This window comes from Buttiauxella sp. 3AFRM03 (genome assembly GCF_003675305.1).
Lineage (GTDB): Bacteria > Pseudomonadota > Gammaproteobacteria > Enterobacterales > Enterobacteriaceae > Buttiauxella > Buttiauxella ferragutiae.
On record NZ_CP033076.1, the window covers coordinates 3,511,294 to 3,568,964 of the forward strand.

Below are 57,671 nucleotides of genomic sequence, written 5' to 3' on the forward strand. Positions count from 1 at the left end.
GCAGTATCAGCACCCATGAAAGCCAGACGCTGGCGAGTGCTGCACACCGTTACGGGTTTGATGCCGTCTCCGCAGTGACACCTTTCTACTACCCATTCAGCTTTAACGAACATTGCGACCATTACCGCGCCGTGATTGATTCATCCGGCGGTTTGCCGATGGTGGTTTACAACATCCCTGCGTTGAGTGGCGTGAAACTGACGCTTGAGCAGATTGGTACTCTTATCAACTTGCCGGGAGTGGGCGCATTAAAACAAACCTCCGGCGATCTTTATCAGATGGAGCAGATCCGCCGTGCACATCCGGATCTGGTGCTCTATAACGGTTATGACGAGATCTTCGCATCAGGCCTGGTGGCAGGTGCCGATGGCGGCATTGGTAGCACTTACAACGTGATGGGCTGGCGTTACCTCGCCATCAAACAAGCGGTGCTCGAAGGGGATATGCAGCGCGCAAGCCATCTACAAAGCGAATGTAATAAAGTCATTGATCTGTTGATTAAAGTGGGCGTTTTCCGTGGACTGAAAACCCTGCTGCACTATATGGATGTGGTAGCGGTACCGCTGTGCCGTAAGCCGTTTGCCCCGGTTGATGAGCAATATCTGCCGGAGCTGAAAGCGCTGGCAAAACAGCTGCAGAGCGAGCGTGCAACGTTCTGAATAATAAATGATGCTGAACGCCAGTATCGCTAATACCTAATCTAACCAAAGGGCGGGTTTTCGCAAACCCGCACCGGGAGTGCTTTATGAATAACACTACCCAACAGATCCCGTGGTATCGCCATCTTACCAAACCGCAATGGAAAGCGTTTTCGGCAGCCTGGATTGGCTACTTACTGGATGGTTTTGATTTTGTCTTAATAGCGTTAGTACTGACTGAAATTCAAAGTGAATTTGGCCTGACGACCATTCAGGCCGCGAGTTTAATCTCGGCTGCATTTATCTCGCGCTGGTTTGGCGGCCTGGTTTTAGGGGCGATGGGCGACCGCTATGGCCGCAAACTGGCGATGATCACCAGTATCGTACTGTTTTCTTTCGGCACGCTGGCCTGTGGTTTTGCCCCAGGTTTTACCACCATGTTCTTTGCCCGACTGCTGATTGGCATGGGAATGGCGGGTGAGTACGGCTCGAGCGCTACCTATGTTATCGAAAGCTGGCCGAAACAGATGCGGAATAAAGCGAGTGGTTTTCTGATCTCCGGCTTTTCTGTTGGGGCGGTGATCGCCGCTCAGGTGTATAGCGTAGTGGTGCCTGTCTGGGGCTGGCGTGCACTGTTCTTCATCGGCATTTTGCCCATTATTTTCGCGCTCTGGCTGCGTAAAAACATCCCCGAAGCAGAAGACTGGAAAGAGAAGTTTGCCGATAAAAAGCCAACCAAAACCATGGTGGATATTCTGTATCGCGGCGAACACCGGCTTATCAATATTGGCCTGACGATTGTCGTCGCAACGGCACTTTACTTCTGCTTTGCCGGTAACCTTGGCAATGCGCTACTGATTGCAGTTCTCGGCCTGATTTGTGCGGCCATCTTCATTAGCTTTATGGTGCAAAGTAGTGGCAAACGCTGGCCGACAGGCGTCACGTTGATGATCGTCGTGTTCTTCGCCTTCCTCTACTCCTGGCCGATTCAGGCCTTACTGCCCACCTATCTGAAAACTGAACTGGCCTACGACCCTGCAACGGTGGCTCATGTTCTGTTCTTTAGTGGATTTGGTGCCGCAGTCGGTTGTTGTGTGGGTGGCTTCCTGGGCGACTGGCTAGGGACGCGCAAAGCCTATGTTTGCAGCCTGCTGGCATCACAACTGTTAATTATTCCGGTATTCGCAATTGGTGGCGGCAACATTTGGGTGCTGGGCCTGCTGCTGTTCTTACAACAAATGTTGGGGCAGGGTATTTCGGGAATATTACCTAAGCTTATCGGCGGTTATTTCGATACCGAACAGCGTGCCGCAGGGCTTGGCTTTACCTATAACGTCGGCGCGCTCGGTGGTGCACTGGCTCCGGTGATTGGCGCGACTATCGCTCAGCGCCTTGATTTAGGGACGGCGCTGGCATCACTGTCGTTCAGCCTGACGTTTGTAGTCATCCTGTTGATTGGCCTGGATATGCCATCACGTATCCAGCGTTGGATCCATCCAGAAGCGGTGCGTACTCACGATGCCATCGACGGAAAACCATTTAGTGGGGCGGTCGTTTCGGGTAGCCACAAGACTAAATTGATAGGGAACTGATATGTCACTGATTGAAAAAATGGCCCGGCAGATAGAAGTGGCAGGCGGCCTGATTGTCTCCTGCCAGCCAGTTCCTGCAAGCCCACTTGATAAGCCTGAAATCGTTGCGGCTATGGCGCTTGCGGCGGAACAAGCGGGGGCTGTCGCGCTGCGTATCGAAGGTATTGAGAATCTGAAAGCCGCGCGGGCGCTGGTTTCACTGCCGATTATCGGCATTATCAAACGCGATCTTCCCGATTCGCCGGTGCGAATTACGCCATTTCTCGAAGATGTTGACGCCCTGGCGCAAGCCGGGGCGAATATCATCGCTTTTGATGGCACCGATCGGGAGCGCCCGGTGCCAGTCAGTGAACTGTTGGCACGTATTCATCAACACGATTTGTTGGCGATGGCAGATTGTTCTTCGGTTCAGGACGGTTTTTATTGCCAGCAGCAGGGGGCTGAACTGATAGGCACCACGCTGTCTGGTTATCTAACGGCACACACGCCCAATGAGCCTGACCTTGCGTTAGTGCGGGCGTTAAGCGATGAAGGTTGTCGTGTCATTGCAGAAGGCCGTTATAACTCGCCAGAATGGGCGGCGCAGGCTATGAAGCATGGTGCATGGGCGGTGACCGTTGGCTCTGCCATTACGCGTCTGGAACACATTTGCCAGTGGTATCAGGATGCGCTGACAAAGGCGGTTAAATGACTACGCTTGCGATAGATCTCGGCGGCACAAAACTGGCCGCAGCCCTGGTGGACAGCGAACTGAATATCATCGAAAGGCGGGAGGCTATGACGCGAGCCGGCCAAAATCCCGATGCTTTACAGGCCTGTCTTACAGAACTCGTTGCTCCGCTGGCGTTACGTGCGCAGCGCGTTGCTATTGCTTCCACCGGCATTATCGAAAATGGCATGTTGACGGCTATCAACCCGGATAACCTGGGCGGGCTGGCGCATTTTCCGCTGGTCGAGGTGCTAACTCGTTTGACCCATTTACCCTGTATCGCCGTGAATGATGCGCAGGCGGCGGCGTGGGCGGAGTATCACGCACTTACAGTAGAAGCCCGCGATATGGTGTTTTTGACAGTGTCGACAGGAGTCGGCGGTGGGATTGTGAGCAACGGCCAACTGCTGGTTGGCGCAGGAGGATTAGCAGGGCACCTGGGTCATACGCTTGCCGATCCAAACGGGCCGCGCTGCGGCTGTGGGCGCAGAGGATGCGTGGAGGCTATCGCATCCGGGCGGGGCATCGCTGCTGCGGCACAAGGGGAGCTGGCAGGCTGTGATGCGAAAACGATTTTTGCTCGCGCAGCTCAAGGCGATCCCCAGGCGAATGCTCTGGTACAACGTTCCGCGCAGACCCTGGCGCGCCTGATTGCTGATGCCAAAGCGGCTACCGATTGCCAGTGTGTGGTGATTGGCGGCAGTGTCGGGCTTGCTACTGGCTATTTGCCCTTGGTTAAAGAGTTTCTCGCCCAGGAGCCGGATATCTATCACCCGCAGCTTTTCGCCGCGCATTATCAACATAACGCAGGCCTGCTAGGGGCTGCACGTTTAGCACAGGAAGCCATGCCATGATCGCCGGAGATATTTATCAGCCAGAAGCCGCAGGTTTACCCGCAGCCATTCTGAATGCACTTCGTGTTGCGTTAGCCGAACAGCCGCAGCTTAAGGAGCCGGGGAAGTACGTTCTGCAAGGCGAGGCGCTGTTTATGAACGTCATGACGTTTTCCACCCAGCATGCCGATGAGAAGAAAGCGGAACAACATCGGGAATACATCGATATTCAGGTGTTACTGGAAGGGACGGAAAGGATTTTCTATGGGAATTTTGAGAGTGCGCGTGAGTGTGAGGAATTTCATGCGGAAGAGGATTACCAGCTTTGCAACCATATTGATAAGCAACAGGTGCTAACACTCCATCCCGGTCAGTTTGCCGTATTTATGCCGCTGGAACCCCATAAGCCTGGATGTGTGGTTACGCACGTGGAGCCTATCAAGAAAGTGGTTGTCAAACTGCATCGCAGCGCGCTCGAAGCATAAAAAAGCCCGGTGATATGAATATCACCGGGCTTTTTAACATCGGCGGTTCGTTAAACTTCGAGGAAGTTCAGGATCCCATCAGCCGCTTTACGGCCTTCAGCAATGGCTGTCACCACCAGGTCAGAACCACGAACGGCATCACCACCGGCGAAGATTTTCGGGTTGCTGGTCTGGAATGGATTATCACTGCCTTCCGGTGCCAAAATACGGCCCTGGCTGTCCAGCTCAACGCTGTGTTTTTCCAGCCACTGCATAGCATGTGGACGGAAACCAAACGCCATAATCACTGCATCAGCCGGTACAACGTGCTCAGAACCGGCAACGATTTCTGGACGACGACGACCATTGGCATCCGGTGCACCCAGTTCAGTACGGGCAACTTTCACACCCGATACGCGGCCATTAGCGTTAACTTCCACACCCAGAGGCTGTACGTTGAACTGGAATTCGACACCTTCTTCACGCGCGTTTTTCACTTCGCGTTTAGAACCCGGCATGTTTTCTTCGTCGCGGCGATAAGCACAGATAACGTGCGTTGCACCCTGGCGAACAGAACTACGCACGCAGTCCATCGCGGTATCACCACCACCAAGCACCACTACGCGTTTACCTTCCATATTCACATACGGCTCTTCCGGTGAATCACCGAAGCCCATGATCTTTTTGGTATTAGCGATGAGGAATGGCAGCGCGTCAAATACGCCTGTCGCATCTTCATTCTCTAAACCACCGCGCATTGACTGATAAGTCCCTACGCCGAGGAACACGGAATCGAATTCTTTCAGCAAGTCGTCAATCTGAACATCACGGCCAACTTCAGTATTCAGCTTGAACTCAATACCCATGCCGCTAAAGATTTCACGGCGTTTGGTCATCACTTCTTTTTCCAGCTTGAACGCTGGAATACCGAAGGTCAGCAAGCCGCCGATTTCAGGATGACGGTCATACACCACCGCTTTCACACCGTTACGTGCCAGCACGTCGGCACACGCCAGCCCCGCAGGACCAGCCCCGATGATAGCGACGCGTTTGCCGGTTTGCTTCACGCCGGTCAGGTCTGGTTTCCAGCCCATCTCAATCGCTTTATCGTTGATATAGCGCTCGATATTCCCGATGGTGACGGCACCAAACTCATCGTTCAGCGTACAAGAACCTTCACACAGGCGGTCTTGTGGGCAAACACGGCCGCACACTTCCGGCAGGCTGTTTGTCTGGTGAGACAATTCAGCCGCTTCAATAATGCGCCCTTCGTTGGCCAGCTTCAGCCAATTTGGAATGTAGTTATGAACCGGGCATTTCCATTCACAGTACGGGTTACCGCAGGACAGGCAGCGGTCTGCCTGTGCTTTGGCCTGGCCTTCTGAGAACGGCTCGTAAATTTCCACAAATTCAATTTTACGGATCTTGAGCGGTTTCTTTGGCGGATCAACGCGCTGTAAGTCGATAAATTGATAAACGTTTTGACTCATCGTGACCTCTTACTGCGCCTGCACCCGCAACTCGGCGGCGCTTCGACTACGGTGACCCAACAATGCTTTGACATCACTGGACTTCGGTTTAACCAACGTGAATTTCGAGGCAAATGCCGGCCAGTTAGCCAGAATTTCTTCGCCGCGCTGGGAACCCGTCAGCTGCACATGCTCGGTAATCATACCGCGCAGGTGCTCTTCGTGAATCGCCAGCTCTTCAACGTTAATAAGCTCAACCAGCTCAGGGTTAACGCGTTTACGGAAATCACCCTCTTCATCCAGCACGTAAGCGAAACCACCGGTCATACCTGCACCGAAGTTCACGCCTGTCTTACCGATGACGCAGACAATACCACCCGTCATGTATTCACAACCGTTATCGCCAATACCTTCAACTACGGTGATTGCACCAGAGTTACGTACTGCGAAACGCTCGCCCGCACGGCCAGCAGCATACAGTTTGCCGCCAGTAGCACCGTACAAACAGGTGTTACCGATGATGGTCGCTTCGTGGCTGCGGAAGGCGGAGCCCACCGGAGGACGCAATGAAATTAAACCGCCTGCCATGCCTTTACCGACATAGTCGTTAGCATCACCAGTCAGGTGCAATTCAACGCCACCGGCATTCCACACACCGAAACTCTGCCCGGCAGTACCGCTGAAATGCGCTTTAATTGGGTCGGCAGCCAAACCCTGGTCACCGTTATGTTGCGCGATATAACCGGACAACGTGGCACCTACAGAACGGTCAGTGTTGCGGATATCAAACCAGAACGTTTTGCTCTGTTTATCGTCCACATACTGTTTCGCCTGAGCAAGCAGTTGCGCGTTCAGGTCGCCTTTATCAAATGGCGGGTTATTTTCGGTGCAGAACACCGCTTTGCCCGGCATCGGCTCGGCTGTTTTCAGCAGGTTCGACAAATCCAGGTTTTGTTGTTTGGCAGTAAATCCGTCCAGCTCTTTGAGCAAATCAGTACGGCCAATCAGGTCAACCAGGCGCTTCACGCCTAACTGCGCCATCAACTCACGGGTTTCACGAGCAATGAATTCAAAGTAGTTGGTCACTTTGAACGGCAGGCCGTGATAGTGGTTTTTACGCAGTTTTTCGTCCTGAGTTGCAACACCGGTTGCGCAGTTGTTCAGGTGGCAAATACGCAGGTATTTACAACCTAACGCCACCATCGGGCCGGTACCGAAACCAAAGCTTTCTGCGCCAAGAATCGCCGCTTTGATAATGTCTAAGCCGGTTTTCAGGCCGCCATCAACTTGCAGACGGATCTTATGACGCAGACCGTTAGCCACCAGTGCCTGTTGTGTTTCCACCAGACCCAGTTCCCATGGGCAACCGGCATATTTCACGGATGACAGCGGGCTTGCGCCTGTACCACCGTCGTACCCGGCGATAGTAATCAGGTCGGCATAAGCTTTAGCCACACCGGTTGCAATGGTGCCCACACCTGGTTCGGAAACCAGTTTGACGGAGATCATCGCTTTCGGGTTGACCTGTTTCAGGTCGAAAATCAGCTGCGCCAAATCTTCGATAGAGTAAATATCGTGATGCGGCGGAGGCGAAATCAGCGTCACGCCAGGCACGGAATAACGCAGTTTTGCGATATACGGCGTGACTTTATCACCCGGCAACTGACCACCTTCGCCAGGCTTAGCACCCTGAGCGACTTTAATCTGGATAACATCCGCATTCACCAGGTAAGCCGGAGTCACACCGAAGCGGCCAGAAGCCACCTGTTTGATACGGGACACTTTGTTGGTGCCGTAACGTGCAGGGTCTTCACCGCCTTCACCGGAGTTAGAATTGCCGCCGATGCTGTTCATCGCCTCGGCCAGTGATTCGTGCGCTTCCGGGCTTAACGCACCGATAGACATCGCCGCAGTATCGAAGCGTTTATACAGCTCAGTGGCTGGCTCAACGTCTTCGATTCTCACTGTTTCGCCTTGCGGATTCAGTGCGAGCATATCGCGCAGTGTTGCCACCGGGCGCTCGTTCACCAGCTTCGCGTACTCTTGATAATCTTTGTACTCACCGCTGTTTACGGCTTTTTGCAGCGTCTGAACCACGTCTGGGTTATAGGAGTGATATTCGCCACCGTGGACGTATTTCAGCTGACCACCCTGGTCCAGCGGCTTACGAGCAAGCCATGCGCGCTTAGACAGGTTCAGCAAATCTTGTTGGAAGTCGTTGAACCCGGCACCGCCAATGCGACTAACAACGCCCTGGAAGCACAGCTCAGAAACTTCTTTATGCAGGCCAACCGCTTCAAACAGTTTCGAGCAACGATAAGAGGCGATAGTCGAGATGCCCATTTTGGACATGATCTTGTACAGGCCCTTGTTGATGCCGTTGCGGTAGTTCTGCATTACTGCGCGGTAAGATTTTTCAATCGCGCCGTTATCGACCAGTTTCGCCAGCGTTTCGTAGGCGAGGTATGGATAGATGGCGGTGGCACCAAAGCCAAGCAGAACAGCGAAGTGGTGCGGGTCACGCGCACTTGCCGTTTCAACAATAATATTGGCATCACAACGCAGATTCTTCTCGACCAGGCGAGTCTGAATCGCACCCACTGCCATTGGCGCTGGAACCGGCAGGCGATCTTTCGCGATGTTACGGTCAGACAGCACCAGCAAAACTGTACCGTTGCGAACCATGCGTTCAGCTTCGTCGCACAGTGCGTTGACGGTTTCATGCAGCGATTGAGCGGAAGCATCGTAAGTGATGTCCAGCGTGTCGGCACGGTAGTGCTGCTCTTCAAGCGAAGTGAGCTGCTGGAAATCAGACCACAGCAGAATTGGTGATTTGAAGCTCAGGCGGTGCGCCTGGCCTTCTGCTTCACAGAAGACGTTCATTTCACGGCCAATGCTGGTCGCCAGAGACATTACGTGAGCTTCACGCAGCGGATCGATTGGCGGGTTGGTCACCTGCGCAAACTGCTGGCGGAAGTAATCGTAAATAATGCGTGGCTGGCTGGAGAGCACGGCAAACGGGGTATCATCACCCATTGAGCCGACGGCTTCCTGGCCATTTTCACCCAGCACGCGAATCACAGAATCCAGTTCTTCAACACTGTAATTGAACTGCTTCTGGAAGCTTGCCAGCGTATCGTCATCCAGTTCACGAGTACCGACTTCTTCGTCAGGCAAATCTTCAAACGGCACTAAACGACGAACGTTATTTTCCATCCACTCTTTATAAGGGTGGCGGCTTTTCAGATCGGCATCGGTTTCAGCTGAATGCAGAATGCGGCCGATACGGGTATCGATAACCATCAATTCGCCAGGACCGACGCGGCCTTTTTCGACCACTTCGTCAGGCTGGTAATCCCAGATCCCAACTTCGGATGCACAGGTAATCAGCTTATCTTTAGTAATGACGTAGCGTGCCGGACGCAGACCGTTACGGTCCAGGTTACACGCAGCGTAACGCCCGTCGGACATTACGATACCGGCCGGGCCATCCCACGGTTCCATGTGCATGGAGTTAAAGTCGAAGAAGGCACGTAGCTCCGGGTCCATGTTCGGGTTGTTCTGCCAGGCTGGTGGTACCAGCAAACGCATGGCACGAACGATGTCCATCCCGCCAGCTAATAGCAGCTCAAGCATGTTATCCATTGAGCTTGAGTCGGAACCGGTTTCGTTCACGAAAGGCGCGGCGTCATGTAAGTCCGGGATCAATGGCGTCTGGAATTTATAGGTACGCGCGCGCGCCCACTGACGGTTACCGGTGATGGTGTTGATTTCACCGTTGTGCGCCAGGTAGCGGAACGGCTGAGCCAGCGGCCAGCGTGGTACGGTGTTGGTGGAGAAACGCTGGTGGAACAAGCAAATGGCTGATTCCAGGCGTAAGTCTGCCAGGTCCAGGTAGAAGCGCGGCAAATCTGCCGGCATACACAGACCTTTATAGATGTTGACCAGGTTTGAGAGACTACAAACGTAGAAGTCTTTGTCCTGAATACGTTTTTCGATGCGGCGACGGGCGATAAACAGGCGACGTTCCATATCACGTGGGCGCCAGCCAGCCGGAGCATTAACAAAAATTTGTTCGATACGAGGTTTTGAGGAGAGGGCGATTTCACCGAGTACGTCTTCATTGGTTGGCACTTCGCGCCAGCCAACAATCGACAGGGTTTCGTTTTGCAACTCTTCTTCAACGATACGACGGCTTGCTTTAGCCAGCGCATCATCTTTATTTAAGAAAATCATGCCGACGGCATAATTTTTTGCCAAACGCCAGCCACGCTCTTCCGCAACGATTCGGAAGAAACGGTCAGGCTTTTGCAACAGCAGGCCACAACCATCACCGGTTTTACCATCGGCGAGGATTGCTCCACGGTGTTGCATTCGGGCCAGTGCGTGAATAGCAGTACGCACTACCTTGTGGCTAGGTTCGCCTTCTATGTGGGCGATCAGGCCGAAACCACAGTTATCCTTCTCAAGGGATTTATCGTACAACATATCAGTGAACCTCCCCAGGCTCTACGTGATTCCCGATACCGTTTGCGTCCAGACGCAGCAAGGGCATGGCGACGGGGTTTGCGAATCTACGCATACCGCGCGTGTCGCCCTCTTGATGTCTAACGCATCCGGTTTCACAAGTGTTGAGGACTTGCTTTAGAGGGAATCTAAATTACTGCATAAATATGATGGGCACAGAACCCACCCAGAAAGCTTCCAGCGGATTTCCAAGTTATCGGGAAAGCGCACACAGGTCAAATGGCATTCTTATTTATACGATTATGTGCTAATTGCTATTTAACATTATGAATATAAACATTTTATTATCATTTTTATCGGATTTAAGCGGCAAGAAAATCACCTGGGTATTGTGATCTCTCTCACTATCCTGGAGGCTGAAAAATTCCAGAGCGTGCTGGAGATGATGGTATTGGCAGGATCTTATGCTATCAACGCGGTGTGGCGTGTTGTATGACACTGTTTTTCACAAGGCCACATATTCTTTAAAAATAGAGGGTCAATATAAGGAAAAGTAATCATCTTGCTTGTGATTAGAATTGCACTTATTTTGCATTTATATGCAATAGATAAAGCTGCGCCAGAGCGATTGATCCAGGTCATCGCTAAAATGGGCAGAAAATGGCAGGCTACCTCCCTTTTACAGGGCGGCCCATCAGATTATGCAGTTACAGAAATTAGTCAATATGTTTGGTGGGGATCTTCAGCGTCGTTATGGTCACAAAGTCCATAAACTCACGCTGCATGGCGGTTTTAGTTGCCCAAACCGCGACGGTACTATTGGACGCGGCGGCTGTACTTTCTGCAATGTCGCTTCTTTCGCCGACGAAACCCAACAAAACCATTCTATTGCCGACCAACTCGAGCGCCAGTCACAGCTGGTAAACCGGGCAAAACACTATCTCGCTTATTTTCAGGCTTACACCAGTACGTGGGCAGAAGTGCAGGTGCTTCGCTCGATGTACCAACAAGCCGTTAGCCAGGCCAGTATTGTCGGCTTATGTGTTGGTACGCGCCCGGATTGTGTGCCGGATAGCGTGCTCGATTTGTTAAGTGAATATCATGACAAAGGTTATGAGGTCTGGTTAGAACTTGGCTTGCAGACGGCGCATGACAAAACGCTACATCGAATAAATCGTGGGCATGATTTTGCCTGTTATCAGGAAACGACACGTCGTGCCCGTGCGCGCGGCTTGAAAGTTTGCAGCCACTTGATTGTTGGCCTGCCTGGAGAAGGTCAGGAACATTGCCTGCAAACGCTGAAGCAAGTCGTTGAGACGGGCGTGGATGGCATCAAACTGCATCCACTCCATATAGTCAGCGGTAGCACGATGGCGAAAAGTTGGCAGGCAGGACGACTGCAAGGCATCGAACTGGAAGAGTATGCGACTACCGCAGGTGAGATGATTCGCCATACGCCGATCGATATTGTTTATCATCGCATATCTGCCAATGCCCGCCGTCCGACCCTGCTGGCACCGCTGTGGTGTGAGAACCGATGGACTGGAATGGGGGCAATCGATAAGTATTTGACGGAGCATGGAACACAAGGCTCGGCATTGGGTTCGCCATGGACCCCAGCAATTCTGTCGTAATCACTAAGCGTGCGGTATATTTAGCTGATTGAAGGCGAGGGAAACGTTCCATGAAGCAAATCCGGTTACTGGCACAATATTACGTTGATTTGATGGTGAAGCTCGGATTAGTGCGCTTCTCATTATTGTTGGCTTCCGCCCTGGTGGTGTTGGCTATTGTGGTGCAAATGGCCGTGACGATGTTGTTACGTGGCCAGGTTGAAAGCATTGATGTCGTCCGCTCTATCTTTTTTGGACTGCTAATTACTCCCTGGGCTGTCTATTTCCTTTCTGTGGTGGTTGAACAACTCGAAGAGTCTCGCCAAAGGCTGTCAAAACTGGTGCAGAAACTTGAAGAGATGCGCGAAAGAGACCTGAAACTTAATGTGCAGCTTAAAGACAATATTGCGCAATTAAATCAGGAAATTGCCGTTCGCGTGAAAGCAGAAGATGAGCGTCAAACTATGCTTGAGCAACTCAAAGTTGAGATGCAGGAGCGTGAAGAGACGCAAATTCAGCTTGAGCAGCAATCGTCGTTTTTACGCTCATTCCTCGATGCTTCCCCGGATCTGGTTTTCTATCGTAATGAAGATAAAGAATTTTCAGGCTGTAACCGTGCCATGGAGTTGTTGACGGGCAAAAGTGAGAAGCAACTGATCAGACTGAAGCCAGAAGAGGTCTACTCGCCAGAAGCAGCCCAAAAGGTTATCGAAACGGATGAAAAAGTGTTCCGCCATAACGTTTCGCTCACCTATGAACAGTGGCTGGATTACCCCGATGGGCGCAAAGCCTGCTTTGAAATTCGCAAAGTGCCGTATTACGACCGCGTGGGTAAGCGTCACGGTTTGATGGGCTTTGGCCGCGATATTACCGAGCGCAAGCGTTACCAGGATGCACTTGAACGCGCCAGTCGCGATAAAACCACCTTCATTTCAACCATCAGCCATGAACTGCGTACACCGCTAAATGGGATCGTCGGTTTGAGCCGTATCTTGCTCGATACCGATCTGAATCCTGAACAAACCAATTACCTCAAAACCATTCATGTATCGGCAATAACACTCGGTAATATTTTCAACGATATCATTGATATGGATAAGCTTGAACGTCGCAAAGTCCAGCTTGATAACCAGCCGATTGATTTCACTGGTTTCCTGGCTGATTTAGAGAATCTTTCCGGTTTGCAAGCACAGCAAAAAGGGCTGAAGCTGGAAATGAACTCTACGTTACCACTGCCGCATAAAGTGGTGACCGATGGAACACGTCTGCGCCAAATCCTTTGGAATCTGATCAGTAACGCCGTTAAGTTCACGCCAAAAGGAGGACTGGTTGCTGTGCGCGTGTGTTATGAAGAAGAAAACACGTTGCGCTTCGAAGTTCAGGATTCCGGCATTGGCATTCCTCAAGACGAACAGGACAAAATCTTCGCCATGTATTATCAGGTGAAAGACAGTCATGGCGGCAAACCGGCTACCGGTACGGGAATTGGCCTGGCGGTATCGCGCCGTCTGGCGAAGAGTATGGGTGGCGATATTACCGTTAGCAGCAAGCCCGGTGAAGGTTCGTTGTTTACCCTGACCGTGCAGGCACCGCGTGTTGCGGATGAAGTTGAAGATACCCTTGAAGACGATGAAATGCCGCTGCCGGCATTGCACGTCTTATTGGTTGAAGATATTGAACTCAACGTGATTGTTGCGCGTTCCGTGCTTGAGAAGCTCGGCAATAGCGTCGATGTCGCGATGACCGGTAAAGAAGCGCTAGAAAAATTCACCCCAGGGGAATATGACCTGGTGCTGTTGGACATCCAGTTACCTGATATGACGGGGCTGGATATTTCCCGGCAACTGACCACGCATTATGCGCGTGAAGATTTACCACCGCTGGTGGCATTGACTGCTAACGTATTGAAAGATAAAAAAGAGTACCTGGATGCTGGCATGGATGATGTGCTGAGCAAACCCCTCTCTGTTCCGGCGTTAATGGCGATGATCCAAAAATTCTGGGACAACCAACAGTCAGAGTCTAAGAAGGAGTCTCAAGTGCCTCAAGTTAATAGTGAAAAGCAGCAAGCATTGCTCGATATTCCAATGCTTGAGCAGTATATGGACCTCGTCGGACCAAAACTGATTACTGATGGGCTGGCGATGTTTGAAAAAATGATGCCGGGCTATCTGAGTGTACTGGACTCCAATATGACTGCTCGCGACCAGAAAGGGGTCGTGGAAGAAGGTCATAAGATTAAAGGAGCCGCAGGGTCTGTTGGGCTACGTCACTTGCAGCAAGTTGCTCAGCAAATTCAATCGCCGGACTTACCTGCATGGTCAGAAAACGTCGGTGAGTGGATTGAAGAGTTGAAACAAGAATGGCAACACGATGTTGATGTTCTGAAAGCCTGGGTGGCAAACGCTCCCAAAAAATGACCCCGGATAAACCGGGGTGCGCGAATTCTGCGCCAACACCAGGGAAAAGTCAGGTTGCGCCGTTGAGTTATAAGTCTTTATCCAAATGGCGCAGCCGATAATCTTGTGTGCTGCTCAGGCATTAAGATAGCAAATCTTAAATAGTTTGTTACATGAAACAGTAAAATGTGTGAAGCATAGCGATCAAATCATCATAACTGATGATGAAATTTGCATGATGAAAAGGAATGGCTGAATGAAGAAGATTGGTGTGGTGCTCAGTGGGTGTGGGGTCTACGACGGAAGTGAGATTCAGGAAGCTGTGATTACCCTGCTGGCTATCGCTCGGTCAGGTGCTGAAGCGGTATGTTTTGCACCCGATAAACCTCAAGCAGATGTTATTAATCACCTGACTAATAATAAGTCTATTGAGCATCGTAATGTGCTGGTTGAAGCGGCGCGAATTACTCGTGGTGCGGTAGCGCCATTAGCGCAGGCCGATGCCAGTCAACTGGATGCGCTTATTGTGCCTGGCGGTTTTGGCGCGGCGAAAAACTTATGTAATTTTGCAAGCCATGGGAGCGACTGCCAGATTGATAGCGATCTACGCCGTCTGGCTCGTGATTGCCATGCCCAGGGTAAACCACTCGGCTTTATTTGTATTGCCCCAGTGATGTTACCAAAAATTCTTGATGTGCCGGTGCGTTTGACTATCGGTACAGATATCGACACGGCAGAAGTCGTTGAAGAAATGGGGGCCGAACATGTTCCGTGCCCGGTTGACGATATTGTGGTTGATGAAGAACACAAAGTGGTGACCACGCCTGCTTATATGCTGGCGACCCGTATCGATGAAGCCGCAATGGGTATCGAAAAGCTGGTGGCCCGTGTCGTGGATATGACTGCATGAAGAAAGGGCGTATCGCGCTCTTGAGCTTTTTCAAGCGCTGGCTGTTGCGTGGTCTACTGGCACTGGCGGGAATTTGGCTGGCCGGGATAATCCTGTTTAGTTTTATGCCGGTGCCGTTTTCAGCAGTGATGGTCGAGCGGCAGTTTAGTGCCTGGTTCAGCGGTGATTTTAGTTATGTTGCGCACTCGGATTGGGTGAGCATGGACGAGATCTCGCCGTGGATGGGGCTGGCGGTGATTGCGGCAGAAGACCAGAAATTCCCTGATCACTGGGGGTTTGATGTAACGGCAATTGAAAAAGCTATTGCACATAATGAGCGAAATGAAAATCGCGTTCGTGGTGCATCCACACTCTCTCAGCAAACGGCGAAAAACCTATTCCTGTGGGATGGTCGTAGTTATCTGCGCAAAGGCCTGGAAGCGGGATTGACCCTTGGCATGGAAGTGGTCTGGACTAAACGCCGCATCCTGGCGGTTTACCTGAATATCGCGGAGTTTGGTGATGGGGTTTTTGGTGTGGAAGCCGCCTCGCAGCGCTATTTCCATAAACCTGCCAGCCGCCTTACGGCATCAGAAGCAGCACTTCTCGCAGCCGTTCTCCCTAATCCCATCCGCTTTAAAGCGAATGCTCCTTCCGGTTATGTACACCAGCGTCAGCAATGGATTTTGCGCCAGATGCGCCAGCTAGGTGGCGAATCGTTTATGGCGCAGCATGAGTTGAAGTGAGTTAATTAGTCTTCGTCAAAACCGGCATTGAATAGCGCGATAACGGCGTTCAATGCCTGTTCTTCTTCGGGGCCAGTGACTTCAATTTCAATGTGACCCCCTTTAGCAGAATCCAGCATCAGCAATGCAATGACGCTATTGGCTTCAGCTTCCGTGCCAGCCTCGTTGCGCAGCATCACTTCGGCGTCAAAGCTTTGTACCAGTTCGAACAGCTTCATCGCTGGGCGTGCGTGCATGCCCAGTTTGTTGGTTATCTCAACGGTCTGTTTTACGGTCATGTTTTACGTTTTTCCAGCGTGCGGTGACGGGATTGCACGTTCTTGCCGCGTGAACGGAAATAATCTGCCAACTGTTCAGCGATATAAACTGAACGGTGTTTACCGCCGGTACAGCCAATCGCCACAGTTAGATAGCTGCGGTTATTGGTTTCCAGCATAGGTAACCATAGCTCAAGATAGCTACGCGTCTGGTAGATAAAATTGTGGACTTCGGTATGACGGTCGAGGAACGCAGCAACAGGTCTGTCCAGACCGGTCATCGGGCGCAGCTTCGGGTCCCAGTGCGGGTTTGGCAGGAAGCGCACATCGAACACGTAATCCGCATCAATCGGAATACCATGTTTAAAGCCAAAGGACTCGAACACCATTGTCAGCTCACGTTCACGTTTACCAAGCAAACGGGTACGCAGCATTTCCGCGAGCTCATGCACCGACATCTCAGAGGTGTCGATGATCAGATCGGCTCTGGATTTCAATGGCTCCAGCAAGTCACTTTCTTCATCTATCGCACTTTCCAGCGAGAGATTTTTACTGGAAAGCGGGTGCAAGCGGCGCGTGTCACTATAACGACGAATCAGCGTGTTGCGATCGGCATCAAGGAACAACAATTGTGGTGAGAATGAGTCAGGCAGATTGGTCATTGCCTGTTCAAAGATCTCCGGATTTTCCGGCATGTTACGCACGTCGATGCTGACTGCCGCAGAAATTTGGCGTTCTGCGAGGGTTTTAGCAAGATCAGGTAATAGCACCACTGGTAGGTTATCTACACAGTAGAATCCCATATCTTCTAGTGCACGCAAGGCTACAGACTTCCCTGAACCAGAGCGGCCGCTGACAATCATCAGCACCATGTTTTCACTCCCCCAACTTTTCTTGCTGCGGCATACCCGTGACCGCAGCCAGATTATTCACTTTCACTACCTTGTTCTGTTTCGGTAATGATCTGATAAAGCTCTTCATCGCTCTGTGCAGAACGCAGGCGGCGGCAAATCGTTTTGTCAGCCAGACGTTTTGCTACCAGAGACAAAGTATGTAAGTGCGTTTTTGTTTGATCCGCAGGAACAAGCAGCGCAAACATCAGGTCAACCGGTTGGTTATCGATGGCGTCAAAAGCGATAGGGGTTTCCAGTTTAATAAACACCCCAACGGCACGAGTCGTATCTTCTTCCAGTTTCCCATGGGGAATGGCGATGCCATTTCCGATACCGGTACTGCCCATGCGTTCGCGCGTCAATACAGCCTCAAATACCACTTGTGGTGGCAGGCCGAGCTGTTTTGCTGCCAGTTCACTGATGATTTCCAGTGCACGCTTTTTACTCTGGCAATGTACGTTGGTACGGGTACATTCCTTGTTCAGGACTTGACTAAGTTGTAGAGCAGAATCGTTGTTCATCATAAGTTCACCTAAGCACCCTGTTATGCTAACGGCTCGTTACTCCACGCAACGAGCCGTCTTTACCCTTCATACTTCAAGTTGCATATGCGTTGGCTTCCTCGCTCACCCCAGTCACTTACCAGAGTAAGCTCATGGGGATTCACTGTGTAGCCGCCTTTCTGCAACTCGAATTATTTTGGGTAACTGCTTATACAGTTGCCCGGATTATCAGTGTTGTTTTAGTTTATCTTTATGTTTGGTTAACTGGCGAGCCAGTTTATCAATCAGACCGTCAATCGCCGCATACATATCCTGCCCTTCCGCGCTGGCATGAATTTCACCACCATTTACATGAAGCGTTGAATCGGCAATATGCGTGACTTTTTCCACTTTTAACACAATATAGACTTGGTTAATTCTATCGAAGTACTGCTCCAGTTTGGCAAACTTCGTACTCACAAATTCGCGCAGTGCGTCAGTGATTTCGACGTTATGTCCTGTAATGTTGAGCTGCATAGTGTCTTCCTTATCGGTTAAGTCAAACCAACTGTTTACGCTGATTTGACGGTGGTATGGATAAAGACTCTCGGTACTTCGCAACAGTGCGGCGTGCCACCATGATCCCCTGATCCGATAGCATAGTCGTTAACTTGCTATCACTCAGTGGTTTCGCAGGGTTTTCCGCAGCAATTAATTTCTTCACTAATGCACGAATTGCCGTCGAGGAGGCTTCACCTCCACCTTCGGTATTAACGTGGCTTGAGAAGAAATACTTCAATTCAAAAATGCCGCGTGGGCTATGTAAATATTTTTGCGTGGTCACTCGGGAAATGGTCGATTCATGCATTTCTACGACCTGAGCGATATCAGCAAGCACCATCGGTTTCATGTGCTCTTCGCCGTGTTCAAAAAAGCCTTGTTGCTGTTCAACGATACAGCGACTGACGCGCAGCAGCGTGTCGTTCCGGCTTTCCAGGCTCTTAATCAGCCACTTTGCTTCTTGCAGATTACTGCGAATAAATTGCGAGTCGCTGTCATTGCGGGCACTGGTGCCCATTGCAGCATACTGCTGGTTTATTTTCAGACGAGGGAGGCTGTCGGCATTGAGTTCTACAGTCCAGTGACCTTGCGTTTTTTTCACCAGAACATCCGGTATGACATATTCCGGTTCACCGGTCTGAATGGATTGCCCTGGGCGTGGGTCAAGAGACTGAATCAGGCACATTGCCTCTTTCAGCACCTCTTCTTTCAGACGGGTGACGCGCATCAGGCTGCGGAAGTCATGGTTAGCGAGCAGATCCAGGTGATCGCTGACAATCAAGCTGGCTTCGGTTAACCATGGCGTTTCGCGAGCGAACTGTGAAAGCTGTATGAGCAGGCAATCGCGTAGATCACGTGCGGCAACACCCACAGGATCGAAGCGTTGAACGCGTTTGAGTACGGCTTCCACTTCGTCGAGGGTGATTTCGTCATCACCCATGCTTTCCAGAATTTCTTCCAGAGAAACTGTGAGATAACCCATTTCGTCAACGGCATCGACAATAGAGGTCGCAATTGCTGTGTCAGTATCTGAAAACGGGGTGAGATCAACCTGCCACATCAGATAATCCTGAAGAGACTGGGTCGTTTCCCCCTGATAAACCGGCAATTCGTCGTCGATATAATCGCTTCCGGTTCCTGATGGAGTGCCTGCGGTGTAGATTTCGTCCCAACTGGTATCCAGCGGTAACTCGTCAGGCATTTCTTTTTGCTCAAGCGCCTCACGGGTATCTAATGCTTCGTTTTCACGTACTTCCTGAGTTTCAACTTCTTCATGCAGATCGGTTTGCTCAAGCAGTGGGTTACTTTCCAGTGCTTGCTGAAGTTCTTGCTGTAGCTCTAACGTCGAAAGTTGCAACAGACGAATTGCCTGCTGTAACTGGGGAGTCATAGCAAGTTGTTGGCTAAGCCGTAATTGCAAACCTTGCTTCATATTCAGAGCGAGCTTCCTCAGGTTATACTCGTCATACTTCGAGCTGCAGGGGTGTTGACTGCACTCCTTCACCCCAGTCACTTACTCAAGTAAGCTCCTGGGATGAACTCCCTTGTCGCCTACCTGCAACTCGAATTATTTTGAGTATAAATATTATAATTTTTACTACCCTATCAGAGTCTGAACTCTTCGCCCAGATACACGCGCTTAACATGCTCGTCTTCCAGGATTTCGGCTGGAGTGCCATGGGCGATTAAATGGCCCTGGCTTACGATGTAGGCACGTTCACAAACAGCCAGCGTTTCGCGTACGTTATGGTCAGTAATCAACACCCCGAGCCCACTGTCGCGCAGATGCTCAATGATTCGCTTGATGTCGATGACGGATATTGGGTCAACACCAGCAAAAGGTTCATCCAGAAGAATAAATTTTGGATTTGCGGCTAATGCTCGGGCAATTTCGACACGACGACGCTCGCCACCAGACAATGACTGCCCGAGGTTATTACGCAAATGTTCGATGTGGAATTCTTCCATCAGCTCATTAGCGCGGTCATCACGCTGCTCAACAGAAAGATCGTCACGGATTTGCAGCACAGCCATTAAGTTATCGAACACACTTAAACGGCGGAAAATAGACGCTTCTTGCGGTAAGTAGCCGATACCTCGACGAGCACGAGCATGAAGTGGCAGAAGGCTGATGTCTTCATCATCAATAATAATGTTGCCGGCGTCACGCGGCACAATGCCAACCACCATGTAAAAGGTAGTGGTTTTCCCGGCACCGTTTGGGCCAAGTAACCCGACAATTTCACCCGACTTAACAGCCAGGCTGACATCTTCAACGACGCGGCGGCCTTTGTAGGCTTTGGCGAGATTTTTTGCAATTAAAGTAGCCATAACGAATTAGTTACTCTTTTTCTGCGCAGGGGCTGGTGCCGGAGCCTGGCCGTCTTTTTTCTGCAGTTGAGAAGGGACCAGAACGGTGGTGACACGTTTACCTTTTTCGCTAAAGGCCTGCATCTTCTGTTCTTTCACCAGATAAGTAATTTTGTCGCCTTTGATATTGCTGTCGACCTGCTCGAGATAAGCATTACCGGTCAGAACTACAAAGTCGTTTTGCAACTCATAGTGCATGGTCGCTGAGTGGCCGCTAACGGGTTTACCGCTATCTTGCATCTGATAGAACGTGGCTGGATTACCATAACCATCAATGACTTCTTTGCCTTCTTCGCCGCCAGGACGAGTCACAACCACTTTGTCGGCGTTAATTTTGATACTGCCTTGTGTCACGATCACATTGCCAGTGAAGGTGACGACGTTGCCCTGCATATCCAGCGACTGTTGGTCAGATTCAATGTGAATCGGCTGATCGGTATCACCGGTCAACGCAAATGCCGAAAAACTAGCGGCTAAAAGCGTACTGGTTAGTACTAAATTACGGCTGAGTTTGTTTATTTTGGATTTCATAGGATGTTCTAACCTTTTCAATCAGCTCGGCATTTTTGCTGCGTAAATTTCCACGCATTTTGAGGCCGGTGGAGTTAAAGCTGGTTCCATACAAGGTTACCTGGTCATCAGAGGCAACATCCTGAGTGACTAAATTAACCTGCGCATTGTCCGTGGTAATTTTGCGTAGCTGAGAATCCGGCGTCAGAGCCGTCAGCACCACATTCCCATACAAATACAGCATCCGATCGTTAGTAAGTTTGGCGCGATCCGCTCGTAAAGACCAGGTTGCCACTTTGTTTTCGTCATACTGCGTCATCACCGGGTTGGTAAACCACGAAATAGCAGTCTCAGAAAAATATTCAACGTGTTCCGAAACCAGCCGATAATTCAGAGCCCCTTCAGGACTGTAGGCGAGCGTCGTGGAATGTTCACTTTGATAGGTTGGCTCGTTGCTGTTTACCGTCGGTGTAGCAACGGGGTCTTTATCGACCAGATTTAAGCCAATCAACACTAATGCCAGCAATGAAAGCAGGATGATAACCCAACGTCTGGTCTTACTCATATAGATAGCCCTTTGGCCTCATCAAGCTTTCCTTGTGCCAGTAACAGAAGATCACAGACTTCGCGAACCGCCCCACGTCCGCCAGCAATACGTGTAACGTAGTCGGCACGAGGAATCAGTAAAGGATGAGCGTCGGAAACCGCTACACTCAAACCCACTTTTGCCATCACTGGCCAGTCGATTAAATCATCACCAACGTAAGCAACATGTTCCGCGGGGATGGCGAGCTTATCTAATAGATCGTGAAAAGCCAAAAGCTTGTCAGATTGCCCTTGATAGAGATGGGTAATCCCGAGTGTTGCGCATCGGTCTTCAAGTAGCTTTGCTTTGCGGCCGGTAATAATCGCGACTTCGATGTCGGAAGTCAGTACGCAGCGAATTCCGTAACCGTCACGCACGTTGAATGCTTTCAGCTCTTCGCCGCTATTACCCATGTAAATCAGGCCATCAGACATGACACCGTCAACATCTAAAATAAGCAGGCGCACGTTTTCTGCCCGCTCCATCACGCGCGTGCTCACCGGGCCATAACAGGTGGCAAGTGACGCTTCATGGTTACTCATTAAGGCTAATCCTTTGTTAAACCACGCCAGCGCGTAGCATGTCATGCATATGTACCACACCGAGAAGTTGGTCGCCATCTGCAACCAATACCGAGGTAATGTGGCGAGATTGCATCAAATTGAGCGCATCCACAGCCAGTAGTGATGGACGGACCCTAATTCCACCGACAGTCATGACATCTGCGATATTCAGAGAGTGGAGGTCAACGCCCATATCAAAGACGCGTCGTAAATCGCCATCGGTGAAGATCCCTTCGATTTTCATCAGGGAGTCACAGATTACGGTCATACCCATATTTTTACGCGTAATTTCCAGTAGAGCATCGCGCAAGGACGCATCTTTACTGACATGAGGGATCTCATCACCGCTGTGCATGATATCGCTGACGCGTAGTAACAGTTTACGACCCAATGCGCCGCCTGGGTGAGAAAGTGCAAAATCTTCTGCAGTAAAGCCGCGAGCTTTAAGCAACGCAACGGCAAGGGCGTCACCCATAACCAGTGTTGCTGTGGTGCTGGAGGTTGGAGCCAGACCAAGAGGGCAGGCTTCTTGCGGGACTTTGACACACAAATGGATATCTGCCGCTTTACCCATAGAGCTATCCGGGCGGCTGGTGATGCAAATGAGCGGCACCTGTAAGCGCTTGAGAACGGGAATCAATGCCTGAATTTCGTTTGATTCGCCGGAGTTTGAAATCGCGATAACAATATCCTGGGGGCTCACCATTCCGAGATCGCCGTGGCTTGCTTCACCAGGGTGGACGAAAAATGAAGGTGTGCCGGTGCTGGCAAACGTTGCCGCCATCTTTTTACCGATGTGACCAGACTTACCCATGCCCATTACGACAACTTTACCCTGGCAATAAAACATTTTTTCACAGGCTGCCGAGAAGTCTGTGTTGATGTATTGCTCAAGTTGATCCAGGCCTTCACGTTCGATCTTCAGGACTTCTTTGCCTGCTTGCTGAAAGTCAAAACCCGGTTGTAAATCTATCTGTGACATAATTTCCGTTCCGTTTTACCCAACGACCGGTGATGCAACAAACCACAGCACCACAATCCATACGAAGAAACTACATGTTAACAGAGCGCCTGCTGTCTTGCCGATAGAGCGAGGCTTTCGCCAGCAAAGTACGGCGAAAATGACACTGACGACCAACATCACCCAATAGTCACGTGCAAAGACAAGTGGGTCGATTTCACCTGGTGCGATTAGCGCAGGAATGCCCATTACCAGAACAATATTGAAAATGTTTGAGCCAATAATATTACCAATCGCAATATCATCTTCGCCTTTACGGGCACCCGCGATGGTGGTGGCAAGTTCAGGCAGGCTAGTGCCAACCGAAATAATCGTCAGGCCAATCACTAACTCACTCACGCCAAAATAGTGCGCCAACACACTGGCGTTATCGATAACCATGCGTGTGGCCATCGGCATAATAATTAGGGCAACAGCGAGCCATAAAAATGCGACGGGGCGGTTTCCTTCTCGAGGAAGCTCTGCCAACTGTTCACGGGTCAGTTTGTCGGCACCTTCATTTCCGGCAAGGCGCGTTATTTTAATCGTAAACAGCAGATACGCCACTGATACCGTAATCAAAATAACACCATCAACAACGCTTAGCTGGTTGTCAAAAAGCAGCCAGCCAATAATTGCGCTGACAACTAACATTAGGGGTAACTCGCGCCGTAGAATATCGGAATTCACGGTAAATGGATGCAAAAGAGCCGCTAAGCCAAGAATTAACAAAATATTGGTGATATTTGAGCCTAACGCGGTCCCTACCGCTAAATCCAACTGACCATGCAGGGCTGCAGAACTGGCGACGATGAGCTCTGGTAGTGAAGTGCCAATACTGACCACAGTCAAACCGATTAGCAGTGGTGGAACCCCAAAACTGCGACAAAGTATTGATGCGGCAAACACTAATCGGTCAGCGCCATAGACGACCAAAAGCAAACCAATAATTAACAGAGCTGTAGCTAACAGCATGCAGAATCCTTAATTCAGGTATAATCGCCGGTCTTGTGCTGTGAAAGTACCGGCAGAGCATACAGTTCTGTAGGGCCGGGCATGATTCTTAATTCTGACTTTATGTGGCAGAAAAGTAAAACAAATGCCAGTTTTCGCTAATCAGGACGGGTATTATTCTGCAAGGATATTGGATTGGAACTCAGTTTCCAGTAAATGCTTCGTCCGTGAACTTGATAAAAGGAAAGATGATGAGCCAGACGCAGACTAATCTGGTCGAAATTCGCGGAGTAAGTTTTACTCGCGGCAGTCGGCGCATCTTTGACAATATTTCACTGAACGTACCCCGCGGTAAAATTACCGCCATAATGGGGCCTTCAGGGATTGGGAAGACAACGCTATTGCGGCTGATCGGTGGTCAAATTCAACCCGACAGCGGTGAAATCCTATTTGACGGTGAAAACGTCCCCGCCATGTCTCGTTCGCGTTTATACAATGTTCGTAAACGCATGAGTATGCTGTTCCAGTCTGGCGCGCTATTTACCGACCTCAATGTCTTTGAAAATGTGGCGTATCCACTACGTGAACATCGTCGCCTGCCGGAAGAATTGCTGCATAGCACGGTGATGATGAAACTTGAGGCGGTGGGGTTACGTGGTGCCGCTAAACTGATGCCTAACGAACTCTCCGGTGGTATGGCCCGACGAGCAGCTCTCGCTCGAGCCATCGCACTCGAACCCGATCTGATCATGTTTGATGAACCATTTGTTGGTCAGGACCCTATTACTATGGGGGTATTAGTCAAACTGATTTCAGAATTGAATAGCGCCCTTGGCGTCACGTGTATTGTGGTTTCTCACGACGTCCCAGAAGTGCTGAGCATTGCCGATTACGCCTATATTGCCGCGGATCAACATATTGTGGCTGAAGGTACGCCTGCTGCCTTGCGTGAAAATTGCGACCCGCGAGTGCGTCAGTTCCTCGATGGTATTGCCGATGGGCCAGTACCGTTCCGTTATCCTGCAATGGATTATCGGAATGATTTGTTATCAGAAACAGGGAGTTAAGTTGCTCATGTTCTTTAATGCACTGGCATCATTCGGACGGCGGGGATTGAAAACCTGCGCGTCATTTGGCCGGGCTGGGATTATGCTTTTTAATGCGCTGGTAGGGAAACCTGAATTCCGCAAACACGCACCATTGCTTATTCGCCAACTGTATAACGTTGGTGTGTTGTCGCTGATTATTATCATTGTTTCTGGTTTGTTTATCGGCATGGTGCTTGGCCTGCAAGGTTACTTAGTGCTGACGACCTATAGTGCGGAGTCAAGCCTTGGTATGTTGGTCGCTTTGTCATTATTGCGAGAGCTTGGTCCTGTTGTCGCTGCATTGCTCTTTGCCGGGCGTGCCGGTTCAGCACTAACCGCAGAAATCGGCTTAATGAGGGCAACAGAACAACTTTCCAGTATGGAAATGATGGCGGTTGATCCTCTACGCCGGGTCGTTTCACCGCGTTTTTGGGCTGGCGTGATTTCACTACCCTTGCTGACGCTTATTTTTGCTGCGGTCGGCATTTGGGGTGGGGCGCTGGTGGGTGTGAACTGGAAGGGAATCGATGCGGGCTTCTTCTGGTCTGCAATGCAAAACGCCGTCAGCTGGCGGACTGATTTGGTTAACTGTGTCATCAAGAGTGTGGTGTTTGCGATAACAGTGACCTGGATTGCTTTATTCAATGGCTACGATGCTATTCCTACGTCCGCAGGGATTAGTCGGGCAACAACACGAACCGTTGTGCACGCTTCACTGGCCGTTTTAGGTCTGGATTTTGTGCTCACAGCACTGATGTTTGGGAATTAAGTTCATGCAAACTAAGAAATTTGAAACTGGGGTTGGAGCATTTTTAATTATTGCGCTGGCAGCCATCGTCTTCTTGTGTCTGAAAGTGGCAAACGTCACTTCGCTACGCAGTGAGCCAACGTACCGGGTCTATGCGACTTTTGACAACATCGGTAGCTTGAAAACGGGTTCCCCGCTGCGCCTCGGTGGCGTGGTGATTGGTCGTGTTGACGATATTACTCTGGATCCGAAAACTTACTTACCACGAGTCACCCTGGATATCGAAGAACGCTATAACCACATTCCGGATACCAGTTCGCTGGCTATCCGTACTTCTGGCTTGCTGGGCGAGCAATATCTCGCGTTGAACCTCGGTTTTGATGATCCAGAACTCGGTTCATCTATCCTTAAAGAGGGCGGGACGATTCAGGACACCAAGTCAGCCCTGGTGCTGGAAGACCTGATTGGCCAATTCCTGTATAAGAGCGGCAATGGTGATAATCAGAATTCAGGGGATTCCTCATCGCAGGATTCACAGAATAATAGTGCAGCGCCACAGCCTGGTACCACGCATTAATCTAAGAGGAAAAGTGTTATGTTTAAAAGACTTATTATGATTGCTATGCTGGTTATTGCACCGCTGGCGAATGCTGCGGATCAAAGTAATCCCTACAAGTTAATGGGCGAAGCGGCACAAAAAACTTTTGACCGCCTTAAAAACGAACAACCTAAAATTCGCCAAAACCCTGATTATTTGCGTGAGATCGTTGGTCAGGAACTGCTGCCTTACGTGCAGGTAAAATACGCGGGGGCTCTGGTTCTGGGTCGTTATTATAAAGATGCGACCCCTGCGCAGCGTGATGCTTACTTCAAAGCATTCGAAGAGTACTTGAAGCAAGCCTACGGCCAGGCTCTTGCCATGTATAACGGGCAATCCTACCAAATCGCCCCTGAGCAGCCGCTGGGTGATGCCACTATCATTGCGATTCGTGTCACCATCGTCGATCCAAACGGTCGTCCACCAGTACGTCTTGATTTCCAGTGGCGTAAAAACACCCAGACCGGTGGCTGGCAGGCATACGACATGATTGCTGAAGGTGTCAGCATGATCACCACTAAGCAAAATGAGTGGAGTGATATCTTGCGTACCAAAGGTATCGATGGTTTGACGGCGCAACTGCAAAGTATTTCCCGTATGCCAATTACACTGGAAGCGAAAAAGTAATGGCAGGCGAGCTTAACTGGCAGCGTGAAGCAGCAACTTTACACCTGACGGGTGAGCTGGATAGCGACACCGTGGGGCCTTTATGGCGGCAACGGGAGCAAATCATGGCCGGTATCAAGGCGCTTAACCTTTCTGGTTTATCGCGTGTAGATACCTCAGGTTTAGCGTTGTTGATTCATCTTGTGGCTTTCGCCAGACGACAAAACGTTGAAGTAGAGCTTCAGGGAGCCAGTGATAATCTACAAACACTGACTAAACTTTATAACCTTCCAGAAGACATCCTTCCCGCATTTGCAGGCTAGTGTTTTCATAGCGTTACTATCATTGCCCCTGATCGATTGAGATCAGGGGCTTTTTGCTTATTTAAGACAACGCCACTTTCCTCTAAGATGTGTGGCTTGTTTCCTTAACCGACGAATTATATCCCATGGAAAATCATGAAATTCAGACAGTGCTGATGAACGCACTGCCCCTCCAGGAAGTCCACGTCTCAGGCGATGGTAGCCATTTTCAGGTGATTGCGGTGGGTGAGTTATTCGCCGAGTTAAGTCGCGTGAAGAAGCAACAGACAGTTTATGCGCCATTGATGGAGCTGATTGCTGATAACCGTATTCATGCGGTTTCCATCAAGACCTATACTCCGCAAGAGTGGGATCGCGATCGTAAACTTAATGGTTTTTGAGCAATTCGCCGCGGCGGATTGTAACGATTTGAATTTAATAGAGAGCAGTTGCAATGGATAAATTTCGAGTTCAGGGGCCAACCCGACTGAGTGGTGAAGTGACGATCTCCGGGGCGAAGAACGCCGCGCTGCCGATCCTCTTCGCAGCTCTGTTGGCTGAAGAGCCAGTTGAGATTCAGAACGTTCCAAAATTGAAAGACATTGATACCACAATGAAGCTGTTAAGCCAGTTGGGTACCAAAGTTGAACGTAACGGTTCCGTATGGATCGACGCCAGTGAAGTGAATATCTTCTGCGCACCTTATGATCTGGTTAAGACCATGCGTGCTTCTATCTGGGCGCTTGGACCGTTGGTTGCACGTTTTGGTCAGGGGCAGGTTTCTTTACCTGGCGGCTGTGCAATTGGCGCACGTCCGGTTGATTTACATATTACCGGTCTTGAGCAACTTGGTGCGGAAATCAAACTGGAAGAAGGCTACGTTAAAGCCTCTGTACAGGGCCGTCTGAAAGGCGCACACATCGTGATGGATAAAGTGAGCGTAGGCGCCACCGTCACCATCATGAGTGCTGCTACGCTTGCCGAAGGCACAACCATCATTGAAAACGCCGCTCGTGAGCCGGAGATCGTTGATACAGCGAACTTCCTGAATACTCTGGGTGCGAAAATCACCGGTGCAGGTACCGATCGCATTACTATCCAGGGCGTTGAACGCCTCGGTGGTGGTGTTTACCGCGTAGTGCCTGACCGTATTGAAACCGGGACTTTCCTGGTGGCTGCGGCGATTTCCGGTGGCAAAATTGTTTGCCGTAATGCTCAACCAGACACCCTTGATGCGGTGTTGGCGAAACTGCGCGAAGCAGGTGCCGACATTGAAGTTGGCGAAGACTGGGTGAGCCTGGATATGCACGGTAAGCGCCCGAAAGGCGTGACCATCCGTACTGCACCGCACCCTGGTTTCCCGACCGATATGCAGGCTCAGTTCACCTTGTTGAACCTGGTGGCTGAAGGTACGGGTGTTATCACCGAAACCATTTTTGAAAATCGCTTCATGCACGTTCCAGAACTTATCCGTATGGGCGCACATGCAGAGATTGAAAGTAATACGGTGATTTGCCACGGCGTTGAAAAACTGTCTGGTGCACAAGTGATGGCGACCGACCTGCGTGCTTCAGCAAGCCTGGTTCTGGCTGGCTGTATTGCCGAAGGCACAACCGTTGTTGACCGTATTTACCACATCGATCGTGGCTACGAGCGCATTGAGGATAAACTTCAGGCGTTGGGTGCGAAGATTGAACGTGTGAAAGGTAGTGGCAGCGAATAAATTTTGTTGTTAACAAGAGAAAACCGGGCATGCCCGGTTTTTTTATCGCTTACGCATTAAACTCGCTCGGTTAATTAACTGATGAGTTTGTGGGTCGTAATACCGCGAGGGCCAAATCATCCAGGGTGATGTATCCAGTGCCGTTGCTATGATTAACTCACCTTTAGGCCATGGGCGCGTCAACGCATTAGCCAGCGTCGATGAACTTAGCCCTGCCTTCCTGGATTCAGCCGCCAGGCTTGTTCCACGTTTACGTAACCCTGCGATTATGTCTGCCGGGTGCCAGTCAGAATAATTACTTTCCATGTTCCTCCCTGTAACCGTTTCGTTTAACCGGTCTACTCAAGAATGTTTATAACATAGCAAAGTGCCAAAAGATTCCAATAAATGGCTTAAAAAATTAAATCTGTGTTAACCCACACAAAGTGAATGAAATCCAATGAAAACAGATTGGTTATAGGAAGCGTGCTGAAGCGGGGAAAAAAAATTATTGGAAACTTAGCGCGCCTTTAGCTGGCGCGCTAAAAAGATTAACGGTCGCGTTGAACGGCCATATGAGCCAGTGCAATTAGTGCTTCTTTGTGTTCACTTTCTGGCAAAATACTCAGCGCAGCAATGGCTTTGTCTGCTTCTTGCTCTGCGCGTAATTGAGTCCATTCCAGTGAACCACAGGCCGCCATCGCGTCCAATACTGGTTGCAGCAAATGACGCCCGTTACCTTGTTCAATGGCTTCACGGATCATTTTTGCTTGCTCTGCATTGCCGTTACGCATTGCGTGCAGTAACGGGAGAGTCGGTTTGCCCTCGTTAAGATCATCACCAACATTCTTACCCAGAGTTTGCCCGTCCGCACTGTAGTCGAGAAGATCATCAATGAGTTGGAATGCAGTACCCAGATAGCGACCATAATCCTGAAGGGCTTTCTCCTGCTCTACAGTGGCATCAGCTAAAATACCGGAACATTGAGCGGCCGCTTCAAACAGGCGTGCTGTTTTGCTGTAGATCACCCGCATGTAACTTTCTTCAGTGATATCCGGGTCATTGCAGTTCATTAATTGCAGAACTTCACCTTCAGCAATCACGTTCACTGCTTCGGACATGACTTCAAGTACCTTGAGTGAACCAAGTTGAGTCATCATCTGGAAGGCTCGGGTATAGATAAAATCGCCGACCAGTACACTGGCCGCATTGCCGAACGCCGCGTTGGCTGTGGCTTTGCCACGGCGCATATCCGATTCATCTACTACGTCATCATGCAACAACGTCGCCGTGTGAATAAATTCGATAAGCGCTGCAATATTGACATGCGCCTTACCCTGATAACCGAGCGCACGAGCAGCAAGTACAGCAATCATTGGGCGGATACGCTTACCACCGCCACTGACGATGTAATACCCTAACTGATTGATCAATTGGACATCTGAATTCAACTGCTCAAGGATGACCGCATTGACACCCGCCATATCTTGCGCGGTTAACTCATTAATTTTTTCTAAATTCATCGCAAAAGTCTGGCTTAAAGTCCTGTTTACCACATGCCTGTACGGAATCACGTGAGGGAAGAGGAGTAATAATGTAGTACAGATTGTACTGAAAAAACGAGGCAGATAAACGGCTGGTGTGATGTTGCGTTTTTTTTCTACTCTGTTTCATGAGAGGGCTTGTCAAAGGCTCTCGTTTTGCGTAATATTCGCGCCCTATTGTGAATATTTATAGCGCCACCTGAAACATACATAGGGTGCGTGCGGAAAGCGGAGTTTTATATGTACGCGGTTTTCCAAAGTGGTGGTAAACAACACCGAGTAAGCGAAGGTCAAACCATTCGCCTGGAAAAGCTGGACATCGCAACTGGCGAATCTGTTGAGTTTGCTGAAGTTCTGATGATCGCTAATGGTGAAGAAATCAAAATCGGCGTTCCTTTCGTCGATGGCGGCGTAATCAAAGCTGAAGTTGTTGCTCATGGTCGTGGCGAGAAAATTAAGATTGTTAAGTTTCGTCGTCGTAAACACTACCGTAAGCAGCAGGGTCATCGTCAGTGGTTCACTGATGTGAAAATCACCGGCATCAGCGCTTAATACAGGGGAGCATATTAAATGGCACATAAAAAGGCTGGCGGCTCTACTCGTAACGGTCGCGATTCCGAAGCTAAACGTCTGGGCGTAAAACGTTTCGGCGGTGAAGCAGTTCTGGCAGGCAGCATTATCGTTCGTCAACGTGGTACTAAATTCCACGCTGGTACTAACGTAGGTTGCGGCAAAGATCATACTCTGTTCGCTTTGACTGACGGTAAAGTTAAGTTCGAAGTTAAAGGTCCGAAAAACCGTAAGTTCATCAGCATCGTTGCTGAATAAGTTTTTCGCGTCCCGGTAACGGATAGAAGCCCCGCAACACGTTGCGGGGCTTTTTACATTCTGCGACCGGTAAATCAGGTAGTCGCAGGGAATAAGCAATGAAACAGCAGGCAGGCATTGGCATTCTGTTGGCGCTCACTACAGCAGTTTGCTGGGGGGCATTGCCGATTGCGATGAAACAGGTGCTGACGGTAATGGAACCGCCGACAGTGGTCTTTTATCGTTTCCTGATGGCAAGCCTGGGGCTGGGTAGTATTCTTGCAATACGCGGAAAATTACCTCCATTACGCCTGTTCCGAAAACCACGTTGGTTGGCGTTACTCGCCATTGCAACCGGTGGTTTGTTCGGAAACTTTTTGCTGTTTAGTTCATCGTTGCAGTACCTGAGCCCAACAGCATCTCAGGTTATTGGCCAGCTTTCCCCCGTGGGAATGATGGTGGCAAGTGTGGTTGTGCTCAAAGAGAAGATGCGCGGCACACAAGTCATTGGGGCCATAATGTTACTTTGTGGGTTGGTGATGTTCTTCAACACCAGCCTGATAGAGATTTTTACCCGCCTGACAGATTACACCCTTGGAGTGATATTCGGTGTTCTGGCGGCGACAGTGTGGGTCATCTATGGCGTGGCGCAGAAGGTATTATTACGCCGCCTGGCCTCGCAACAGATCCTCCTTTTGCTGTACACTTTATGTACTCTTGCACTTTTGCCTCTGGCTCAGTTGGATAAAATTTTCCAGCTCAGTGACTGGCAACTGGCATGTTTAGTTTTCTGTGGCCTGAATACACTGGTTGGGTATGGGGCACTGGCAGAAGCCATGGCACGGTGGCAGGCGGCACAGGTTAGCGCCATTATTACGCTGACTCCGCTGTTTACTTTGCTATTTTCTGATTTATTAGCGTTAGCCTGGCCCGATTTCTTCGCCATGCCGTTACTTAACCTTGTGGGTTATAGCGGCGCGTTCGTCGTGGTTGCAGGTGCAATGTATTCAGCCATTGGTCACCGTCTTTGGGGACGTTGGCGCAAAACCGAAGCTGTTCTTCCAGTACAACGTTCGGGCGAATGATTTACGGAGAAGTGAAATGAAGTTTGTTGATGAAGCAACGATCCTGGTCGTAGCAGGTGATGGCGGTAACGGCTGCGTTAGCTTCCGTCGTGAAAAATATATTCCCAGAGGCGGCCCGGACGGTGGTGATGGCGGTGATGGCGGTGATGTCTGGCTTGAGGCGGATGAAAACCTCAACACCCTGATCGACTATCGCTTCGAGAAATCTTTCCGCGCTGAACGTGGTCAAAATGGCCAGAGCCGTGACTGTACCGGTAAACGTGGTAAAGACATTACCGTAAAAGTACCTGTAGGAACGCGTGTTATCGATCAGGGCACTGGCGAAACCATGGGTGATATGACCCAGCATGGTCAGCGTTTGATGGTGGCTAAGGGCGGTTGGCACGGTTTGGGTAACACCCGTTTCAAGTCATCTGTGAACCGTACTCCGCGTCAGAAAACCATGGGTACACCTGGCGAGAAGCGTGATATTCAACTTGAGCTGCTGCTGTTGGCAGACGTGGGTATGCTTGGTTTGCCAAATGCTGGTAAATCTACCTTTATTCGTTCTGTCTCTGCGGCAAAACCAAAAGTGGCGGATTATCCGTTTACTACGCTTATCCCAAGCCTTGGTGTTGTCCGTATGGATAACGAGAAAAGCTTTGTGGTTGCCGATATTCCAGGGCTTATCGAAGGTGCAGCTGATGGCGCAGGCCTCGGCATCCGCTTCCTGAAACACCTTGAGCGTTGCCGCGTGTTATTGCACCTCATCGATATCGCACCAATTGACGAATCAGATCCGGTTGAAAATGGCCGCGTCATCATTGGTGAGCTTGAAAAATACAGTGAGAAACTTGCTGAGAAGCCACGCTGGTTGGTCTTCAACAAATGCGATTTGATGAGCAAAGAAGACGCCGAAGCGCGTGCAAAAGAAATTGCGACCGCTATGGGCTGGGAAGAGAAATACTACCTGATCTCTGCCGTTAACCGCGAAGGCGTGAATGCGTTGTGCTGGGATGTAATGGACTTCATCATTGCTAACCCGAAAATCGCTGAGCTCCAGCCGATTGCACCGGAAAAAGTTGAGTTCATGTGGGATGATTATCATCAACAGCAACTCGATGCCGTGGAAGCGGAAGAAGACGAAGACTGGGATGACGACTGGGATGAAGATGACGACGAAGGTGTCGAAATCATCTATCAGAAATAAAACGTTATCTTATGAAAGGCCGGAAATTTCCGGCCTTTTTTATTGGTTTTGCGATGGGATCCAGCAGCTTGCTTGCAGGCCAACACCATCGATACCGTTATCTAATGCTAGTTTTCCATGATGAAGCTGAACAATACGTTGGACAATATTCAGTCCAAGCCCACTCCCACCATAGCGTTCATCCATTCGACGGAAGGGATCGGTAATCGTCTGACGATGTTTTTCATCGATACCTGGCCCCTGGTCTGAAATAGTTAACTTCGCGCCTTTATCCTGGGCGTTTAAAGAGACCGAGATGGTACTTTCAGCTGGGCTATAACGAGAGGCATTTTCCAGAAGGTTACGCAGCATCAAACGCAGCAGTACTGCATCACCCTGAACGATAATTTCATTTTCCTCCGTCCAGATAATATTTTGCTTACGCAAGGCCACCATCTCTTCCATTTCCATTTTGAGCGGCGAGATAATGTCACGATGCCAGTTGAGAGTATCGTAATGACCACTCGCCAGCGCTTGTCCAGCGCGCGAGAGCATCAGCAACTGCTCAATGGTGTGCATCAGTTGATCGATACGCTCCAACAGCATAGGGGCCTGCTGAATGCCTGCATTTGCCATTAACTCGAGGTGCAGACGAATGCCTGCCAGAGGAGTTCGTAATTCATGAGCGGCGTCTGCGGTAAATAAGCGCTCTTGCTGAATGGTATGGTTTAGTCGCGCCAGGAGTTGGTTCAGCGAGTTGGTAACAGCAACCATCTCATCCATGTCTGAATACATTGACAGTGGTGACAGGTTATCGGCAGATCGATTAGCAAGGCTGGTACGCAGGCGATTCAACGGACGGGTAATCCAGGTGATTGCCCAGAATGAGAAGAAAAGCGTGAATCCAATCATCACCAGAGAAGGAACCAATAACGAAGCAATCGCCTCGCGGATTTCCTTTTCTACATGCTGATTTCGGGCTTTGGCTGATAGCGTTTCACTGACCAGAAAACTGATTTGCTCACGGCTTTCATGCCACAACCAAATAACGCTAATTAGCTGGAAAAACAAAAGAATAAGTGCGAGTAGGACCATCAAGCGCTGGCGCATGCTGTTCATACACGGCTATCCAGCCGATAACCCACGCCACGGACAGTTTTGATCCTGTCTTTGCCTAACTTACGTCTTAGGTTGTGGATGTGGACTTCAAGGGTATTCGAGCCGGGATCGTCCTGCCAGCTGTAGATATCCTGCTGCAAAGTTTCACGGTGCACGGTCTGACCGATACGCATCATCAAGCGTGTGAGCAGGGCGAACTCTTTTGGTGTGATTTCGACGGGCTGATCTTGCAATAGCACCTGTTGAGTTTGCAGGTTGAGTGTCAAATCATCATGCTGAAGAAGGTTATCGCTATGACCCTGATATCGGCGAATCAGCGCCCGCGTGCGGGCTTGCAATTCAGCGAGAGCAAATGGCTTGACCAGATAATCATCTGCACCAGAATCCAGTCCGTTGACGCGATCTTCCAGTGCGTCACGAGCCGTTAGTATCAGCACGGGTGTACTGATACTGCGACGTCGCCATTGTCTTAATAATGTGGCTCCGTCTTTATCAGGCAGGCCAAGATCGAGAATGATCATGCCGTATTCGCCACTTTCGATCAGCGCATCTGCTTCGGCGGCGGTCGTAGCACAATCAAGCGCATAGCCTTCGCTGCTCAATGCCAGCACCAGGCCTTCCCGCAACAGTAAATCGTCTTCAACAATCAGCAGTTTCATAACTCAATTATTCTGGTAGATATCCTTGTAGAGACGACTTTCAAATCGCACTAATGGGATACGGCGGTTACGTTGATCGGCAGGCTCTACAGCGTAGCCTGACAAATATTGCACAAAGGCCATTCTTTGGCCGCTGGCAGTGGTAATAAATCCAGCAAGGTTATAAACACCTTGCAGTGAACCGGTTTTCGCAGAAACTTTGCCATCAACACCGGCCTGATGAAGACCAGCACGATACTGTAATGAACCGTCGTAACCCGCTAACGGTAGCATTGAGATAAAATTAAGCTCACTGTCATTTTGGGCGATATATTGCAACACCTGCATCATAGTGGCGGGGGAGATGAGATTGTGGCGCGATAGCCCCGAACCATCAACGACGATACTGTTACCTAAATCAACACCTGCTTTCTGCCGGAGGATTTGACGTACGGCATCAGCTCCGGAACGCCAGGTTCCCGGCACTCCAAAACGGTTATGGCCGATAGTACGAAAAACGGTATCGGCAATCATGTTGTCCGATTTCTTGAGCATAACCTTTAGCAAATCGTGCAATGGGGCCGATTGCTTACTGGCGATGACCGTTCCTGGTGTATTCGCTTGCGTCTGGCGTAATAAGGTTCCGCTATAACTGATGCCCGCTTCTTTTAGCTCAGCTTTCAAAATCGCACCAGCGTAACTTGCGCCATCTTGTATCGCGAATGCCAGCGGGAGAGGGTCTGCACGTTGTGTCATACATCCGGTTAGCGTAAAGCGATTTAAATCACCCGGAACGACGTCCAGTTCGCAATATTGTGCATCCGCGGAGCCTTTGGCGAGGGTACGAACCTGGCTGAACATCACTACTGGGTAGTAAGAAGCGATGCGAATAAACGCTAAGTCATCAGCTTTTGGTGCGCTGTATAGCGAAATAGAGAAACAGTTCCGGTCAACAATTGCGGCAGCTGGCGGGGCGCTAAAGCACTGTGTCATGTCATTCCATGGCCAGCCAGGTGCTTTGTCATGGCTGGCGAAAACGGAGGTATCTACCAGCACATTTCCCTGAATTTGCTGCACACCCGATTTTTTCAGGACTGCCACCATATTGCGAATATCCTGACGTTTTAACGTAGGATCGCCACCAAATCGCGCAATAAGGTCACCTTGTAAGACACCATTACTGACTTGAGCATGACTCTCAAGGGTGGTGGTAAACCTGAAGTCTGGTCCTAATTGAAGCAGTGCTGCTAGCGCCGTAATGACCTTTTGAGTACTTGCGGGCAGAGCCATCTGTTGACTGTGGTAGTCAATAGAAGGAGCTGGCGCACCTATTTTTTGCACCATCAAAGCCAGATTCGCACCCGCAGGTAATTGGGAGGTATAGTCTTCTATGTTGGCAGCCTGGACGTTAAACACCACAGCACTGGTCAATCCAATGACAAATCTAAAAAATCGCATAATCTCGCGGTAACAACCTGGAAACGTGTCGTCATACTACGGTGCATCGCGGTGCAAAGTAAACGATGACCCTCAGTGAACTCCAGGGTAAAATACAGGTCAATTTGGAAACCGTTCCTGGCCTGGTGCTTCGCGCCGGGTCAGTTTTATTTTGCTTAGTGCCAGGGGTTTGCCTTACTTATGCAAACCAGGCTCTGGATTCAGAGGTGCCGCAGGGCAGTTCTGAACAGGAAAGTTTTGAAGAGGTATAACAATGCAACCTATTCCGATGACCCTACGTGGCGCAGAAAGATTACGTGAAGAGCTGGATTTCCTGAAGTCCGTACGTCGCCCACAAATTATTGCCGCGATTGCAGATGCCCGCGAACACGGCGATTTAAAAGAAAACGCTGAATACCATGCCGCGCGTGAGCAACAGGGTTTTTGTGAAGGTCGTATCCAGGATATCGAAGCTAAGCTGTCGAATGCTCAGGTTATCGACATCTCCAAAATGCCTAATAACGGTCGTGTCATTTTTGGCGCGAGCGTGACAGTTTTGAATCTGGATAACGAAGAAGAGCAGACTTATCGCATTGTTGGCGACGATGAAGCTGATTTTAAACAAAATCTTATTTCTGTGAACTCGCCGATTGCTCGTGGCCTTGTCGGTAAAGAGCAGGATGATGTCGTTGTTATCCGCACGCCGGGTGGTGATGTAGAGTTCGAAATTGTAAAAGTGGAATATTTATAATATCTGCTACGCTTTTTTATGACGTGGCGTATTGTAAAGAAAGGAAAAAGGCCGCATCGCGGCCTTTTATCAACTAACAGAGCGTGGCATTTTGCACACTCTCTGCTTATTTTGGCAGAGAAATCTTGCGCTCTTTAGACGGGCGATAGAGCACCAGCGTTTTACCGATAACCTGTACATTACAGGCGCCGGTTTCACGCACGATGGCATCGACGATCAAGGTTTTAGTTTCGCGATCTTCAGTTGCGATTTTCACCTTGATTAACTCATGATGTTCGATCGCTTGTTCAATCTCGGCCAGTACCCCTTCGGTCAAACCGTTATTGCCAAGCATGACTACAGGCTTGAGCGGATGTGCAAGACCTTTCAGGTGCTGTTTTTGTTTAGTACTCAGATTCATCGTATTTTTTGCTTACGTTGGGATTGAAAACGGTTCATTCTACCGCCATATCCCTCGTATCGCCAATCGGCTGTGCTGATAACTCTACAGCCTGCTACTCACGATGAACAAAGTTGGAAAATGAGATGACAGGTAAAAAGCGTTCTGCCAGCTCTGGTCGCTGGCTGCAGGAACACTTTAGCGATAAATATGTAATTCAGGCGCATAAAAAAGGGTTACGTTCCCGTGCCTGGTTTAAACTTGATGAAATACAGCAAAGTGACAAACTTTTTAAGCCAGGAATGACAATTGTCGATCTTGGTGCTGCTCCCGGAGGCTGGTCACAATATGTCGTGACTCAGATCGGGAATCAGGGGCGAATCATTGCTTGCGATCTTTTACCAATGGATCCTATCGTTGGTGTTGATTTCCTTCAGGGTGACTTTCGTGATGAACTAGTCGTGAAAGCTCTGTTGGATCGTGTTGGTGGCAGTAAAGTTCAGGTTGTCATGTCAGATATGGCTCCAAATATGAGCGGGACACCGGCAGTTGATATTCCTCGGGCTATGTATTTAGTAGAACTGGCACTGGAAATGTGTCGTGACGTTCTGGCACCGGGCGGTAGTTTTTTAGTGAAAGTGTTTCAGGGCGAAGGTTTCGATGAATACCTGCGAGAAATTCGCTCCCTGTTTACGACAGTTAAAGTTCGTAAACCGGACTCTTCTCGTGCCCGCTCACGTGAAGTGTACATTGTAGCGACTGGGCGAAAACTATAGTACCCTGACGCTGTTTGTTAACACAGTTGTAATATGAGGTTAATCCCTTGAGTGACATGGCGAAAAACCTAATACTCTGGCTGGTCATCGCGGTTGTGCTGATGTCTGTGTTCCAGAGCTTTGGGCCCAGCGAGTCAAATGGCCGTAGGGTGGATTACTCCACTTTCCTGTCTGAAGTAAATCAGGACCAGGTACGCGAAGCGCGTATCAACGGACGTGAAATCAACGTTACCAAGAAAGATAGTAACCGATACACGACTTACATCCCCGTTAACGATCCTAAACTGCTTGATAACCTGCTGACCAAAAATGTGAAAGTAGTAGGCGAACCGCCTGAAGAGCCAAGCTTGCTGGCTTCTATTTTCATATCCTGGTTCCCAATGCTTTTACTAATTGGGGTCTGGATCTTCTTTATGCGTCAAATGCAGGGCGGCGGTGGCAAAGGTGCCATGTCGTTCGGTAAGAGCAAGGCGCGTATGCTCACAGAAGACCAAATTAAGACCACTTTTGCTGACGTTGCAGGTTGTGACGAAGCAAAAGAAGAGGTTGCTGAGCTGGTTGAGTACCTTCGTGAGCCAAGCCGTTTCCAGAAACTGGGCGGTAAAATCCCGAAAGGCGTGCTGATGGTTGGCCCTCCGGGTACCGGTAAAACCTTGCTGGCGAAAGCCATTGCGGGCGAAGCGAAAGTACCATTCTTTACTATTTCCGGTTCTGACTTTGTTGAAATGTTCGTGGGCGTGGGTGCATCCCGTGTTCGTGACATGTTTGAACAAGCTAAGAAAGCGGCACCATGCATCATCTTCATCGATGAAATTGACGCCGTAGGCCGTCAGCGTGGCGCGGGTCTTGGTGGTGGTCACGATGAGCGTGAACAGACACTGAACCAGATGCTGGTTGAAATGGATGGTTTCGAAGGTAACGAAGGTATCATCGTTATCGCTGCAACTAACCGTCCAGACGTACTTGACCCAGCGTTGCTGCGTCCAGGCCGTTTTGACCGCCAGGTTGTTGTTGGTTTGCCAGATGTACGTGGCCGTGAGCAGATCCTGAAGGTGCATAGCCGCAGGGTGCCACTGGCTCCAGACGTCGATCCAGCAATTATTGCACGTGGTACTCCAGGCTTCTCCGGTGCTGACCTTGCAAACCTGGTCAACGAAGCTGCTCTGTTTGCTGCACGTGGCAACAAGCGTGTGGTTTCGATGGTTGAATTCGAAAAAGCGAAAGACAAAATCATGATGGGTGCGGAACGCCGCTCTATGGTGATGACGGAAGCGCAAAAAGAATCAACTGCATACCATGAAGCAGGCCACGCGATTATTGGCCGCCTGGTACCAGAGCATGATCCAGTGCATAAAGTAACGATTATCCCGCGTGGTCGTGCGCTGGGTGTAACGTTCTTCCTGCCAGAAGGTGATGCAATCAGTGCCAGCCGTCAGAAACTGGAAAGCCAGATTTCTACGCTGTACGGTGGTCGTCTTGCTGAAGAGATTATTTACGGTGCTGAGCATGTTTCTACTGGTGCGTCTAACGACATCAAAGTAGCAACATCCATCGCTCGTAACATGGTTACCCAATGGGGCTTCTCTGAGAAACTCGGTCCGTTGCTGTATGCGGAAGAGGAAGGTGAAGTGTTCCTGGGTCGTTCAGTCGCGAAAGCGAAACATATGTCCGATGAAACTGCGCGTATCATCGATCAGGAAGTTAAGCTGTTGATTGAGCGTAACTACGCTCGTGCTCGCCAGCTGCTGAATGAAAATATGGATATTCTGCACACCATGAAAGACGCACTGATGAAGTATGAAACCATCGATGCGCCACAGATTGATGACCTGATGAATCGCCGCGATGTGCGTCCGCCAGCAGGTTGGGAAGATTCAAACAACGGCAACAACAATTCTGATAATAACGGTACTCCAAGTGCACCGCGTCCGGTCGACGAACCGCGTACGCCGAATCCTGGTAATACTATGTCAGAGCAGTTGGGCGATAAATAAGTCGTCTCTGTCGGATGTTACTGCAGTAATCTATAAAACCCTGGGCTTGTCCCGGGGTTTTTGTTTTTGTCTTAACCAAAGTCGATGCAGGGAATTTTGATGAAACTCACCGCACAGGGCACTACGCTCGATCTCTCACATCCTCATGTTATGGGGATCTTAAATGTCACACCAGACTCGTTTTCCGATGGTGGTCAGCACAATTCATTAGTTGAAGCCGTAAAACACGCTAACGCGATGATTAACGCTGGTGCGACGATTATTGACATCGGTGGTGAATCGACTCGCCCAGGTGCAGCTGACGTTAGTGTTGATGAGGAGCTGTCGCGAGTGATCCCTGTTGTGGAAGCCATTGCACAACGCTTTGAAATCTGGATTTCAGTTGATACCTCTAAGCCTGAAGTCATTCGTGAATCGGCGCGAGTCGGCGCACATATCATCAATGACATTCGCTCATTACAGGAGCCTGGTGCTCTTGAAGCCGCTGCGGAAACTGGTTTGCCAGTTTGCCTGATGCATATGCAAGGTGAACCAAAAAATATGCAGCAGGCACCTCATTATGACGACGTCTTTGCTGATGTGAACCGCTTCTTTATCGAGCAAATTGCCCGCTGCGAAGCGGCTGGTATCGCAAAAGAAAAATTGTTACTCGACCCAGGCTTCGGTTTCGGTAAAAATCTGACCCATAATTACCAACTTTTAGCCCGACTCTCCGAATTCCATCACTTTGGTTTACCACTTTTGGTGGGGATGTCGCGTAAATCAATGGTTGGCCAACTGCTGAATGTCGGGCCGGATCAACGCCTGAGTGGCAGTCTTGCTTGTGCAGTGATAGCTGCAATGCAGGGGGCTAATATCATTCGAGTTCACGATGTGAAAGAGACAGTCGAAGCGATGCGCGTGGTGGAAGCCACACTTTCAGCGAAGGAAAAAAAACGCTATGAGTAACCGTAAATATTTTGGCACAGATGGCATTCGCGGTCGTGTAGGCGATTCCCCAATTACTCCTGACTTTGTGCTGAAACTCGGCTGGGCAGCAGGGAAAGTCTTAGCGCGTCATGGTTCGCGTAAAATTATTATCGGCAAAGACACCCGTATTTCTGGTTACATGCTGGAATCTGCTCTCGAAGCGGGCCTGGCTGCGGCGGGTTTGTCTGCTTCATTCACCGGCCCGATGCCAACGCCTGCCGTTGCTTATCTGACCCGTGCATTCCGTGCAGAAGCTGGGATTGTTATCTCTGCATCGCATAACCCGTTCTATGATAACGGGATTAAATTCTTCTCAATCGACGGCACAAAACTGCCAGATGAAGTTGAAGAAGCCATTGAAGCGGAAATGGAAAAAGAGATCACGTGTGTTGATTCTGCAGAACTGGGCAAAGCCAGCCGTATCGTTGATGCCGCGGGTCGCTATATCGAATTCTGTAAAGGCACATTCCCTAATGAATTAAGCCTCAGCAGCCTTAAGATTGTTGTCGATTGTGCTAATGGTGCGACTTACCACATTGCACCAAATGTGCTGCGTGAACTGGGTGCAACGGTCATTACCGTGGGTTGTGAGCCAAACGGCGTCAATATCAACGAAAAATGTGGTGCTACTGACGTGCGCATGCTGCAAGAGCGCGTGCTGGCTGAGAAAGCTGACATTGGCATTGCACTGGATGGTGATGGCGACCGTGTCATCATGGTGGACAATCTGGGCCACAAAGTTGATGGCGACCAGATCCTCTACATCATCGCTCGTGAAGGACTCCGTCAGGGCCAGTTGCGCGGTGGTGCAGTTGGTACACTGATGAGCAATATGGGGCTGGAGCTGGCATTGAAACAGCTCGGTATTCCGTTTGCGCGTGCAAAAGTGGGCGACCGCTATGTGCTGGAAAAGCTTCAGGAAAAAGGCTGGAGAATTGGCGCTGAAAACTCAGGTCACGTGATTCTTCTGGATAAAACCACCACTGGCGACGGTATCGTGGCAGGTTTGCAAGTACTCACTGCAATGGTGCGTAACCATATGAGCTTGCATGACTTGTGCAGCGGAATGAAATTATTCCCGCAAATTTTGGTAAATGTACGCTTTACTGCAGGCAGCGGTGATCCACTTGAACACGATTCAGTGAAAAAAGTGACTGCTGAAGTTGAAGAGGCGCTCGGCAATCGTGGCCGCGTGTTACTGCGTAAATCTGGCACAGAACCATTAATCCGCGTAATGGTTGAAGGCGAAGATGAAGCGTTGGTCATTGAATATGCCAACCGTATCGCTGATGCTGTAAAAGCAGTTTAAAGTCACTCTTGGTTGTTGTGTGAAAAGGCGGCATTTGCCGCCTGTTTTCCAGGCGAAAGTCGGTGTGTTGCTGTTTTTTTCCGCAGTCAGCGAAATGTGAATAAATTGCCCTTGCGCAGTTCGAAGGCTTTGGTTAGTATTCTCACCCGCTTCAGTGGGTAAACTTAAACGTATCCGCTTGACTGGTTTGAAGCTTTGGTATGCGGTAATCCCGCAAGGAACAGGTTGATTATGTACGAAGCTCTTTTAGTTGTTTTCCTTATTGTAGCCCTGGGCCTTGTAGGTCTTATCATGCTGCAACAAGGTAAAGGCGCTGATATGGGAGCCTCCTTCGGAGCAGGCGCTTCCGCTACGCTGTTTGGTTCTAACGGTTCTGGTAACTTCATGACCCGCATGACCGCTGTGTTAGCAACGCTGTTCTTTATTATCAGCCTGGTACTGGGTAACCTCAATACCAACAAAACCGATAAAGGAAGTGTGTGGGATAATTTAACTCAGCCTACAAAAACTGAGTCACAGCCAGCGGCACCTACCAAGCCGAGCAGCGATATCCCGCAGTAATAAGTAGTAAGCTTCAATACGGTAAGAAGTGATTACCGTGTTCAAAGTGCCGAGGTGGTGGAATTGGTAGACACGCTACCTTGAGGTGGTAGTGCCCGATTGGGCTTACGGGTTCAAGTCCCGTCCTCGGTACCAAAATATCTGCATTTCTTGCATTTTATGCAATATCGGCGTAATATTTGCCACGTTTTCGGACGCGGGGTGGAGCAGCCTGGTAGCTCGTCGGGCTCATAACCCGAAGGTCGTCGGTTCAAATCCGGCCCCCGCAACCACTTTCCCTGAGAGTTCTTTTTCAAATATACTGTGAACACCAGTTGGTGCCTCGCGAAGAATTTAGAAAAAAATTCTCCTGGATGGTGTCCGGGCCGCAATTGCGGTGTACAGGGTTCAGTTATATAAAGCCTCGATTTATCGGGGTTTTTTGTTATCTGACTTCAGAATAACTGGGCTATATGCCCTTTTTTTATTTCTCGGGGGTGGGCTTGTCCACATTAGAGCAAAAATTAACAGAGATGATTTCAGCACCGGTCGAGGCGCTGGGCTATGAATTAGTCGGTATCGAATTCGTTCGAGGTCGCCAATCTACGCTGCGCATCTATATTGATAGTGAAGCTGGCATCAATGTTGATGATTGTGCTGATGTCAGTCACCAGGTAAGTGCAGTTCTGGATGTCGAAGACCCTATCACTGTAGCTTACAACCTGGAAGTTTCCTCACCAGGCCTTGATCGCCCAATGTTCACCGCAGAGCATTACGTTCGCTTTACCGGCGAAGAAGTGAGCATTGTGTTGCGAATGGCTGTGCAAAACCGTCGTAAATGGCAGGGTATAATTAAAGCCGTAGAAGGTGAGATGATCACGGTCACGGTGGAAGGTAAAGATGAAGTGTTCGCGCTGAGCAACATCCAGAAAGCGAACCTGGTACCCCACTTTTAATAGTTTGGATTGAGGTGAAAACCCAGGATGAACAAAGAAATTTTGGCTGTTGTAGAAGCAGTTTCCAATGAAAAATCACTGCCGCGCGAGAAGATTTTCGAAGCGCTGGAAAGTGCACTTGCAACAGCGACCAAGAAAAAATACGAACAAGAGATTGATGTGCGTGTCAGCATCGATCGTAAAAGTGGTGACTTCGATACTTTCCGCCGCTGGGTTATTGTTGAAGAAGTGACCCAACCTACGCGTGAAATTACCCTTGATGCAGCTCAATTCGAAGATCCAGAGCTGAATGTTGGCGGATACGTTGAAGACCAGATCGAATCTGTGACTTTCGACCGTATCACTACTCAGACCGCAAAACAGGTTATCGTACAGAAAGTACGTGAAGCTGAGCGCGCAATGGTAGTTGATCAGTTCCGCGAACACGAAGGTGAAATCATCACTGGTGTCGTGAAGAAAGTTAATCGCGAGAACATCTCTCTTGATCTCGGCAGCAACGCTGAAGCAGTTATTCTTCGCGAAGATATGTTGCCGCGTGAAAACTTCCGCCCAGGTGACCGTATCCGCGGTGTGCTTTATGCTGTGCGTCCGGAAGCTCGCGGTGCTCAACTGTTTGTTAGCCGTTCCAAGCCTGAAATGCTGATCGAACTGTTCCGCATTGAAGTGCCGGAAATTGGCGAAGAAGTTATTGAAATCAAAGCCGCTGCTCGTGATCCTGGTTCTCGTGCGAAAATCGCTGTGAAAACCAACGACAAGCGTATTGACCCAGTAGGTGCTTGTGTCGGCATGCGCGGTGCGCGTGTTCAGGCAGTTTCTACTGAACTGGGCGGTGAGCGTATTGATATCGTGCTGTGGGACGATAACCCAGCACAATTCGTTATCAATGCTATGGCTCCGGCTGACGTGGCTTCCATTGTTGTTGATGAAGACAAACATACAATGGATATCGCGGTAGAGGCAGGCAATCTGGCACAAGCAATCGGTCGTAACGGACAAAACGTTCGTCTGGCTGCACAGCTGAGCGGCTGGGAACTCAACGTAATGACTGTTGATGACCTGCAAGCCAAGCATCAGGCTGAAGCACATGCTGCCATTGATACCTTTACCAAATACCTCGAGATCGACGAGGACTTTGCCACTGTATTGGTAGAAGAAGGTTTCTCCACTCTCGAAGAGTTGGCCTACGTGCCGATGAAAGAGCTGTTGGAAATTGATGGCCTTGATGAAGATACAGTGGAAGCATTACGTGATCGCGCCAAAAACGCCCTCACCACACTGGCATTGGCGCAGGAAGAAAGCCTGGGCGATAACAAACCTCAAGAGGATCTGCTGAACCTCGAAGGTATGGATCGCAACCTGGCATTTAAACTCGCTTCGCGCGGTGTGAGCTCGCTTGAAGACCTGGCTGAGCAAGGTGTCGACGATCTGTCAGATATTGAAGGTTTAACCAACGAGAAGGCCGGTGAGTTGATTATGGCTGCTCGCAATATCTGCTGGTTTGGCGGCGAAGCGTAATAAACTGTAGCAGGAAGGAACAGCATGACAGATGTAACCGTAAAAGCGCTGGCCGCAGAGATTCAGACCTCCGTGGACCGCCTGGTACAGCAATTTGCTGATGCAGGGATCCCTAAGGCTGCTGATGACTCTGTCTCGGCCCAGGAAAAACAAACATTACTGGCGCACCTGAACCGTGAACATGGTTCTGCGCCAGATAAGTTGACATTACAGCGCAAAACGCGCAGTACTTTAAACATTCCAGGTACCGGTGGGAAAAGTAAATCGGTACAAATCGAAGTCCGCAAGAAGCGCACCTTTGTGAAACGTGATCCGCAAGAGACAGAACGTCTTGCCGCGGAAGAACAGGCGCAGCGTGAAGCGGAAGAGCAAGCCCAACGTGAGGCGCAGGATGCTGCCAATCGTCAGGCGCAAGAAAAAGCTAAACGTGAAGCTGAAGATAAAGCTAAGCGTGAAGCCGCTGATAAAGCGAAACGTGAAGCTGCGGAAAAAGACAAAGTGAGCAATCAACAAGACGATATGACAAAAAGCGCCCAGGCAGATAAAGCCCGTCGCGAAGCAGAAGCTGCAGATCTGAAGCGTGCTGCTGAAGAAGAAGCCCGTCGCAAATTAGAAGAAGACGCCCGCCGTGTAGCTGAAGAGGCCCGTAAAATGGCTGAAGCTAACGCAGGTGTTTGGACGGAAGAAGAGAAAGTGGAAGACGACAAATCTGATTACCATGTAACCACTTCTCAACACGCTCGCCAGGCTGAAGACGAAAACGACCGCGAAGTTGAAGCTGGCCGTACTCGTGCTCGTACTGCGACAACTAAAGCACCACGCCAGAAGAAAGGCGGCAAACACGGCGAGTCTAAAGCTGACCGTGAAGAAGCACGTGCTGCAGTTCGTGGCGGTAAAGGCAAGCGTAAACCAAGTTCACTGCAGCAAGGCTTCAACAAGCCTGCACAAGCAGTTAACCGTGACGTTGTAATCGGCGAAACCGTTACTGTTGCAGAACTGGCTAACAAAATGGCTGTTAAAGGCTCTCAGGTCATCAAAGCAATGATGAAACTGGGTGCTATGGCAACCATTAACCAGGTCATCGACCAGGAAACCGCACAGCTGGTTGCCGAAGAGATGGGCCACAAAGTTATCCTGCGTCGTGAAAACGAGCTGGAAGAAGCGCTGATGAGCGACCGTGACACTGACGCAGTTGCTGAGTCTCGTGCGCCGGTTGTTACCATCATGGGTCACGTTGACCACGGTAAAACTTCACTGCTCGACTACATTCGCTCTACTAAAGTAGCGTCTGGCGAAGCGGGTGGTATTACCCAGCACATCGGTGCATACCACGTTGAAACTGACAACGGTATGGTTACCTTCCTGGATACCCCGGGCCACGCAGCGTTTACTTCTATGCGTGCTCGTGGTGCTCAGGCGACGGATATCGTTGTTCTGGTTGTTGCCGCAGACGATGGCGTAATGCCACAAACTATCGAAGCTATCCAGCACGCGAAAGCGGCGCAGGTACCGGTAGTCGTTGCGGTAAACAAAATTGATAAGCCAGAAGCCGATCCAGACCGCGTTAAGCAGGAACTGTCTCAGTACGGCATCATGCCAGAAGAGTGGGGCGGCGAAAGCCAGTTCATCCACGTGTCTGCTAAAGCAGGTACAGGTATTGACGAACTGCTGGACGCAATCCTGCTGCAAGCTGAAGTTCTCGAACTGAAAGCAATGCGTGACGGTATGGCGAGCGGTGTAGTTATCGAATCCTTCCTGGATAAAGGTCGTGGTCCGGTAGCAACGGTTCTGGTTCGTGAAGGTTCTCTGAACAAAGGCGATATCGTTCTTTGTGGCTTCGAATATGGCCGTGTTCGTGCAATGCGTGACGAAATGGGTCGTGAAGTTACTGAAGCTGGTCCGTCTATTCCTGTTGAAATCCTTGGTCTGTCCGGTGTGCCGGCAGCGGGTGATGAAGTAACAGTTGTTCGTGACGAGAAAAAAGCTCGTGAAGTTGCTCTGTATCGTCAGGGTAAATTCCGCGAAGTTAAACTGGCTCGCCAGCAGAAATCTAAACTGGAAAACATGTTCGCCAACATGACCGAAGGCGAAGTGTCCGAAGTGAACGTTGTGCTGAAAGCAGACGTTCAGGGTTCTGTTGAAGCAATCAGTGATTCCTTGCTGAAACTGTCTACTGATGAAGTTAAAGTTAAAATCATCGGTTCTGGTGTGGGCGGTATCACTGAGACTGACGCAACGCTTGCAGCAGCTTCTAACGCTATTCTGGTTGGCTTTAACGTCCGTGCCGATGCATCTGCGCGCCGCGTGATTGAATCAGAAAGCCTGGATCTGCGTTACTACTCCGTCATCTATCATCTGATTGACGAAGTTAAAGCGGCAATGAGCGGCATGCTGTCTCCGGAACTGAAACAACAGATCCTCGGCCTGGCCGAAGTTCGCGATGTGTTCAAATCACCTAAATTTGGCGCAATCGCAGGTTGTATGGTTACCGAAGGTGTGGTCAAACGTCACAACCCAATCCGTGTACTGCGCGACAACGTTGTTATCTATGAAGGTGAGCTGGAATCCCTGCGCCGCTTCAAAGATGACGCTAACGAAGTTCGTAACGGTATGGAATGTGGTATCGGCGTGAAGAACTACAACGATGTGCGTGTTGGTGATGTGATCGAAGTCTTCGAAATCATCGAAATCCAACGTACCATCGCCTGATATCAGCCGAGCAAATAGCTAATATCTTTAGGGGGGCCGAGCGCCCCCCGATTTGTATGGAGAATTTATTATGGCGAAAGAATTTGGTCGCCCGCAGCGTGTTTCCCAGGAATTGCAGAAAGAAATCGCAATCATCCTGCAGCGCGAAATTAAAGACCCGCGTCTGGGCATGATGACCACCGTTTCTGGTGTCGAAGTGTCACGCGATCTGGCTTATGCCAAAGTATTTGTTACTTTCCTGAACGACAAAGACGAACAAGCAGTGAAAGAAGGCATCAAGGTTTTACAGGATGCTTCTGGTTATATTCGTTCTTTGCTGGGTAAAGCAATGCGCCTGCGTATCGTGCCGGAACTGACTTTCTTCTACGATAACTCGTTGGTTGAAGGTATGCGCATGTCGAATCTGGTTTCAAACGTCATCAGAAATGATGATGAGCGCCGTGTAAATGATACGGATGACAGCAAGGAGGATTAATGAGTCGTCCTCGTCGTCGTGGTCGTGATATCCACGGAGTACTGTTGTTAGATAAACCTCAGGGTTTATCCTCGAACGATGCGTTGCAGAAAGTTAAGCGTATTTATAATGCTAACCGTGCCGGTCATACCGGAGCGCTTGACCCGCTTGCAACCGGAATGCTGCCGATTTGCCTCGGTGAAGCGACGAAATTCTCGCGTTATCTGCTCGACTCCGATAAGCGTTACCGTGTTATTGCCCGCCTTGGGCAGCGTACTGATACTTCTGATGCTGATGGCACAGTCGTGCAGGAGCGCCCGGTCACTTTTACCGAACAAGAGTTGGCAGTAGCTTTAGAGAGTTTTCGTGGTGAAACACAGCAAGTTCCATCGATGTACTCCGCACTGAAATATCAAGGCAAGCCGCTTTATGAGTATGCACGCCAGGGTATAGAAGTGCCGCGTGAAGCGCGGTCTATCACGGTTTACGAACTTCTGTTTATTCGCCATGAAGGCAATGAGCTTGAGTTGGAAATTCACTGTTCTAAGGGAACATACATCCGAACTATCACCGATGATCTAGGTGAAAAACTCGGTTGTGGTGCTCATGTGACTTTCCTGCGTCGCCTTGCGGTGAGCAAGTATCCTGTCGAACGAATGGTAACGCTTGAACAATTGAATGCGTTGCTTGAACAAGCACAAACGCAAGAAATTGAGCCATCTGTGTTGCTAGATCCACTGCTAATGCCAATGGACAGTCCTGCTTCGGACTTCCCCATCGTGAATTTATTACCTGCTGTTGCGGGTTACTTCAAGAATGGGCAGCCGGTGCAAGTCTCGGGTAGCCCAGCAGAAGGGTTAGTTCGCGTCACCGAAGGTGATGAAGGCAAATTTATCGGCATGGCTGAAATTGATGATGATGGACGCGTTGCGCCTCGTCGTCTGGTCGTTGAGTATCCGCTCTGACACCTGGAGTTGCCTTGCGATAAGAGGTGGCTACAGGTAAAATGGAGCGGCTTAACTTTCATACCCTTGTTTAACATTGTTGTGAAAGTGCACTGGAGTTGCTGAATTAGAGATCGGCACTCTATCTTTTTATCTATAATTTTGGAGTTTAAAATGTCTCTAAGCGTTGAAGCTAAAGCTAAAATCGTTTCTGAGTTTGGTCGTGGTACTAACGACAGCGGTTCTACCGAAGTTCAGGTTGCACTGCTGACTGCACAGATTAACCACCTGCAAGGTCACTTTGCAGAACACAAAAAAGATCACCACAGCCGTCGTGGTCTGCTGCGTATGGTTTCTCAGCGTCGTAAACTGCTCGACTACCTGAAGCGTAAAGATGTAGCACGTTACACCAGCCTGATCGAGCGTCTGGGTCTGCGTCGCTAAGTCTTGCGAGTTTCAGAAAAAGGGGCCTTTTAAGGCCCCTTTTTTCAACCATATGGCAGCAATTCTATGGAAACTAATGTATTGTTGCAGGGTGTGATCTTTATTGCAGAGGTTCGCGCGGCTAATGAGAGGCTTTATCCGCAGGGGCGGGTCAGGGTTGTCATTAGTCGCGAGGATGCGATTTAGATCGGGTTAAACGAAGCAAGTGCAATCACCTGCCTCCAAAGATTATTAAGGATATTATTTTGCTAAATCCGATTGTCCGTAAATTCCAATACGGTCAACATACGGTCACTTTAGAGACCGGTATGATGGCTCGCCAGGCTACCGCTGCAGTAATGGTAAGCATGGACGACACTGCTGTATTCGTGACTGTTGTTGGTCAGAAAAAAGCGAAAGCAGGTCAAGACTTCTTCCCACTGACTGTTAACTATCAGGAGCGTACTTACGCTGCTGGCCGTATCCCAGGCAGCTTCTTCCGTCGTGAAGGCCGCCCAAGTGAAGGCGAAACACTGATTGCGCGTCTGATTGACCGCCCAGTGCGTCCGCTGTTCCCGGAAGGCTTCGTTAACGAAGTACAGGTTATCGCAACCGTCGTTTCCGTGAACCCGCAAGTTCACCCTGACATCGTTGCAATGATCGGTGCTTCTGCCGCTCTGAGCCTGTCTGGTATTCCATTCAATGGTCCAATTGGTTCTGCTCGCGTGGGCTACATCAATGACCAGTACGTGCTGAACCCAACTGCTGACGAACTGAAAACCAGCAAGCTGGATCTGGTTGTTGCCGGTACCGAAGGCGCTGTGCTGATGGTTGAGTCCGAAGCTGAACTGCTGAGCGAAGACCAGATGCTGGGCGCGGTAGTCTTTGGCCACGAACAACAGCAGGTTGTTATCCAGAACATCAACTCTCTGGTTGCTGAAGCTGGCAAACCACGTTGGGACTGGCAGCCTGAAGCTGCTAACGAAGCGCTGAATGCGCGCGTTGCGGCACTTGCTGAATCCCGCCTGAGCGATGCTTACCGTATTACTGATAAGCAAGAGCGTTACGCACAAGTCGACGTTATCAAATCTGACGTTATCGCTGCACTGTCAGCTGAAGACGATTCAATTGATGCTGGCGAAGTTAGCGACATTCTGCACGCTATCGAGAAAAATGTTGTTCGTAGCCGTATTCTGGCTGGTGAACTGCGTATCGATGGTCGCGAAAAAGACATGATCCGTGGTCTGGATGTGCGTACTGGCGTTCTGCCACGTACTCACGGTTCTGCACTGTTCACCCGTGGTGAAACTCAGGCGCTGGTTACAGCAACTCTGGGTACTGCTCGTGATGCACAGAACCTGGATGAGTTGATGGGCGAACGTACCGACAACTTCCTGTTCCACTATAACTTCCCTCCGTACTCCGTAGGCGAAACCGGCATGGTCGGTTCACCGAAGCGTCGTGAGATTGGTCACGGTCGTCTGGCTAAGCGTGGCGTACTGGCTGTTATGCCAGAAGCTGACCGCTTCCCGTACACTGTGCGTGTAGTGTCTGAAATTACCGAATCTAACGGTTCTTCTTCCATGGCTTCCGTATGTGGTGCTTCTCTGGCACTGATGGATGCAGGTGTGCCAATCAAGGCCGCTGTAGCCGGTATTGCGATGGGTCTGGTTAAAGAAGGCGAGAACTTTGTGGTTCTGTCTGACATTCTGGGTGACGAAGACCACCTGGGTGACATGGACTTTAAAGTTGCTGGTAGCCGTGAAGGTATCTCTGCGCTGCAGATGGATATCAAAATTGAAGGTATCACCCGCGAAATCATGCAGGTGGCTCTGAACCAGGCTAAAGGTGCGCGTCTGCATATCCTTGGCGTAATGGAGCAAGCTATCAATGCACCGCGTGGCGACATCTCTGAGTTCGCTCCACGTATTCACACTATCAAAATCAACCCAGACAAGATCAAAGATGTGATCGGTAAGGGTGGTTCTGTGATTCGTGCGCTGACCGAAGAAACCGGTACTACTATTGAAATCGAAGATGACGGTACAGTGAAAATCGCTGCGACCGATGGCGATAAAGCGAAATTCGCAATTCGTCGTATCGAAGAGATCACTGCTGAAATCGAAGTAGGTCGTATCTACAACGGTAAAGTCACTCGTATCGTAGACTTCGGTGCATTTGTTGCGATTGGCGGCGGTAAAGAAGGTCTGGTACACATTTCTCAAATCGCTGACAAGCGTGTAGAGAAAGTGACTGACTACCTGCAAATGGGTCAAGAAGTTCCAGTTAAAGTACTGGAAGTTGATCGCCAGGGCCGTGTACGTCTGAGCATCAAAGAAGCAACTGAGCAGTCTCCAGCGGAAAACGCTGCACCTGCTGCACCAGAAGCTGAGTAAGCGATACCGATAAAGCTCTCCATGGCGACATGGAGAGCTATTTATTACGGGGCAGGGAGTCTCGTTTTAGAGCCGGTGGACAGGACGTCATCCATTAGTTGTCTTCGGGAGTGGGAAATGAAGCCTTTTTTGCGCTGGTGTTTCGTTGCGACAGCTATCACGCTGGCAGGATGCAGCAACTCTGCCTGGCGTAAAAGTGAAGTCCTGGCGGTACCATTGCAGCCGACTTTGCAGCAAGAAGTCATTCTTGCACGCATGGAACAGATACTTGCCAGCCGGGCTTTAACCGATGATGAACGCGCACAGCTTTTATATGAGCGCGGAGTGTTGTATGATAGCCTCGGCTTGCGGGCTCTGGCGCGAAATGATTTTTCACAAGCGTTGGCAATCCGCCCCGATATGCCTGAAGTATTCAATTACTTAGGCATATATTTAACGCAGGCAGGCAATTTTGATGCTGCCTATGAAGCGTTTGATTCTGTACTTGAGCTTGATCCAACTTACAACTACGCGCATTTAAATCGCGGTATCGCCCTCTACTACGGTGGTCGTTATCGTTTAGCGCAAGATGATCTGCTGGCGTTTTATCAAGACGATCCCAATGATCCTTTCCGTAGTCTGTGGCTCTACCTTGCTGAAAGCAATTTAGATGCAAAGCAGGCTAAAGTGGCGTTACAACAGCGCCTCGATAAATCGGATAAAGAGCAATGGGGATGGAACATTGTCGAGTTCTACCTGGGGAACATTAACGAAGCAACGTTAATGGAACGCCTCAAGGCGGACGCAACGGATAACACCTCGCTCGCTGAGCATCTCAGTGAAACCAACTTCTATTTAGGTAAGTACTACCTAAGTCTGGGGGAAAAGGACAGCGCCACGGCACTGTTCAAGTTAGCGGTCGCTAACAACGTACACAACTACGTTGAGCATCGTTATGCATTGTTGGAATTAGCGCTCTTGGGCCAGGAGCAAGATGACCTGGCAGAATCGGACCAGCAATAGCTGACGAACATCGATCAGCCCATAAACTTTTTTATTAAAGTCATCACCTTAACGGGTGAGGGCGTTTTTGTTCGTTAATCAACCAAATTTGAGCCGGTTCACACTTTTCAATGAAAATTGCAGGTCAATTTCACGATGAGTTATGTAGACTGGCCGCCATCTACGAGGCACGTGTACTACATGACTGACATCATCGAGACTACTACTATCGAAACTACTTTTTCTGATCTGGGTCTTAACGACTCCATCCTTAAAGCCCTGAACGATCTGGGTTACGAAAAACCATCTCCAATCCAGGCAGAGTGTATTCCACAGCTGCTGGCTGGCCGCGATGTACTGGGTATGGCCCAGACGGGTAGCGGCAAAACTGCAGCGTTCTCTTTACCGCTGCTGCACAACCTTGATCCAGAGCTGAAAGCACCACAAATCCTGGTGCTGGCACCGACCCGCGAACTGGCGGTTCAGGTTGCTGAAGCCATGACGGACTTCTCTAAACATATGCACGGCGTAAACGTGGTAGCCCTTTACGGTGGCCAGCGTTATGACGTGCAGCTGCGCGCCCTGCGTCAGGGACCACAAATTGTTGTTGGTACCCCAGGTCGTCTGCTTGACCACTTAAAACGCGGTACGCTGAATCTGTCCAACCTGAAAGGTCTGGTACTGGACGAAGCTGATGAAATGTTGCGTATGGGCTTCATCGAAGACGTTGAAACCATCATGGCGCAGATCCCAGAAGGTCATCAGACCGCTCTGTTCTCTGCAACTATGCCAGAAGCGATTCGTCGTATTACTCGTCGCTTCATGAAAGATCCGCAGGAAGTTCGCATTCAATCTAGCGTAACGACTCGCCCGGACATCAGCCAGAGCTACTGGACTGTCCACGGTATGCGTAAAAATGAAGCGCTGGTTCGCTTCCTGGAATCTGAAGATTTTGATGCGGCGATCATTTTCGTACGTACCAAAAACGCGACTCTGGAAGTGGCTGAAGCACTGGAACAAAGCGGCTATAACAGCGCAGCACTGAACGGTGACATGAACCAGGCACTGCGTGAGCAAACCCTGGAGCGTCTGAAAGACGGTCGTCTGGACATCCTGATTGCAACCGACGTTGCGGCTCGTGGCCTGGACGTTGAGCGTATCAGCCTGGTTGTTAACTATGACATCCCGATGGACTCAGAGTCTTACGTTCACCGTATCGGCCGTACCGGTCGTGCAGGTCGTGCTGGCCGTGCGCTGCTGTTCGTTGAGAACCGCGAGCGTCGTCTGCTGCGCAACATCGAACGCACCATGAAGCTGACTATTCCTGAAGTTGAACTGCCAAACCGTGAACTGCTGAGCGAGCGTCGCCTGGCTAAGTTTGCCGCTAAAGTTCAGCAGCAACTGGAAAGCAGCGATCTGGATCTGTACCGTGGCCTGCTGGCGAAAATCCAACCTTCTGCTGAATCAGAAGAAGCGCTGGATATGGAAACACTGGCTGCAGCACTGCTGAAAATGGCACAGGGCGAACGTCCTCTGATCCTGCCACCAGATGCACCGATGCGTCCACGTCGTGAATTCCGTGAGCGTGATGAGCGTTTCGAACGTTCAGACCGTGCTCCACGTGGTGACCGTGGTGATCGTGCACCACGCGGTGATCGTCCAGAGCGTTCAGATCGTCCACAGCGTGATGGCGATGCACCACGTCGTGAACGTCGTGACGTTGGCGATATGGAACTGTATCGCATCGAAGTTGGCCGTGATGATGGTGTTGAAGTTCGTCATATCGTTGGCGCTATCGCTAACGAAGGCGATATCAGCAGCCGTTACATTGGTAACATCAAGCTGTTCGGTACCCACTCAACCATCGAGCTGCCAAAAGGCATGCCAGGTGAGATCCTGCAGCACTTTACCCGTACTCGTATTCTGAACAAACCAATGAATATGCAGTTGATGGGTGATGCACAGCCACGTACTGACCGTGGCGGCGAACGTCGTGGCGGCGGTGCTGGTGCAGGCGCAGGCCGTAGCTTCGGTGGTGGTGGTGAGCGTCGTGAAGGCGGTCGTGGTCCACGTCGTGACGGTCCAGGTGCTGGCGCACCACGTAGCTTCAGCGGCGAACGTCGCGAGGGCGGTCGTGGCCCACGTCGTGAAGACGGTGCAGCTCCTGCTCGTCGTCGTACCACAGAAGCATAATTGACAGAAGTTTATGCCTGCTGTTAATCAGCAGGCAGTGATAAAAATCCTGGTTAATGCAACCGGGATTTTTTTTATCCAAATTGTACTCATGTACTGGTACAATGTTGCGCAGTAAACCTGTCGCTTCGACAGCCGTTCAATGTTTCAGGAATTCGTATGGCAACCTTATCGACCACCCAGGTATCGCCGTCTATTTTCGGCGGAGTCATGATTATTGGCGGCACCATTATTGGTGCCGGAATGTTTTCCCTGCCGGTGGTTATGTCAGGCGCGTGGTTTTTCTGGTCTTTAGCGGCACTGATTGTGACGTGGTTTTGTATGTTGCACTCTGGTTTGATGATTCTGGAAGCGAACCTGAATTACCGTGTGGGTTCAAGTTTTGACACCGTCACCAAAGACTTACTGGGCAAAGGCTGGAATCTGATTAACGGTCTGTCCATCGCATTTGTGCTGTATATCCTGACCTACGCCTATATCTCGGCAAGCGGCTCAGTGATTCATCACACGCTGGGAAAAATGTCCGTCGATTTCCCCGCGAGATTTGCCGGGCTAATCTTTGCCCTGGTAGTGGCGTTTATTGTCTGGTTGAGTACGCGCGCAGTTAGCCGCATGACGACGATTGTGCTCGGTGCCAAAATCCTGACCTTTTTTATGACGTTTGGCGGCCTGATGTGGCATGTCGAACCCGCAACACTTCTTGATAGCAAAGCAGTCAACCCAAGCTATTTACCGTATCTGTTTATGACGCTGCCATTTTGCCTCGCCTCATTTGGTTACCACGGCAATGTACCGAGCCTGATGAAGTATTACGGTAAAGATCCCCAAACCATCAAGCGTTGCCTGGTCTGGGGAACACTGATGGCGCTGGGTCTATACGTCATTTGGTTGATAGGCAGTATGGGAAATATTCCGCGCAACGACTTTATCGCCATTGCAGATAAAGGCGGGAATATTGATGTGTTGGTCGGCGCGTTGAGTGGCGTACTGAACAGCCGCGCACTGGATTTATTGCTGATTGTGTTCTCCAATTTCGCCGTTGCCAGTTCGTTCCTGGGCGTGACGTTGGGTTTATTCGATTATCTGGCCGATTTATTTAAGTTCGATGACTCACCTGTTGGTCGCCTGAAAACCGCGTTGGTGACATTTATTCCGCCAATGTTGGGGGATTTATCTGGCCTGACGGGTTTATCTACGCGATTGGTTTTGCGGGGCTGGCAGCCACTATCTGGGCAGCAATCGTTCCGGCGCTGTTGGCTAAAGCTTCACGTAAGAAATTCGGCAGCCCAATTTATCGGGTATGGGGCGGGAACAAAATGATCGTGCTGGTTCTTGTCTTTGGCGTAACTAACGCCGCGATTCATATTCTTTCAAGTTTCGATCTACTGCCGGTTTACCATTGAATTCTCGATCTTCACCCTCTTCCTGAGGGCGAGGGGATTGATTGGTTTCTCCCTCTCCCTTTGGGCTGTCTCTTAGTCACATCTTTGTGAGACGGGAGGCAGTTCCGTTCACCCGATGTTCAGTATTTCATATAGCCACTGA

General features: G+C 50.0%; 55 protein-coding genes, 2 tRNA genes and 1 pseudogene (1 of these 58 running past the window's edge). 39 read left to right on the forward strand and 19 right to left on the reverse strand.

Going from position 1 to position 57,671, the window contains the following annotated elements; translation table 11 throughout:
• The 5 genes from nanA to nanQ form a co-directional block, all read left to right on the forward strand.
• Positions 1–659 carry the 3' portion of an N-acetylneuraminate lyase gene (nanA, locus tag D8682_RS17915; protein ID WP_064543080.1) on the forward strand. Its footprint begins 241 nt before the window's first position, so 659 of the gene's 900 nt are visible here — the last part of the coding sequence; its start codon lies beyond the left edge, outside the window; its stop codon occupies positions 657–659.
• A gap of 86 nt (positions 660–745) precedes the next feature.
• The gene (locus D8682_RS17920; RefSeq protein ID WP_121814807.1) at positions 746–2,230 is read left to right on the forward strand and encodes an MFS transporter; all 1,485 of its coding nucleotides are present in this window, start codon (positions 746–748) and stop codon (positions 2,228–2,230) included.
• A gap of 1 nt (position 2,231) precedes the next feature.
• Entirely contained in the window at positions 2,232–2,921 is a 690-nt protein-coding gene (locus tag D8682_RS17925) for an N-acetylmannosamine-6-phosphate 2-epimerase (protein WP_121814808.1), read from the forward strand.
• A complete protein-coding gene (locus tag D8682_RS17930) occupies positions 2,918–3,793 on the forward strand; it encodes an N-acetylmannosamine kinase (protein ID WP_121814809.1) in 876 nt (291 codons plus the stop codon). Before D8682_RS17925 ends, D8682_RS17930 begins: the two co-directional genes overlap by 4 nt.
• Positions 3,790–4,257 carry an N-acetylneuraminate anomerase gene (nanQ, locus tag D8682_RS17935; protein ID WP_121814810.1) on the forward strand — a complete coding sequence of 156 codons (468 nt, stop codon included), beginning with the start codon at positions 3,790–3,792 and terminating at the stop codon, positions 4,255–4,257. Before D8682_RS17930 ends, nanQ begins: the two co-directional genes overlap by 4 nt.
• Before the next feature lie 50 nt (positions 4,258–4,307).
• Here nanQ and D8682_RS17940 read toward each other — a convergent pair whose 3' ends face one another.
• A complete protein-coding gene (locus D8682_RS17940) occupies positions 4,308–5,726 on the reverse strand; it encodes a glutamate synthase small subunit (RefSeq protein ID WP_064543090.1) in 1,419 nt (472 codons plus the stop codon).
• Positions 5,727–5,735: 9 nt separating this feature from the next.
• A complete protein-coding gene (gltB, locus tag D8682_RS17945; RefSeq protein WP_121814811.1) occupies positions 5,736–10,193 on the reverse strand; it encodes a glutamate synthase large subunit in 4,458 nt (1,485 codons plus the stop codon).
• A gap of 680 nt (positions 10,194–10,873) precedes the next feature.
• Here gltB and D8682_RS17950 point away from each other — a divergent pair.
• From D8682_RS17950 to mtgA, 4 genes are all read left to right on the forward strand, one after another.
• Positions 10,874–11,806 (forward strand): TIGR01212 family radical SAM protein, encoded by a 933-nt coding sequence (locus tag D8682_RS17950; RefSeq protein WP_121814812.1) that lies wholly within the window; start codon positions 10,874–10,876, stop codon positions 11,804–11,806.
• 50 nt (positions 11,807–11,856) lie between these two features.
• Positions 11,857–14,205, forward strand: a complete 2,349-nt coding sequence (gene arcB / locus D8682_RS17955) for an aerobic respiration two-component sensor histidine kinase ArcB (RefSeq protein ID WP_064543094.1) — start codon at positions 11,857–11,859, stop codon at positions 14,203–14,205.
• Positions 14,206–14,440: 235 nt separating this feature from the next.
• Entirely contained in the window at positions 14,441–15,094 is a 654-nt protein-coding gene (elbB, locus tag D8682_RS17960) for an isoprenoid biosynthesis glyoxalase ElbB (protein WP_121814813.1), read from the forward strand.
• Positions 15,091–15,819 carry a monofunctional biosynthetic peptidoglycan transglycosylase gene (mtgA, locus tag D8682_RS17965; RefSeq protein WP_121814814.1) on the forward strand — a complete coding sequence of 243 codons (729 nt, stop codon included), beginning with the start codon at positions 15,091–15,093 and terminating at the stop codon, positions 15,817–15,819. Before elbB ends, mtgA begins: the two co-directional genes overlap by 4 nt.
• Before the next feature lie 5 nt (positions 15,820–15,824).
• Here the strand turns inward: mtgA and npr are convergent, their stop codons facing one another.
• From npr to D8682_RS18020, 11 genes are all read right to left on the reverse strand, one after another.
• Entirely contained in the window at positions 15,825–16,097 is a 273-nt protein-coding gene (gene npr, locus D8682_RS17970) for a PTS phosphocarrier protein NPr (RefSeq protein ID WP_064543100.1), read from the reverse strand.
• Positions 16,094–16,948: an RNase adapter RapZ gene (rapZ, locus tag D8682_RS17975; protein ID WP_120064597.1), complete on the reverse strand. Its 855-nt coding sequence runs from the start codon at positions 16,946–16,948 to the stop codon at positions 16,094–16,096. The genes npr and rapZ overlap by 4 nt, the downstream gene beginning before the upstream one ends.
• A 53-nt stretch (positions 16,949–17,001) precedes the next feature.
• A complete protein-coding gene (ptsN, locus tag D8682_RS17980; RefSeq protein WP_064543104.1) occupies positions 17,002–17,493 on the reverse strand; it encodes a PTS IIA-like nitrogen regulatory protein PtsN in 492 nt (163 codons plus the stop codon).
• A gap of 207 nt (positions 17,494–17,700) precedes the next feature.
• A complete protein-coding gene (hpf, locus tag D8682_RS17985) occupies positions 17,701–17,988 on the reverse strand; it encodes a ribosome hibernation promoting factor (RefSeq protein WP_064543106.1) in 288 nt (95 codons plus the stop codon).
• Between the two features lie 22 nt (positions 17,989–18,010).
• Positions 18,011–19,444 carry an RNA polymerase factor sigma-54 gene (gene rpoN, locus D8682_RS17990; RefSeq protein WP_064543108.1) on the reverse strand — a complete coding sequence of 478 codons (1,434 nt, stop codon included), beginning with the start codon at positions 19,442–19,444 and terminating at the stop codon, positions 18,011–18,013.
• 173 nt (positions 19,445–19,617) lie between these two features.
• Positions 19,618–20,343, reverse strand: a complete 726-nt coding sequence (gene lptB, locus D8682_RS17995; protein WP_064543110.1) for an LPS export ABC transporter ATP-binding protein — start codon at positions 20,341–20,343, stop codon at positions 19,618–19,620.
• 6 nt (positions 20,344–20,349) lie between these two features.
• Positions 20,350–20,913: a lipopolysaccharide ABC transporter substrate-binding protein LptA gene (lptA, locus tag D8682_RS18000; RefSeq protein ID WP_064543111.1), complete on the reverse strand. Its 564-nt coding sequence runs from the start codon at positions 20,911–20,913 to the stop codon at positions 20,350–20,352.
• Complete coding sequence (gene lptC / locus D8682_RS18005; RefSeq protein WP_064543113.1) at positions 20,882–21,457, reverse strand: LPS export ABC transporter periplasmic protein LptC; 576 nt, start codon at positions 21,455–21,457, stop codon at positions 20,882–20,884. The genes lptA and lptC overlap by 32 nt, the downstream gene beginning before the upstream one ends.
• Entirely contained in the window at positions 21,454–22,020 is a 567-nt protein-coding gene (gene kdsC / locus D8682_RS18010; RefSeq protein WP_064543115.1) for a 3-deoxy-manno-octulosonate-8-phosphatase KdsC, read from the reverse strand. The genes lptC and kdsC overlap by 4 nt, the downstream gene beginning before the upstream one ends.
• 16 nt (positions 22,021–22,036) lie before the next feature.
• Positions 22,037–23,023: an arabinose-5-phosphate isomerase KdsD gene (kdsD, locus tag D8682_RS18015; protein WP_064543117.1), complete on the reverse strand. Its 987-nt coding sequence runs from the start codon at positions 23,021–23,023 to the stop codon at positions 22,037–22,039.
• A gap of 15 nt (positions 23,024–23,038) precedes the next feature.
• Positions 23,039–24,016: a calcium/sodium antiporter gene (locus D8682_RS18020; protein WP_064543119.1), complete on the reverse strand. Its 978-nt coding sequence runs from the start codon at positions 24,014–24,016 to the stop codon at positions 23,039–23,041.
• A gap of 230 nt (positions 24,017–24,246) precedes the next feature.
• Between D8682_RS18020 and mlaF the strand changes: the two genes are divergently transcribed.
• From mlaF to murA, 7 genes are all read left to right on the forward strand, one after another.
• Positions 24,247–25,062 (forward strand): phospholipid ABC transporter ATP-binding protein MlaF, encoded by an 816-nt coding sequence (gene mlaF, locus D8682_RS18025; RefSeq protein WP_064543121.1) that lies wholly within the window; start codon positions 24,247–24,249, stop codon positions 25,060–25,062.
• Between the two features lie 7 nt (positions 25,063–25,069).
• A complete protein-coding gene (gene mlaE, locus D8682_RS18030) occupies positions 25,070–25,852 on the forward strand; it encodes a lipid asymmetry maintenance ABC transporter permease subunit MlaE (RefSeq protein ID WP_121815727.1) in 783 nt (260 codons plus the stop codon).
• Between the two features lie 4 nt (positions 25,853–25,856).
• Positions 25,857–26,408 carry an outer membrane lipid asymmetry maintenance protein MlaD gene (gene mlaD / locus D8682_RS18035; protein WP_064543124.1) on the forward strand — a complete coding sequence of 184 codons (552 nt, stop codon included), beginning with the start codon at positions 25,857–25,859 and terminating at the stop codon, positions 26,406–26,408.
• 18 nt (positions 26,409–26,426) lie between these two features.
• Positions 26,427–27,056 (forward strand): phospholipid-binding protein MlaC, encoded by a 630-nt coding sequence (gene mlaC / locus D8682_RS18040; protein ID WP_064543126.1) that lies wholly within the window; start codon positions 26,427–26,429, stop codon positions 27,054–27,056.
• Positions 27,056–27,358 (forward strand): lipid asymmetry maintenance protein MlaB, encoded by a 303-nt coding sequence (mlaB, locus tag D8682_RS18045; RefSeq protein ID WP_064543128.1) that lies wholly within the window; start codon positions 27,056–27,058, stop codon positions 27,356–27,358. Before mlaC ends, mlaB begins: the two co-directional genes overlap by 1 nt.
• A 125-nt stretch (positions 27,359–27,483) precedes the next feature.
• The gene (ibaG, locus tag D8682_RS18050) at positions 27,484–27,738 is read left to right on the forward strand and encodes a BolA family iron metabolism protein IbaG (protein WP_034459734.1); all 255 of its coding nucleotides are present in this window, start codon (positions 27,484–27,486) and stop codon (positions 27,736–27,738) included.
• A 53-nt stretch (positions 27,739–27,791) separates the two neighbouring features.
• Positions 27,792–29,060, forward strand: coding sequence for a UDP-N-acetylglucosamine 1-carboxyvinyltransferase (gene murA / locus D8682_RS18055; protein ID WP_121814815.1), 1,269 nt, complete (start codon positions 27,792–27,794; stop codon positions 29,058–29,060).
• 42 nt (positions 29,061–29,102) lie between these two features.
• Here the strand turns inward: murA and sfsB are convergent, their stop codons facing one another.
• Together sfsB and ispB are read right to left on the reverse strand one after the other, a co-directional pair.
• Complete coding sequence (gene sfsB, locus D8682_RS18060; protein ID WP_074388515.1) at positions 29,103–29,366, reverse strand: DNA-binding transcriptional regulator SfsB; 264 nt, start codon at positions 29,364–29,366, stop codon at positions 29,103–29,105.
• A gap of 224 nt (positions 29,367–29,590) precedes the next feature.
• On the reverse strand, positions 29,591–30,562 hold the full coding sequence (gene ispB / locus D8682_RS18065; protein WP_064543131.1) for an octaprenyl diphosphate synthase: 972 nt from the start codon (positions 30,560–30,562) through the stop codon (positions 29,591–29,593).
• Positions 30,563–30,823: 261 nt separating this feature from the next.
• Here ispB and rplU point away from each other — a divergent pair, with 261 nt between their 5' ends.
• The 4 genes from rplU to cgtA all read left to right on the forward strand — a co-directional run bounded on the left by rplU (position 30,824) and on the right by cgtA (position 33,664).
• Positions 30,824–31,135, forward strand: coding sequence for a 50S ribosomal protein L21 (rplU, locus tag D8682_RS18070; protein WP_064543133.1), 312 nt, complete (start codon positions 30,824–30,826; stop codon positions 31,133–31,135).
• An 18-nt stretch (positions 31,136–31,153) separates the two neighbouring features.
• Positions 31,154–31,411, forward strand: coding sequence for a 50S ribosomal protein L27 (gene rpmA / locus D8682_RS18075; RefSeq protein ID WP_024549632.1), 258 nt, complete (start codon positions 31,154–31,156; stop codon positions 31,409–31,411).
• A 98-nt stretch (positions 31,412–31,509) separates the two neighbouring features.
• The gene (locus D8682_RS18080) at positions 31,510–32,475 is read left to right on the forward strand and encodes a DMT family transporter (protein ID WP_064543135.1); all 966 of its coding nucleotides are present in this window, start codon (positions 31,510–31,512) and stop codon (positions 32,473–32,475) included.
• Between the two features lie 16 nt (positions 32,476–32,491).
• Positions 32,492–33,664, forward strand: a complete 1,173-nt coding sequence (gene cgtA / locus D8682_RS18085; RefSeq protein ID WP_064543137.1) for an Obg family GTPase CgtA — start codon at positions 32,492–32,494, stop codon at positions 33,662–33,664.
• Between the two features lie 39 nt (positions 33,665–33,703).
• Here cgtA and pmrB read toward each other — a convergent pair whose 3' ends face one another.
• Genes pmrB through dacB form a run of 3 tightly spaced genes read right to left on the reverse strand, consistent with a single transcriptional unit; the run spans position 33,704 to position 36,858 of the window.
• Positions 33,704–34,762, reverse strand: coding sequence for a two-component system sensor histidine kinase PmrB (gene pmrB / locus D8682_RS18090; RefSeq protein WP_121814816.1), 1,059 nt, complete (start codon positions 34,760–34,762; stop codon positions 33,704–33,706).
• The gene (pmrA, locus tag D8682_RS18095; RefSeq protein WP_064543141.1) at positions 34,759–35,421 is read right to left on the reverse strand and encodes a two-component system response regulator PmrA; all 663 of its coding nucleotides are present in this window, start codon (positions 35,419–35,421) and stop codon (positions 34,759–34,761) included. The genes pmrB and pmrA overlap by 4 nt, the downstream gene beginning before the upstream one ends.
• A gap of 3 nt (positions 35,422–35,424) precedes the next feature.
• Positions 35,425–36,858 (reverse strand): serine-type D-Ala-D-Ala carboxypeptidase, encoded by a 1,434-nt coding sequence (gene dacB / locus D8682_RS18100; RefSeq protein WP_064543143.1) that lies wholly within the window; start codon positions 36,856–36,858, stop codon positions 35,425–35,427.
• A 253-nt stretch (positions 36,859–37,111) separates the two neighbouring features.
• On the opposite strand from dacB, the gene greA reads away from it, so the two are divergent.
• Positions 37,112–37,588 carry a transcription elongation factor GreA gene (gene greA / locus D8682_RS18110; protein ID WP_064543148.1) on the forward strand — a complete coding sequence of 159 codons (477 nt, stop codon included), beginning with the start codon at positions 37,112–37,114 and terminating at the stop codon, positions 37,586–37,588.
• 106 nt (positions 37,589–37,694) lie between these two features.
• On the opposite strand, the gene yhbY is transcribed toward greA, so the two are convergent.
• Positions 37,695–37,988: a ribosome assembly RNA-binding protein YhbY gene (gene yhbY / locus D8682_RS18115; RefSeq protein ID WP_034498826.1), complete on the reverse strand. Its 294-nt coding sequence runs from the start codon at positions 37,986–37,988 to the stop codon at positions 37,695–37,697.
• 125 nt (positions 37,989–38,113) lie between these two features.
• On the opposite strand from yhbY, the gene rlmE reads away from it, so the two are divergent.
• The 18 genes and pseudogenes from rlmE to mtr all read left to right on the forward strand — a co-directional run bounded on the left by rlmE (position 38,114) and on the right by mtr (position 57,529).
• Positions 38,114–38,743 carry a 23S rRNA (uridine(2552)-2'-O)-methyltransferase RlmE gene (gene rlmE / locus D8682_RS18120; protein ID WP_064543150.1) on the forward strand — a complete coding sequence of 210 codons (630 nt, stop codon included), beginning with the start codon at positions 38,114–38,116 and terminating at the stop codon, positions 38,741–38,743.
• Positions 38,744–38,799: 56 nt separating this feature from the next.
• A complete protein-coding gene (gene ftsH, locus D8682_RS18125; protein WP_064543152.1) occupies positions 38,800–40,737 on the forward strand; it encodes an ATP-dependent zinc metalloprotease FtsH in 1,938 nt (645 codons plus the stop codon).
• A 99-nt stretch (positions 40,738–40,836) separates the two neighbouring features.
• On the forward strand, positions 40,837–41,685 hold the full coding sequence (gene folP, locus D8682_RS18130) for a dihydropteroate synthase (protein ID WP_064543154.1): 849 nt from the start codon (positions 40,837–40,839) through the stop codon (positions 41,683–41,685).
• Positions 41,678–43,015: a phosphoglucosamine mutase gene (glmM, locus tag D8682_RS18135; RefSeq protein WP_064543155.1), complete on the forward strand. Its 1,338-nt coding sequence runs from the start codon at positions 41,678–41,680 to the stop codon at positions 43,013–43,015. The genes folP and glmM overlap by 8 nt, the downstream gene beginning before the upstream one ends.
• 231 nt (positions 43,016–43,246) lie before the next feature.
• A complete protein-coding gene (secG, locus tag D8682_RS18140; RefSeq protein WP_034498820.1) occupies positions 43,247–43,576 on the forward strand; it encodes a preprotein translocase subunit SecG in 330 nt (109 codons plus the stop codon).
• A 48-nt stretch (positions 43,577–43,624) separates the two neighbouring features.
• Positions 43,625–43,711 (forward strand) — tRNA-Leu (locus D8682_RS18145).
• Between the two features lie 60 nt (positions 43,712–43,771).
• Positions 43,772–43,848, forward strand: a tRNA-Met gene (locus D8682_RS18150).
• A 210-nt stretch (positions 43,849–44,058) separates the two neighbouring features.
• Positions 44,059–44,511: a ribosome maturation factor RimP gene (gene rimP, locus D8682_RS18155; RefSeq protein ID WP_034498954.1), complete on the forward strand. Its 453-nt coding sequence runs from the start codon at positions 44,059–44,061 to the stop codon at positions 44,509–44,511.
• A gap of 27 nt (positions 44,512–44,538) precedes the next feature.
• Complete coding sequence (nusA, locus tag D8682_RS18160; RefSeq protein ID WP_034459687.1) at positions 44,539–46,026, forward strand: transcription termination factor NusA; 1,488 nt, start codon at positions 44,539–44,541, stop codon at positions 46,024–46,026.
• A gap of 24 nt (positions 46,027–46,050) precedes the next feature.
• Positions 46,051–48,735, forward strand: coding sequence for a translation initiation factor IF-2 (gene infB, locus D8682_RS18165; protein WP_064543157.1), 2,685 nt, complete (start codon positions 46,051–46,053; stop codon positions 48,733–48,735).
• A 70-nt stretch (positions 48,736–48,805) separates the two neighbouring features.
• Positions 48,806–49,210 (forward strand): 30S ribosome-binding factor RbfA, encoded by a 405-nt coding sequence (rbfA, locus tag D8682_RS18170; RefSeq protein WP_034459684.1) that lies wholly within the window; start codon positions 48,806–48,808, stop codon positions 49,208–49,210.
• On the forward strand, positions 49,210–50,154 hold the full coding sequence (truB, locus tag D8682_RS18175) for a tRNA pseudouridine(55) synthase TruB (RefSeq protein ID WP_064543159.1): 945 nt from the start codon (positions 49,210–49,212) through the stop codon (positions 50,152–50,154). The genes rbfA and truB overlap by 1 nt, the downstream gene beginning before the upstream one ends.
• Positions 50,155–50,307: 153 nt before the next feature.
• Complete coding sequence (gene rpsO / locus D8682_RS18180) at positions 50,308–50,577, forward strand: 30S ribosomal protein S15 (RefSeq protein ID WP_002434239.1); 270 nt, start codon at positions 50,308–50,310, stop codon at positions 50,575–50,577.
• Positions 50,578–50,822: 245 nt separating this feature from the next.
• A complete protein-coding gene (pnp, locus tag D8682_RS18185) occupies positions 50,823–52,952 on the forward strand; it encodes a polyribonucleotide nucleotidyltransferase (RefSeq protein ID WP_162303026.1) in 2,130 nt (709 codons plus the stop codon).
• Between the two features lie 117 nt (positions 52,953–53,069).
• Positions 53,070–53,954: a lipoprotein NlpI gene (nlpI, locus tag D8682_RS18190; RefSeq protein WP_064543163.1), complete on the forward strand. Its 885-nt coding sequence runs from the start codon at positions 53,070–53,072 to the stop codon at positions 53,952–53,954.
• Between the two features lie 110 nt (positions 53,955–54,064).
• A complete protein-coding gene (gene yrbN / locus D8682_RS18195) occupies positions 54,065–54,142 on the forward strand; it encodes a protein YrbN (protein ID WP_110510645.1) in 78 nt (25 codons plus the stop codon).
• Positions 54,135–56,126, forward strand: coding sequence for a DEAD/DEAH family ATP-dependent RNA helicase (locus D8682_RS18200; RefSeq protein ID WP_064543165.1), 1,992 nt, complete (start codon positions 54,135–54,137; stop codon positions 56,124–56,126). The genes yrbN and D8682_RS18200 overlap by 8 nt, the downstream gene beginning before the upstream one ends.
• Positions 56,127–56,285: 159 nt before the next feature.
• Positions 56,286–57,529 (forward strand): annotated as a pseudogene (mtr, locus tag D8682_RS18205) (tryptophan permease).
• Positions 57,530–57,671 lie beyond the last annotated feature (142 nt).

Bases quoted from the DNA above. Each gene is read 5' to 3' on its own strand.
- nlpI (WP_064543163.1), top strand. From the start codon at position 53,070: ATGAAGCCTTTTTTGCGCTGGTGTTTCGTTGCGACAGCTATCACGCTG.
- mtgA (WP_121814814.1), top strand. From the start codon at position 15,091: ATGAAGAAAGGGCGTATCGCGCTCTTGAGCTTTTTCAAGCGCTGGCTG.
- rlmE (WP_064543150.1), top strand. From the start codon at position 38,114: ATGACAGGTAAAAAGCGTTCTGCCAGCTCTGGTCGCTGGCTGCAGGAA.
- D8682_RS18080 (WP_064543135.1), top strand. From the start codon at position 31,510: ATGAAACAGCAGGCAGGCATTGGCATTCTGTTGGCGCTCACTACAGCA.
- D8682_RS18020 (WP_064543119.1), bottom strand. From the start codon at position 24,016: ATGCTGTTAGCTACAGCTCTGTTAATTATTGGTTTGCTTTTGGTCGTC.
- mlaD (WP_064543124.1), top strand. From the start codon at position 25,857: ATGCAAACTAAGAAATTTGAAACTGGGGTTGGAGCATTTTTAATTATT.
- dacB (WP_064543143.1), bottom strand. From the start codon at position 36,858: ATGCGATTTTTTAGATTTGTCATTGGATTGACCAGTGCTGTGGTGTTT.
- ftsH (WP_064543152.1), top strand. From the start codon at position 38,800: ATGGCGAAAAACCTAATACTCTGGCTGGTCATCGCGGTTGTGCTGATG.
- arcB (WP_064543094.1), top strand. From the start codon at position 11,857: ATGAAGCAAATCCGGTTACTGGCACAATATTACGTTGATTTGATGGTG.
- sfsB (WP_074388515.1), bottom strand. From the start codon at position 29,366: ATGGAAAGTAATTATTCTGACTGGCACCCGGCAGACATAATCGCAGGG.
- mlaC (WP_064543126.1), top strand. From the start codon at position 26,427: ATGTTTAAAAGACTTATTATGATTGCTATGCTGGTTATTGCACCGCTG.
- infB (WP_064543157.1), top strand. From the start codon at position 46,051: ATGACAGATGTAACCGTAAAAGCGCTGGCCGCAGAGATTCAGACCTCC.
- rpsO (WP_002434239.1), top strand. From the start codon at position 50,308: ATGTCTCTAAGCGTTGAAGCTAAAGCTAAAATCGTTTCTGAGTTTGGT.
- rpoN (WP_064543108.1), bottom strand. From the start codon at position 19,444: ATGAAGCAAGGTTTGCAATTACGGCTTAGCCAACAACTTGCTATGACT.
- nanQ (WP_121814810.1), top strand. From the start codon at position 3,790: ATGATCGCCGGAGATATTTATCAGCCAGAAGCCGCAGGTTTACCCGCA.
- kdsD (WP_064543117.1), bottom strand. From the start codon at position 23,023: ATGTCACAGATAGATTTACAACCGGGTTTTGACTTTCAGCAAGCAGGC.
- rpmA (WP_024549632.1), top strand. From the start codon at position 31,154: ATGGCACATAAAAAGGCTGGCGGCTCTACTCGTAACGGTCGCGATTCC.
- mlaB (WP_064543128.1), top strand. From the start codon at position 27,056: ATGGCAGGCGAGCTTAACTGGCAGCGTGAAGCAGCAACTTTACACCTG.
- lptC (WP_064543113.1), bottom strand. From the start codon at position 21,457: ATGAGTAAGACCAGACGTTGGGTTATCATCCTGCTTTCATTGCTGGCA.
- pmrA (WP_064543141.1), bottom strand. From the start codon at position 35,421: ATGAAACTGCTGATTGTTGAAGACGATTTACTGTTGCGGGAAGGCCTG.
- D8682_RS17925 (WP_121814808.1), top strand. From the start codon at position 2,232: ATGTCACTGATTGAAAAAATGGCCCGGCAGATAGAAGTGGCAGGCGGC.
- elbB (WP_121814813.1), top strand. From the start codon at position 14,441: ATGAAGAAGATTGGTGTGGTGCTCAGTGGGTGTGGGGTCTACGACGGA.
- cgtA (WP_064543137.1), top strand. From the start codon at position 32,492: ATGAAGTTTGTTGATGAAGCAACGATCCTGGTCGTAGCAGGTGATGGC.
- lptA (WP_064543111.1), bottom strand. From the start codon at position 20,913: ATGAAATCCAAAATAAACAAACTCAGCCGTAATTTAGTACTAACCAGT.
- glmM (WP_064543155.1), top strand. From the start codon at position 41,678: ATGAGTAACCGTAAATATTTTGGCACAGATGGCATTCGCGGTCGTGTA.
- secG (WP_034498820.1), top strand. From the start codon at position 43,247: ATGTACGAAGCTCTTTTAGTTGTTTTCCTTATTGTAGCCCTGGGCCTT.
- hpf (WP_064543106.1), bottom strand. From the start codon at position 17,988: ATGCAGCTCAACATTACAGGACATAACGTCGAAATCACTGACGCACTG.
- lptB (WP_064543110.1), bottom strand. From the start codon at position 20,343: ATGGCTACTTTAATTGCAAAAAATCTCGCCAAAGCCTACAAAGGCCGC.
- D8682_RS17950 (WP_121814812.1), top strand. From the start codon at position 10,874: ATGCAGTTACAGAAATTAGTCAATATGTTTGGTGGGGATCTTCAGCGT.
- gltB (WP_121814811.1), bottom strand. From the start codon at position 10,193: ATGTTGTACGATAAATCCCTTGAGAAGGATAACTGTGGTTTCGGCCTG.
- ispB (WP_064543131.1), bottom strand. From the start codon at position 30,562: ATGAATTTAGAAAAAATTAATGAGTTAACCGCGCAAGATATGGCGGGT.
- D8682_RS17920 (WP_121814807.1), top strand. From the start codon at position 746: ATGAATAACACTACCCAACAGATCCCGTGGTATCGCCATCTTACCAAA.
- yrbN (WP_110510645.1), top strand. From the start codon at position 54,065: ATGAAAATTGCAGGTCAATTTCACGATGAGTTATGTAGACTGGCCGCC.
- greA (WP_064543148.1), top strand. From the start codon at position 37,112: ATGCAACCTATTCCGATGACCCTACGTGGCGCAGAAAGATTACGTGAA.
- pmrB (WP_121814816.1), bottom strand. From the start codon at position 34,762: ATGAACAGCATGCGCCAGCGCTTGATGGTCCTACTCGCACTTATTCTT.
- ibaG (WP_034459734.1), top strand. From the start codon at position 27,484: ATGGAAAATCATGAAATTCAGACAGTGCTGATGAACGCACTGCCCCTC.
- truB (WP_064543159.1), top strand. From the start codon at position 49,210: ATGAGTCGTCCTCGTCGTCGTGGTCGTGATATCCACGGAGTACTGTTG.
- folP (WP_064543154.1), top strand. From the start codon at position 40,837: ATGAAACTCACCGCACAGGGCACTACGCTCGATCTCTCACATCCTCAT.
- ptsN (WP_064543104.1), bottom strand. From the start codon at position 17,493: ATGATGAACAACGATTCTGCTCTACAACTTAGTCAAGTCCTGAACAAG.
- nusA (WP_034459687.1), top strand. From the start codon at position 44,539: ATGAACAAAGAAATTTTGGCTGTTGTAGAAGCAGTTTCCAATGAAAAA.
- murA (WP_121814815.1), top strand. From the start codon at position 27,792: ATGGATAAATTTCGAGTTCAGGGGCCAACCCGACTGAGTGGTGAAGTG.
- D8682_RS17940 (WP_064543090.1), bottom strand. From the start codon at position 5,726: ATGAGTCAAAACGTTTATCAATTTATCGACTTACAGCGCGTTGATCCG.
- rapZ (WP_120064597.1), bottom strand. From the start codon at position 16,948: ATGGTGCTGATGATTGTCAGCGGCCGCTCTGGTTCAGGGAAGTCTGTA.
- mlaE (WP_121815727.1), top strand. From the start codon at position 25,070: ATGTTCTTTAATGCACTGGCATCATTCGGACGGCGGGGATTGAAAACC.
- npr (WP_064543100.1), bottom strand. From the start codon at position 16,097: ATGACCGTAAAACAGACCGTTGAGATAACCAACAAACTGGGCATGCAC.
- rbfA (WP_034459684.1), top strand. From the start codon at position 48,806: ATGGCGAAAGAATTTGGTCGCCCGCAGCGTGTTTCCCAGGAATTGCAG.
- rplU (WP_064543133.1), top strand. From the start codon at position 30,824: ATGTACGCGGTTTTCCAAAGTGGTGGTAAACAACACCGAGTAAGCGAA.
- yhbY (WP_034498826.1), bottom strand. From the start codon at position 37,988: ATGAATCTGAGTACTAAACAAAAACAGCACCTGAAAGGTCTTGCACAT.
- D8682_RS17930 (WP_121814809.1), top strand. From the start codon at position 2,918: ATGACTACGCTTGCGATAGATCTCGGCGGCACAAAACTGGCCGCAGCC.
- mlaF (WP_064543121.1), top strand. From the start codon at position 24,247: ATGAGCCAGACGCAGACTAATCTGGTCGAAATTCGCGGAGTAAGTTTT.
- D8682_RS18200 (WP_064543165.1), top strand. From the start codon at position 54,135: ATGACTGACATCATCGAGACTACTACTATCGAAACTACTTTTTCTGAT.
- kdsC (WP_064543115.1), bottom strand. From the start codon at position 22,020: ATGAGTAACCATGAAGCGTCACTTGCCACCTGTTATGGCCCGGTGAGC.